The sequence below is a fragment of the Nostoc sp. FACHB-152 genome (assembly GCF_014697475.1).
GTDB lineage: Bacteria > Cyanobacteriota > Cyanobacteriia > Cyanobacteriales > Nostocaceae > Nostoc_B.
On record NZ_JACJRV010000017.1, the window covers coordinates 57,672 to 109,500 of the forward strand.

At 39.1% G+C, this 51,829-nt stretch carries 42 protein-coding genes, 1 tRNA gene and 1 pseudogene (1 of these 44 running past the window's edge); 20 read left to right on the plus strand and 24 right to left on the minus strand.

All coding sequences use genetic code 11. From position 1 onward, the window contains the following. On the plus strand, positions 1 to 1,087 hold the 3' portion of the coding sequence (locus tag H6G76_RS15370) for a SpoIIE family protein phosphatase (RefSeq protein ID WP_190701970.1). 50 nt of this gene lie to the left of the window's left edge; 1,087 of the gene's 1,137 nt are visible here — the last part of the coding sequence; its start codon lies off the left edge, out of view; its stop codon occupies positions 1,085 to 1,087. On the opposite strand, the gene H6G76_RS15375 is transcribed toward H6G76_RS15370, so the two are convergent. From H6G76_RS15375 to H6G76_RS15390, 4 genes are all read right to left on the minus strand, one after another. Next, entirely contained in the window at positions 1,084 to 1,410 is a 327-nt protein-coding gene (locus H6G76_RS15375) for an STAS domain-containing protein (RefSeq protein WP_190701973.1), read from the minus strand. The two genes, H6G76_RS15370 and H6G76_RS15375, sit on opposite strands and share 4 nt — an antisense overlap. A gap of 960 nt (positions 1,411 to 2,370) precedes the next feature. After that, on the minus strand, positions 2,371 to 3,027 hold the full coding sequence (locus tag H6G76_RS15380) for a nucleotide exchange factor GrpE (protein WP_190701976.1): 657 nt from the start codon (positions 3,025 to 3,027) through the stop codon (positions 2,371 to 2,373). An 82-nt stretch (positions 3,028 to 3,109) separates the two neighbouring features. Next, entirely contained in the window at positions 3,110 to 3,601 is a 492-nt protein-coding gene (locus H6G76_RS15385; protein WP_190701979.1) for a Dps family protein, read from the minus strand. Between the two features lie 135 nt (positions 3,602 to 3,736). Further along, positions 3,737 to 4,000 (minus strand): ParB N-terminal domain-containing protein, encoded by a 264-nt coding sequence (locus tag H6G76_RS15390; protein WP_190701982.1) that lies wholly within the window; start codon positions 3,998 to 4,000, stop codon positions 3,737 to 3,739. Between the two features lie 115 nt (positions 4,001 to 4,115). Between H6G76_RS15390 and H6G76_RS15395 the strand changes: the two genes are divergently transcribed. After that, complete coding sequence (locus H6G76_RS15395) at positions 4,116 to 5,780, plus strand: SpoIID/LytB domain-containing protein (RefSeq protein ID WP_190701984.1); 1,665 nt, start codon at positions 4,116 to 4,118, stop codon at positions 5,778 to 5,780. Between the two features lie 186 nt (positions 5,781 to 5,966). Here the strand turns inward: H6G76_RS15395 and H6G76_RS15400 are convergent, their stop codons facing one another. Both H6G76_RS15400 and H6G76_RS15405 read right to left on the minus strand, forming a co-directional pair. Next, positions 5,967 to 6,266: a ferredoxin gene (locus tag H6G76_RS15400; RefSeq protein ID WP_190701986.1), complete on the minus strand. Its 300-nt coding sequence runs from the start codon at positions 6,264 to 6,266 to the stop codon at positions 5,967 to 5,969. Positions 6,267 to 6,514: 248 nt separating this feature from the next. Further along, positions 6,515 to 6,814 carry a ferredoxin gene (locus H6G76_RS15405; protein WP_190701989.1) on the minus strand — a complete coding sequence of 100 codons (300 nt, stop codon included), beginning with the start codon at positions 6,812 to 6,814 and terminating at the stop codon, positions 6,515 to 6,517. Between the two features lie 351 nt (positions 6,815 to 7,165). On the opposite strand from H6G76_RS15405, the gene H6G76_RS15410 reads away from it, so the two are divergent. From H6G76_RS15410 to H6G76_RS15420, 3 genes are all read left to right on the plus strand, one after another. Next, positions 7,166 to 8,176, plus strand: a complete 1,011-nt coding sequence (locus H6G76_RS15410; RefSeq protein ID WP_190701992.1) for a Gfo/Idh/MocA family protein — start codon at positions 7,166 to 7,168, stop codon at positions 8,174 to 8,176. Between the two features lie 5 nt (positions 8,177 to 8,181). Further along, the gene (gene map / locus H6G76_RS15415; RefSeq protein ID WP_190701994.1) at positions 8,182 to 8,964 is read left to right on the plus strand and encodes a type I methionyl aminopeptidase; all 783 of its coding nucleotides are present in this window, start codon (positions 8,182 to 8,184) and stop codon (positions 8,962 to 8,964) included. Positions 8,965 to 9,217: 253 nt separating this feature from the next. Further along, a complete protein-coding gene (locus H6G76_RS15420) occupies positions 9,218 to 9,409 on the plus strand; it encodes a hypothetical protein (protein ID WP_190701997.1) in 192 nt (63 codons plus the stop codon). 212 nt (positions 9,410 to 9,621) lie between these two features. On the opposite strand, the gene H6G76_RS15425 is transcribed toward H6G76_RS15420, so the two are convergent. Next, positions 9,622 to 10,410 carry a hypothetical protein gene (locus H6G76_RS15425; protein ID WP_190702000.1) on the minus strand — a complete coding sequence of 263 codons (789 nt, stop codon included), beginning with the start codon at positions 10,408 to 10,410 and terminating at the stop codon, positions 9,622 to 9,624. Between the two features lie 80 nt (positions 10,411 to 10,490). Here H6G76_RS15425 and H6G76_RS15430 point away from each other — a divergent pair, with 80 nt between their 5' ends. The 3 genes from H6G76_RS15430 to H6G76_RS15440 all read left to right on the plus strand — a co-directional run bounded on the left by H6G76_RS15430 (position 10,491) and on the right by H6G76_RS15440 (position 13,522). Beyond that, positions 10,491 to 11,666, plus strand: coding sequence for a sigma-70 family RNA polymerase sigma factor (locus H6G76_RS15430; protein ID WP_190702003.1), 1,176 nt, complete (start codon positions 10,491 to 10,493; stop codon positions 11,664 to 11,666). A 170-nt stretch (positions 11,667 to 11,836) separates the two neighbouring features. Continuing rightward, entirely contained in the window at positions 11,837 to 12,982 is a 1,146-nt protein-coding gene (locus tag H6G76_RS15435) for a DUF1822 family protein (protein WP_190702005.1), read from the plus strand. 72 nt (positions 12,983 to 13,054) lie between these two features. Further along, positions 13,055 to 13,522, plus strand: coding sequence for a DUF4870 domain-containing protein (locus tag H6G76_RS15440; RefSeq protein ID WP_190702008.1), 468 nt, complete (start codon positions 13,055 to 13,057; stop codon positions 13,520 to 13,522). A gap of 28 nt (positions 13,523 to 13,550) precedes the next feature. On the opposite strand, the gene H6G76_RS15445 is transcribed toward H6G76_RS15440, so the two are convergent. Then, complete coding sequence (locus H6G76_RS15445; protein ID WP_397333601.1) at positions 13,551 to 15,161, minus strand: sensor histidine kinase; 1,611 nt, start codon at positions 15,159 to 15,161, stop codon at positions 13,551 to 13,553. Between the two features lie 359 nt (positions 15,162 to 15,520). Between H6G76_RS15445 and H6G76_RS15450 the strand changes: the two genes are divergently transcribed. Next, positions 15,521 to 16,636 carry a Gfo/Idh/MocA family protein gene (locus tag H6G76_RS15450; RefSeq protein ID WP_190702011.1) on the plus strand — a complete coding sequence of 372 codons (1,116 nt, stop codon included), beginning with the start codon at positions 15,521 to 15,523 and terminating at the stop codon, positions 16,634 to 16,636. A gap of 429 nt (positions 16,637 to 17,065) precedes the next feature. Here the strand turns inward: H6G76_RS15450 and H6G76_RS15455 are convergent, their stop codons facing one another. Then, positions 17,066 to 17,536 carry a hypothetical protein gene (locus tag H6G76_RS15455; protein ID WP_190702013.1) on the minus strand — a complete coding sequence of 157 codons (471 nt, stop codon included), beginning with the start codon at positions 17,534 to 17,536 and terminating at the stop codon, positions 17,066 to 17,068. Between the two features lie 288 nt (positions 17,537 to 17,824). Between H6G76_RS15455 and H6G76_RS15460 the strand changes: the two genes are divergently transcribed. From H6G76_RS15460 to H6G76_RS15470, 3 genes are all read left to right on the plus strand, one after another. After that, positions 17,825 to 19,765 (plus strand): CHASE3 domain-containing protein, encoded by a 1,941-nt coding sequence (locus H6G76_RS15460; protein WP_190702016.1) that lies wholly within the window; start codon positions 17,825 to 17,827, stop codon positions 19,763 to 19,765. A 252-nt stretch (positions 19,766 to 20,017) separates the two neighbouring features. After that, entirely contained in the window at positions 20,018 to 20,476 is a 459-nt protein-coding gene (locus H6G76_RS15465; protein ID WP_190702019.1) for a response regulator, read from the plus strand. A gap of 32 nt (positions 20,477 to 20,508) precedes the next feature. Then, the gene (locus H6G76_RS15470) at positions 20,509 to 22,800 is read left to right on the plus strand and encodes a response regulator (protein WP_190702022.1); all 2,292 of its coding nucleotides are present in this window, start codon (positions 20,509 to 20,511) and stop codon (positions 22,798 to 22,800) included. Between the two features lie 254 nt (positions 22,801 to 23,054). Here H6G76_RS15470 and H6G76_RS15475 read toward each other — a convergent pair whose 3' ends face one another. The 8 genes from H6G76_RS15475 to H6G76_RS15510 all read right to left on the minus strand — a co-directional run bounded on the left by H6G76_RS15475 (position 23,055) and on the right by H6G76_RS15510 (position 32,601). Beyond that, positions 23,055 to 23,624: a TIGR02281 family clan AA aspartic protease gene (locus tag H6G76_RS15475; protein WP_190702023.1), complete on the minus strand. Its 570-nt coding sequence runs from the start codon at positions 23,622 to 23,624 to the stop codon at positions 23,055 to 23,057. A 347-nt stretch (positions 23,625 to 23,971) separates the two neighbouring features. Beyond that, a complete protein-coding gene (locus H6G76_RS15480; RefSeq protein WP_190702025.1) occupies positions 23,972 to 24,763 on the minus strand; it encodes a nucleoside phosphorylase in 792 nt (263 codons plus the stop codon). Between the two features lie 163 nt (positions 24,764 to 24,926). Further along, positions 24,927 to 25,610: a hypothetical protein gene (locus tag H6G76_RS15485; RefSeq protein WP_190702027.1), complete on the minus strand. Its 684-nt coding sequence runs from the start codon at positions 25,608 to 25,610 to the stop codon at positions 24,927 to 24,929. A 223-nt stretch (positions 25,611 to 25,833) separates the two neighbouring features. Beyond that, positions 25,834 to 26,763, minus strand: a complete 930-nt coding sequence (locus H6G76_RS15490) for a type I restriction endonuclease (protein ID WP_190702030.1) — start codon at positions 26,761 to 26,763, stop codon at positions 25,834 to 25,836. Positions 26,764 to 26,952: 189 nt separating this feature from the next. Beyond that, the gene (nifN, locus tag H6G76_RS15495) at positions 26,953 to 28,239 is read right to left on the minus strand and encodes a nitrogenase iron-molybdenum cofactor biosynthesis protein NifN (RefSeq protein ID WP_190702032.1); all 1,287 of its coding nucleotides are present in this window, start codon (positions 28,237 to 28,239) and stop codon (positions 26,953 to 26,955) included. A gap of 174 nt (positions 28,240 to 28,413) precedes the next feature. Next, on the minus strand, positions 28,414 to 29,766 hold the full coding sequence (locus tag H6G76_RS15500; RefSeq protein WP_190702035.1) for a nitrogenase component 1: 1,353 nt from the start codon (positions 29,764 to 29,766) through the stop codon (positions 28,414 to 28,416). A 453-nt stretch (positions 29,767 to 30,219) separates the two neighbouring features. Continuing rightward, a complete protein-coding gene (nifH, locus tag H6G76_RS15505; protein WP_190702036.1) occupies positions 30,220 to 31,197 on the minus strand; it encodes a nitrogenase iron protein in 978 nt (325 codons plus the stop codon). Between the two features lie 270 nt (positions 31,198 to 31,467). Next, positions 31,468 to 32,601: a substrate-binding domain-containing protein gene (locus H6G76_RS15510; protein ID WP_190702039.1), complete on the minus strand. Its 1,134-nt coding sequence runs from the start codon at positions 32,599 to 32,601 to the stop codon at positions 31,468 to 31,470. Positions 32,602 to 33,086: 485 nt separating this feature from the next. On the opposite strand from H6G76_RS15510, the gene H6G76_RS15515 reads away from it, so the two are divergent. From H6G76_RS15515 to H6G76_RS15530, 4 genes are all read left to right on the plus strand, one after another. After that, on the plus strand, positions 33,087 to 33,446 hold the full coding sequence (locus tag H6G76_RS15515; RefSeq protein WP_190702041.1) for a hypothetical protein: 360 nt from the start codon (positions 33,087 to 33,089) through the stop codon (positions 33,444 to 33,446). A gap of 502 nt (positions 33,447 to 33,948) precedes the next feature. Beyond that, positions 33,949 to 34,791, plus strand: coding sequence for a DUF2382 domain-containing protein (locus H6G76_RS15520; RefSeq protein WP_190702044.1), 843 nt, complete (start codon positions 33,949 to 33,951; stop codon positions 34,789 to 34,791). A 281-nt stretch (positions 34,792 to 35,072) separates the two neighbouring features. After that, positions 35,073 to 35,978: a DUF2382 domain-containing protein gene (locus H6G76_RS15525; protein ID WP_190702047.1), complete on the plus strand. Its 906-nt coding sequence runs from the start codon at positions 35,073 to 35,075 to the stop codon at positions 35,976 to 35,978. 113 nt (positions 35,979 to 36,091) lie between these two features. Then, positions 36,092 to 36,988: a YsnF/AvaK domain-containing protein gene (locus tag H6G76_RS15530; protein ID WP_190702051.1), complete on the plus strand. Its 897-nt coding sequence runs from the start codon at positions 36,092 to 36,094 to the stop codon at positions 36,986 to 36,988. A gap of 264 nt (positions 36,989 to 37,252) precedes the next feature. On the opposite strand, the pseudogene H6G76_RS15535 reads toward H6G76_RS15530, so the two are convergent. Beyond that, positions 37,253 to 37,378 (minus strand): annotated as a pseudogene (locus H6G76_RS15535) (zinc ribbon domain-containing protein); the annotation flags it as partial. A gap of 150 nt (positions 37,379 to 37,528) precedes the next feature. Further along, positions 37,529 to 37,601, minus strand: a tRNA-Val gene (locus H6G76_RS15540). 92 nt (positions 37,602 to 37,693) lie between these two features. Here H6G76_RS15540 and H6G76_RS15545 point away from each other — a divergent pair. Both H6G76_RS15545 and H6G76_RS15550 read left to right on the plus strand, forming a co-directional pair. Further along, entirely contained in the window at positions 37,694 to 38,302 is a 609-nt protein-coding gene (locus H6G76_RS15545) for a metal-binding protein (RefSeq protein WP_190702054.1), read from the plus strand. Between the two features lie 30 nt (positions 38,303 to 38,332). Then, complete coding sequence (locus H6G76_RS15550) at positions 38,333 to 39,595, plus strand: serine hydrolase (protein ID WP_190702057.1); 1,263 nt, start codon at positions 38,333 to 38,335, stop codon at positions 39,593 to 39,595. Between the two features lie 154 nt (positions 39,596 to 39,749). Here the strand turns inward: H6G76_RS15550 and H6G76_RS15555 are convergent, their stop codons facing one another. The 5 genes from H6G76_RS15555 to H6G76_RS15575 all read right to left on the minus strand — a co-directional run bounded on the left by H6G76_RS15555 (position 39,750) and on the right by H6G76_RS15575 (position 47,728). Further along, positions 39,750 to 40,520, minus strand: a complete 771-nt coding sequence (locus H6G76_RS15555; protein ID WP_190702060.1) for a hypothetical protein — start codon at positions 40,518 to 40,520, stop codon at positions 39,750 to 39,752. 676 nt (positions 40,521 to 41,196) lie between these two features. Continuing rightward, on the minus strand, positions 41,197 to 43,944 hold the full coding sequence (locus H6G76_RS15560) for a GAF domain-containing protein (protein ID WP_190702063.1): 2,748 nt from the start codon (positions 43,942 to 43,944) through the stop codon (positions 41,197 to 41,199). A 317-nt stretch (positions 43,945 to 44,261) separates the two neighbouring features. After that, complete coding sequence (locus H6G76_RS15565) at positions 44,262 to 44,747, minus strand: NADAR family protein (RefSeq protein WP_190702066.1); 486 nt, start codon at positions 44,745 to 44,747, stop codon at positions 44,262 to 44,264. A 254-nt stretch (positions 44,748 to 45,001) separates the two neighbouring features. Continuing rightward, entirely contained in the window at positions 45,002 to 46,033 is a 1,032-nt protein-coding gene (locus tag H6G76_RS15570; RefSeq protein ID WP_190702069.1) for a Gfo/Idh/MocA family protein, read from the minus strand. 828 nt (positions 46,034 to 46,861) lie between these two features. Continuing rightward, positions 46,862 to 47,728, minus strand: a complete 867-nt coding sequence (locus tag H6G76_RS15575) for a thermonuclease family protein (protein WP_190702072.1) — start codon at positions 47,726 to 47,728, stop codon at positions 46,862 to 46,864. A 388-nt stretch (positions 47,729 to 48,116) separates the two neighbouring features. Between H6G76_RS15575 and H6G76_RS15580 the strand changes: the two genes are divergently transcribed. Then, positions 48,117 to 51,143 (plus strand): ATP-binding protein, encoded by a 3,027-nt coding sequence (locus H6G76_RS15580; protein WP_190702075.1) that lies wholly within the window; start codon positions 48,117 to 48,119, stop codon positions 51,141 to 51,143. Positions 51,144 to 51,154: 11 nt separating this feature from the next. Then, positions 51,155 to 51,778: a response regulator gene (locus H6G76_RS15585; protein ID WP_190702078.1), complete on the plus strand. Its 624-nt coding sequence runs from the start codon at positions 51,155 to 51,157 to the stop codon at positions 51,776 to 51,778. Positions 51,779 to 51,829: the final 51 nt, after the last annotated feature.

Genomic DNA, 51,829 nt, shown 5'->3' on the forward strand with positions numbered 1-51,829 from the left:
CAAAAGGTTGTTAGAAAAACAAGGTTATCAAGTAATTACTGCCAGCAATGGTAAAGAAGGAATTGCCAAAGCAACTACTTGCCACCCAGCACTAATTATTTGTGATTGGATTATGCCAGTACTCAATGGGCTGGAAGTATGTAAGTATATTAAATCTGACCCCGATTTATCAACCAGTTTTTTTATTTTATTAACATCTTTAGACTCAGTTGCCGATCGCGTCAAGGGATTAGATGCGGGTGCAGATGATTTTATCTCTAAACCTATAGAACAAAATGAATTAAAAGCCAGAGTCAGGGCAGGATTACGGCTGCATCAATTAAGTCGAGATTTACAAACCCAAAAACAGCTTTTAGAAACAGAATTAGCCGAAGCAGCAGACTATGTGCGATCGCTTTTACCTCTACCCATAACTGAACCATTACACATCAATTCTTATTTCATTCCTTCACGCCAACTCGGTGGTGATTGTTTTGATTATTACTGGCTAGACTCTAATTATTTAGCAGTTTATTTATTAGATACTGCTGGACATGGGCTGAAAGCGACACTCCCATCTATTTCTGTACTAAATTTGTTGCGTTCCCGCGCCCTTAAAGGTCTAAATTACTATCAACCTAGTGAAGTAATTACAGCTTTAAATGAAACCTTTCAGATGAATTACCAAAATGATAAATATTTTACTATTTGGTACGGTGTTTATAACGTGGCTAAACGGCAATTAACTTATGCCAGTGCTGGGCATCCCCCAGCAATATTAATCTCAGGCCAATCTCCAAATAAATTAGAAGTTCAACTATTAAGAACTCCTGGTATGCCTGTTGGGATGTTTCCTGAAGCAAAATACGTTGATGCTTACTGTGAAATTGAAAATTTTAGTAATCTTTATATTTTTAGCGATGGTGCTTACGAAATTACGAAGACAGATGGCACACTTTGGAGTCTGGATGGTTTAATTCAAATTCTGACGAGCATACAAAATACTATTGATTGCCCCCTCGAACAGGTATTGAATTATCTCATCGCTTTAAACTCCAAAGAGGCTTTTGAAGATGATTTATCAATCTTACAGATTAAATTCGATTAACTCTTGGAGAGTACAACTTGATGAAACTCATCTTGACTAGGGAAAATTTCAATCACTTTATCCATACCAGTCAATTCAAATAAGATTCTTACTTGTTCATTAATAGAGCAGAGAACTAATTTAGTGCCTGCTGCCCTTAATGTTTTGAAGGCTAATACTAAAGAACCCAGTGCAGAACTGTCCATAAAAGTTACATCCTGACAGTCAACTAGAACAATTTCTGCACCACTATCTTGCAGGAGAGTAATATTTTCTCTTAATTCGTGTGAATTTGCGTTATTAATAATGCCGTTCAGCTTAATAACTTTCACTTGCTGATTCATATTATTTTATCTCCGATTGTTGTAAAAAAAAACTGAGGTAATTTTGCTAGTATTATATACTAATAACCAATTTGATAAAAACTAGCAAAAAAATCTACCTATTATTAGCTAATTGCTAAAAAAACTATTGCTGATAGGTGGGTATTTAAAATACATATTTTAATTTTAGGAATAACCCAAAAAATATTAAAGGTTAATAGCAAATTAAGAAGTATCCATAGTTTTATTTACTTAATTACGTAAGAATACCATAAAGACATTACTCAACAAACTTTAAATTCACTTAGTAATTTAAAGTTTGCATTTAATTTCTGCAAAGTTTGATGGAACTATAACTTATCAATAAGCTCAGCAAGTTAGATATATAAACATAACTGAGCATGGGAAATAGTTTTTGTATCAGTTGCACCAGAACAGGGTTAAAAAAACTAATATTACGTGAAATCAACTAAAATTCTAAATTATTAGAAGGTTAACTACCGCCTGATAACACAACTCATCTATACTAAAAAGCCAAATTTTTCTATGTGGCAACTTTAGGGGATAATAGTTATTGCGTATTTTCAAGGATCACGATCAGTCTGTAATTAAAATTGAGTAATCTATAATGCACCTGTGTTGTATCCAATAATTTAATTTTTTAGTTGCTTTCTCTAGCCTAATTAATATTCATCAGCATTTCAGCCCTTAATTCCTGAAAGGTTAATCTATTAAAGTTGCTCAGTTTTTTTGAGAAAAGCACCTTCATTTTTTATTATTCCCAATATTTGTAATTTTATTAACAAAGATTTTTGCTGCTAAGGGACTTCCAACTAAAAAAATATCCACTCATTAGGGGTAGCAGAGGGAGAAAAAGATTCTTTTTCAATATCTTTGATGGTTAATGATTGAATAATTTAATTTCTGGAAGTCCCTAAAAATAAAGAGTTGAGATGCAATTTTCAACTTCGTAAATCTTTGTTATGTGGGTTGCACTTTAGCTCGGTAAAGTAGCTTATCTCCTTGCACATAGCCAGTGTAACGGACTTTGACTAATTCACCTGGCTGTGCTGTTCCTTCTAATAATTGGTGCTTTTGGGGATCGTAAGGTATTTCTGCACCTACAGGTGCGATCGCTTCTACACCCCAATTCTGTAAAAGTTTTTTCAGTGGATTCTCGACTAACGGTAGTATCTTCACCGCCTCTAGCTGCGGATTTTCTCGTGCTTTTTGGGCAGCTGCGGGGAACTGCAATAACAAAGATTCCAGCAGTTGTAAACTCGACTGCTGGAATTGTTGGAGTAGTAGCTCTCGCTGTTGTTCTATTTGTAATTGCGATCGCTGATATTCTTTTTTTAAATCTGCAATCTCTTGTAACAACTGCTGAGTAGATACTCCATTACCTTGGCTCAAATTGGCTGTTGAAAAAGTCGTTACTAATTCACTTAAAGATAACTGGAGAACTGATGACAACTTCAACAGCACATCTACTCGCATTTGCGCCACTTCTCCCCGTCGCAACCGCAAGATTTGCCGCTCTGAGACACCAGCCGCTTTACTCAAAGCTTTAAAACTCGTAATCTCAACCTTTTGGTTTAAATCTTGCAGTTTTTGGGTGTAATCAGTAGTATTTGCCATTTTTTACTAGAGAATAGGTACTTAAGGATGGGGATTGGTAATTTTCCCTATTCTCTACTCCCCACTCCCCATTCCCTAATTCTTATTCTTCCAGTAAACTTCTCAACATCCAAGCGGTCTTTTCATGAACTTGCATCCGTTGAGTTAATAAATCAGCAGTGGGTTCGTCGTTAACTTCATCTACTACAGGGAAAATAGACCGAGCGGTTCGCACTACGGCTTCTTGTCCTTCAACTAGCAATTGAATCATTTCCTTAGCTTTAGGAACTCCAGGCGTTTCAGGAATCGAACTCAGCTTGGCATACTCACTGTAAGTTCCTGGCGCGGGATAACCCAAAGCTCTAATTCGTTCAGCAATCAAATCTACTGCTAAGGCCAATTCTGTATACTGGGTTTCAAACATGAGGTGCAATGTTTGGAACATTGGGCCTGTAACATTCCAGTGGAAGTTATGGGTTTTTAGATAAAGTGTATATGTATCAGCCAGCAGGCGAGACAAACCTTCAGCAATTTTTGTCCGGCTTTCTTGATCAATGCCGATATTTACATTTTTTACGGTTGGTTGAGATGACATAATTTTCTCCTAAACTTATTATTTGAGAATTAGGACTAGCAAAGATGAAGTTGAAAGGCTGAGTTATGAAATTACCCTTCGGGATACCACCCAAAGGGTGTCTACATACTTCATAATTTACACTTCATACTTTCCCTAAGCTAAGTGCATCTTGAGAACGCTGCGAGGAGCTTTACGGACTCTGGCTAATATGGTGTCTTGGCCAAGACGCTGGCAAGCTTCATAACGGTGGCAACCAGAAAAGCCATAATACTGTCCGTCTACTTCTAGAACATCAATAGGTTCTTGCTGCCCAATTTCTGCAATTGATTCCATTAAGTCTTGGACTTTGTTGGGATCGTTGGCACGGGGCAAGGGACGTTTGATTTGATTTAGTGGGATCTCTTGGACTTTAACCATAAGGAGTTGATTTAACTAATTTTGTTTTGTGCCTCTAAATAAATCATAGTCATTATGACTTCGATTTGCAAGTGATTTGGGTAGCTAAATTGGTAATGGGACTATTGGAGCGTTCATGCGACAGAACCACTACGCTACGAAGCAAATAGAAATGCCCCGACTCAGAACGAAAGGGCAGAATCTAGTCAAGATAAAGTTTTCGTTTTGGCGTTTATCTTACAGTGTAGTAACGGCATTTTGCTTGTTGGGACTGACAGCAGCATCAGGCCCAACCAGCAATGGCAATGATGTGGAATTGAGAGTAGGGATAATACAGAGATTTGGAGAAAAATCAAAGACGAAATTACAACTAGAACCGACAAAAGGCGATCGCTTGCGGTTAAGATTTCAAGCAGGTAACAAGCTGCAAACCATAGTTACCGAAAAACCCGTCAAGCTAGAAACAGTCATGCAAGCCTTGCCAAAACCCCTGGTGGAAGAGGTAGTGGTTTTAGGCACATACCGTACCTTTGAAACAGCAGAAGATAGTGCCAAAAAATGGCGTTCTCAAGGGGTAGAAGTAGAAATATCTCAGCCAGAACGCTGGCAAGTCTGGGCGAAACGCGATGTTTACAGCACTGCTTTACTGCGACGCTTGCTATTTCAGAATGTGCAGGCTTCGGGAGCAAAAATGGCATATGTCGATACTAAAATCCAGGATAAAGTGCCACGGGTCAGTTGGGTAGTCAATGACATCCGTTACAGCCCAAAGGATTTAGCTATTAGTGCTGACAAAAACTTAATTCGGGTTAGTCAAGGTGAAAAACCTGGCACTGGTCGATTATATGCCGGAAGAATGACATTACAGCCCAATGCCTACGGCACATATACTTTAGTTAATGAAGTACAATTAGAAACTTATTTACGTGGTGTTGTACCCAACGAAATTGGAACAAACGTACCACAAGCAGCTTTAGAATCCCAAGCAATTCTAGCTCGGACTTATGCTTTGCGGAATTTGCGCCGATTTGCTGTGGATAACTACCAATTGTGTGCTGATACGCACTGCCAAGTTTATTACGGACTGAGTGGGGCAACAGCCAAAACAGACAAAGCGATCGCTGCTACCAAAGGCATGGTGCTAACTTACAACAACCAGCTAGTTGATGCCTTATATTCTTCAACAACTGGTGGTGTGACCGCCTTTTTTAGTGATGTTTGGAATGGAGAAGACCGTCCCTATTTGCGCCCAGTAGTCGATGCGCCGATTAATTTTTGGAATTTATCGCAACAAAGTTTAGCCGATGAAAAAAACTTCCAGAGATTTATCAGTATGAAGCAAGGCTTCAATGAAAGTAACTGGGATATATTTCGATGGAGAAAAGAAACTCCCATTGAAGATATCGCCAAAGATTTGCAAAAATTTTTGCGTGTGAAAAACAGTCCCTATGCCAATTTTAAAACCATTGAAGCGATCGCAGTGACAAAACGCAGCCCCAGTGGACGCATTCTCGACCTAGCTGTGAAAACCGATATCGGCATATTTACTTTACACAAAGACGAAGTACGTAGTGCCTTTGCCGCACCCGTCAGTACATTGTTTTACTTACAACCTTTAAATAAAGGTAAACCAGAATTATGGGGATATGCTTTTATTGGAGGTGGACTAGGACATGGAGTTGGTTTGAGTCAGACAGGCGCACAAAATTTAGCCAAGCTTGGTTGGTCAACTCCCAAAATTCTTCAGTTCTATTATCCTGGTACGAAAGTTCAAATTTTCAACGATAAAATTAAGCTATGAACTCAGATTAATTAAGCAGTAACACATAAATTTTGTGTTACTGCTTGAGCGTGAATATACTAGAATTTTTGCCAAACAATTTGAAAAAGCACATTTAGGAAGAACCCAATTCTCCCTAGATGTGCAGCTACCATTTTTTCAAATTCAAGAACGTTAGCAACCGATTTTTGTGGAGATACCTAACTTTTAGTAAAGGTCTTCTTCTTGGTGGGTGAGGATTGTACAGTCAGAGGTTGGATAAGCAACACAGGTCAACACATATCCAGCTTCGATTTGATCGTCATCCAAGAAAGATTGGTCAGACTGGTCAACAGTACCACTTTGAATTTTACCTGCACAGGTAGAGCAAGCACCAGCGCGGCAGGAGGAAGGCAAATCTATGCCTTGGTCTTCAGCAGCGTCTAGAATATATTCATCATCTGGCACCTCTATTGTTTTATTTAAGCCTTCAGCTTCGTTAATCAGTGTAACTTTGTAAGTTGCCATTTCAGTATTCCTCTGCTTGATAAACGGCAGTATAAGTTATGCTAAAGCCTGTAAAATCAGGACAATAAAGCAGAAGCAAAAAATTTACTTGTGTTTCTACTCAGGGTGGAAATACTCAAGTAGATTTTTCGTCATACCAAGTTGAAAAAGCACATATACAAAGGAGGGAATTTTGATGAATATGTGCTGCTAACATTTTTCAACTTTTAGAACTCTTGCAAGAGATTTTTTGTGGAGATACCTAACTCTTAGTAAAGTGCTTCTTCTTGGTGGGTCAAGATTGTACAGTCAGAGGTTGGATAAGCAACACAGGTCAACACATATCCAGCTTCGATTTGATCGTCGTCCAAGAAAGATTGGTCAGACTGGTCAATGGTACCACTTTGAATTTTACCTGCACAGGTGGAGCAAGCACCAGCGCGGCAGGAGAAGGGCAAGTCTATGCCTTGTTCTTCAGCAGCGTCTAGAATATATTCATCATCTGGCACTTCTATTGTGGTGTCTAAACCTTCAGCTTCGTTAATCAGTCTAACTTTGTAAGATGGCATTTCCGTATTCCTCTCTTTTGTAAACGGCAGTATAAGTTATGCTAAAGCAGTACCTACGGCTTAACTTATAGGATGAGCCGCTCATGAATATTTACTTCAATTCTGATACTACGGGAAAAATTAAACCATGTAACTCGAAATCGACCACGATTAGTAATGAAATTTAGTTACTAGGGAATAATAAGTTTAGTTTATACGTTAAGTCGTTGAGTAGGAACTTCAAGAACAAGGGTGTATGAGTATATGGGTATATGGGTGTAGGGGTATATGTATTGAAAACCTTTACACACAAACTCAACAACTAATATAAGTGCGTAAGTCCTGCCCTAATGTCTATGTGATTGAGGGATCATGTATAATTCAGAGGCAGTTTTGGGGCAAGCACAAGTGCGTGTCGGCATGGTAGGTACTGGGTATGCAGCAAAATTAAGAGCAGAAGCACTGCTGCAAGATGAGCGAACGCATCTTACCGCAGTTGTCGGCCATACCCCAGAAACAACAGAAATTTTCGCTAAAGAATATCAAATCTCAGCTATCAATTCTTGGCAAGAGCTAGTAGCACGAGAAGATATAGATCTAGTAGTAATATCCACAGTTAATCGAGATCATGGAGCGATCGCCAAGGCTGCCCTGTTGCACGGAAAGCACGTAGTTGTAGAATATCCTCTATCAGTGGATTTAGCCCAGGCAGAAGAACTCATCGCCTTAGCCAAAGCCCAAAATAAATTACTCCATGTCGAACATATAGAACTTTTGGGTGGCTTGCACCAAGCTTTAAAACAAAATATAGACAAAGTTGGCAAGGTGTTTTATGTCCGCTACAGCACCATCAACTCCCAAAATCCTGCACCGCGTAAGTGGACTTATAACCATGAACTATTTGGGTTTCCTTTAATTGGGGCAATTTCTCGATTGCATCGTCTGGTTGATTTATTTGGAAAAGTCTCTACAGTCAACTGTCATCAGCGATATTGGGCAGTAGAATCGGAGTACTATCAAACCTGTCTTTGTATGAGTCAATTGTGCTTCAGCAGTGGGCTGTTAGCACAGGTAATTTACGGCAAAGGCGAAACAATTTGGCAACCAGAGCGGAAATTTGAAGTTCACGGCGAAAAAGGCGGTTTAATTTTTGATGGCAATACGGGATACTTGATCCAGGCGGGAGAAACTATACCAATTGATGTTGGCACGCGCCGGGGTTTGTTTGCCAAAGACACAAGTATGGTGTTAGATCATCTGTTTGATGGCACTCCTTTGTATGTCACCCCAGAACAAAGTTTGTATACCCTGAAGGTGGCTGATGCCGCCCAAAGAGCAGCACAAACAGGGTTAACTATATTTTTGAATGATGCTTTAGATTAAAGTCCATGAAAACCGAAACAATCGTTATTTTATCTTCACGAGAAATTGAAAAAATGCGCCGGGCAGGACGCTTGGCGGCTAAACTTCTAGAGCATCTAGAACCACTAGTGAAACCAGGGGTGAGTACGCTAGAACTCAATGATGAAGCTGAACGCTGGACACAAGCTCATGGGGCTAAAAGCGCGCCTCTTGGTTATAAAGGTTTTCCTCGGTCAATTTGCACCAGCGTCAATGAAGTAATCTGTCATGGCATTCCCAACGCTAAACAAATCCTCAAAGAAGGTGACATTATTAATATTGATGTTACGCCGATTGTTGATGGATACCACGGTGATACATCTAAAACATTTATTGTGGGTAACACCTCTCCAAAGACGCAACAGTTGGTAGAAGTCACCCAAGAGTGCCTTTATCGTGGTATTGCTGAAGTCAAACCAGGGGCAAAAATTGGTGATATTGGGGCAGCAATTCAGGAGTATGCTGAATCTCAGGGTTTTTCTGTGGTACGGGATTTTGTCGGACATGGCATCAGTAATATATTCCACACTGCACCAGACATTCCCCACTACGGCACACGTGGTAAAGGTAAGCGAATCAGACCAGGAATGGTATTTACCATCGAGCCAATGATTAACGAAGGTACTTGGGAAGTAGAAATGTTGGGCGATGGGTGGACGGCTGTGACACGCGATCGCAAATTGTCGGCGCAATTCGAGCATACAATAGCAGTCACAGAAGATGGTGTAGAAATATTAACTCTACCTGAAGATATAGCAGGGGATAGGTGACAGGTTACAGGGGACAGGTGACAGGATACAGGGGACAGAGATAAAAGCCTTTTGGTGTCTAAGTTTTATTATCTGTTGATGTCCTAAGCTATGCTTTAATTATGATAAATAATTTTAGGCACGCAAGCTTTTGCGTCCCTAGCTAAATAATCAGCAGAAACTCTATAATCAAGGGATGAAAATCCTACTTCCTACTCCCTACTCCCCACTCCCTATTTGAGTGATAATTGAGATAGAACTCAATTTACTACTTATGTCCACAGTGTCTTGTACTGGTTGTGTTGTAATTCTCAATCAACAAAACGAACAAAATCTTGCTCACCAACAGCAGTGCCAAGATACACCAATCAATCACAGCAAAAGTAAGGGTAAAAATTGTACTGTGGTTGAGAACGGTCGAGTGGTGGTAATTCCTTCTCAACCTGATGAGACTGCCAAAGAGTAAGTTACTCTCTAAGAGCGCATTTTAGGTTGGGAGAGGGAAGTAAAAAATATGTTTGAACGCAACATGGTTTTATAAAACCTAGACACAGAAAGCAATCCAAAATCTAATACCAATTCGTAATTCGTAATTCGTAATTAAGATGCGTCAGATATGACATGGTTTTCGGGGTTTGAATGTGTTACCTCATTTTAGTGAATTGGTAGAAAATCCGATTACCGCCATTTTTCACTCCAAGCACCTGTGACATTAAACGCACCAGGAACAGGAGTAAACTTCAAGGAACCCCAACCGAAAGTATTACAAATTGGGCCAAAACCTGTACCGCAAACATCACTGGCACCATAGCCATTAAAAGAACGAGTTCCAATGTGAGAATAGGTGGAACCTCCCCAATTACCGTTACCAAACCAAGTGGTGTTATTTGGCCCGACACGGAGAACACAACGCAAGCCAGAACCGCGACGGCTACCTGCGAGGTCAGACACTCTATATTCATCAAAGTAACCACCACAAGTATTTGGTCTGGACAAAGGCTGGTAATTAGTGGATCTAACTAAGTGCCATTCTTCATTCCATGCGCCGGTGACACGAATTGTGGAACCAATAACTTCTACCTTCAAATTTCCTGGAAAGTTATTATGAATATCTTCCCCATTGCCATGAATGTCGGAAGCAAAACCAACAAGATTGGAACTTCTATAAATTGCTTGTCCTACGTGGCGATAGGTTGCACCACCCCAATTACCTTCACCATACCAAGCTAGTTTGGGAATTGTGGTTCCTGGTCTGCCTTCACTAAATTTAACGCAGCGAATACCAAACCCTTGGCGGTTATCTAGGGGTTTGACAATATATGTACTAAGATGAGGGCCGCAGCTAAAGTTTGCTGTTTTTACTAAGTCCAAATTTCTGATTAAAGGTACTTGGGCAAAAACACTGCTGGCGGTAGATATGGCAACTAAACTACCAATAGTAAAAGATTTTATTGCGAGCCGAAACATAATTCAATTCCTTGTAGTAAAGTTTGTGCAGGCTTCGTTGAATGCCTGTACTTTTCCTTTAGGTCGGCTTCTAGTTTTTTATGCAGCCTCGACAAAGCATTATTGAAATTTTTTCAACTTTCGTGCAGTTTGAAGCCGATCGCTTCAGTTGTTGGGCGACGGAATCACGCTTGCGTCGCAGCATTCAAAGTTGTCTTCAACAAATACCAAAAGAAAATTTAGAAGATTTTTGGGTATTGTATTGGTATAAGTTATGGCAAGATTTAACAGCCTCATCCTTAGCAAAACAGCATCTCACGGCTTATTTACAAGAACCTTGTTATTGGATATCCCAAAAAACTTGCGCTGGTTTCGCCAGTAGCCAATTCAAATTATCTGATTGTTTTCAAATTGCGATCGCCCAAGTTGAACGTGTCCTCAAAGGTTTTAATCCTCATCAAAGCAGTACTTTTAAAAACTATGCCAGTCTGATTTTTGGCAGTGCTATCCGCGAAACTCTGCGTCAGCGTCAAGAAGTCGATATCTGTAGCGATTGGGGTTTGTTACGCAAAACCAGTCAAAAGCGTTTGGCAGAATCTTTGCAAAATGCTGGTTTATCTCTTGATACAATTCGCGCCTACACTTTGGCTTGGAATGCTTTCAAAACTCTCTATGTTCCCACAAAAGCCAGTAACTCTCGGCAATTATCTCGACCTGATGATAGCACTTGGGAAGCGATCGCTCAATCTTACAATTCCCAAAGCACGCAATCTACAAACCCTCAAACTCTGGAAAAGTGGCTATTAAGTGCGGCGAAAGCTGTCCGCAAATATCTTTATCCTTCTCCGGACTCTCTCAATGTCTCCAAAGGTGGTGATGATGGGTTTGAGTTACTGGATAATTTACCAGGGGTGCAAGAATCTTTAATTAATGAAATTGTTGCCCTAGAAGAAGAACAAGCTAGGAATTCCCAACGAGGTGAAATTAACCAAGTATTAACGACTGCGATCGCTCAATTAGAAGTGCAAATCCAACAAATATTGCAACTATACTATGCACAGCAACTTAATCAAGATGCGATCGCTAAACAACTAGACATCAAACAGTACACTGTTTCGCGGCGACTGACAAAAGCGAAAGAGGTTTTGCTGCGGTCTTTAGCTAACTGGTGCAAAGATAGCTTGCATATTTCTGTGACATCAGACTTACTCAAAAGTATGAGTGCTGTAATGGAAGAGTGGCTGCAAAATTACTATATGGCAGGAGGCAGGAGGTAAAAGTTTTACTATTCTTGGTATTCAAGCTTTCAAAATATTTTAACTTATGCGACTACTGCGATACATCTTCTCGCTAACCAGGTTCAGACCAATTTTGCAGACTGTTCGGGGAAGAGAATGTTTCCCTGGTAGTGCCAAAACAAGCCAAACCTTTCCCCGGAGTAACCACCATGACTTTTACTTTTGCTAATTCTCCAGATCTAATTTTAGAGATTCCCGAAACTACGCAACACCATCAAGGTTTTTCGCATCCCAGTTCTGATTATCAAGCTTATTTAAACCAACTTTGTCTGAATGCTGTCTTACCTTGGTTACAGGAGGAATTTACACCACAGGCAAAGGTGTGGCCGAATACCACTGCTTTAGCTAGTTTTTGGGAACTGGTGAATGGAACCGCTATTACAGTAGATGCAACGAGATTTATCTTGGTTCCCAGCGAAAGTATTGATTGCAGTGAGTTGCGCGTACCGCAAGAATGGGTGGATTTACTGAGTTGGCTAGGTGACTATTATTTAGCTGTGCAAGTCGAACCAGATGCGGGCTATGTGAGAGTTTGGGGTTATGGTACTCATGCCCAACTTAAGAATAAAGGAAGTTATGATGCAGGCGATCGCACTTATTCTCTAGATATTGCTGAGTTAATTACCGATATCAGCATCTTAGCGGTAGCGCGAGAATTTTGTACAGCCGAACCGACACGAATTGCTGTTGCAGCAATTCCGACCCTACCACAAGCCCAAGCGCAAAATTTAATTGACCGCCTGGGAAAGCCAGAAGTCATCACACCTCGGTTAGCGGTTCCTTTTCAACTGTGGGGTGGGTTAATTGAACATGGCGGTTGGCGGCAAAATTTATATGAAAAACGCATCGGACTACCCCAACAGCGTGCAGTTTTGCAATGGTTGCAAAGCGGTGTATCTCAACTTGCACAAAATATCGGTTGGGAACGCTGGAATTTAGAATTGAGTGCAGCTGCGGCGCGGAGTGTAGAAGATAGACAAACTGAGGTGAATATATCACGACGGCTGGCGATCGCTGGACAATTATATGAACTGACAATTACACCCCAAGGTGAACCAAATACACCTTACTGGCGATTCCAGTTGCGTAACGCCACTGTTGGTGCGGACATTCCTGGCGGTTTTAAACTTAGGCTTCTTACAGAAGATTTACAGCCTTTTCCTAATAACGAAGATATTGCTACAACTGCTGTTGAACAACTTTATGTAGAAGTTGCTTTAGAACCAGGCGAAGGCATAGTTTGGGAAATAGAACCTCTACCGGAAAATTATGAGCGAGAAATACTCAAATTTTAAACTTTTGTCTGATTGATTTCCGGGTAATGTAGTAAATAGGAATTTCATTTATCCTTATGCCACTAACAAGCCATGAAAACCAAAGGCAAACAACAAATGCGGATCTGGGCAATGTTGTGTCATTTTTCAGCTTTATTCTCGTGGCTAATTTTATTTGCTTTAGTATTTCTTGGTATTCCTTTATATTTGCCCCTAAATATTTTATTACCTTTAAGTATTTGGCAACTTAAAAAGAATCAATATCCCTGGATTGATTTTCAAGGTAGAGAATCTTTAAACTTTCAAATTTCCTTGACTTTGTATACCTTAGTGTTCATTATTATTTCTTTATTACTAGTATTCGGTAGCTGTAGCATTGCTATTACCAATCATGGTGCAGTCAATGAATTTACGACTGTTTTAGACGCATTACTTTTAATGTGGATGTTTTTAATTATCGGATTACTGTTATTACAATCATTCTTGGTCAGCTTTGCAGCAATGAAAGCTTATCATGGCGAACATTACCGCTATCCTTTCACTATGCGAATTCTCAGATAATATTTAGCGTCTAAAATCTAAAATTGTATTATCTTGTCTGCTTGATAGGAATTTCTATTACAAATTCTGTGGATTTTCCAAGTACAGAATTACATTCAATTTTTCCCTTATGCTTATTTACTATAGTCTGATAACTTATAGATAATCCTAAACCAGTACCTTTACCTATAGGTTTAGTCGTAAAAAACGGATCAAACAATCTAGGTTTAACTTCTTCAATTATTCCTATGCCATTGTCTTTAATACTGATGATGACATTCTCTTGATTTTTAACTTTAGTAGAAATAATAATAGAATTATAAGGGTGTTTGGTATTTGCTTTTAAAGCCTCAAATTCTTTTTGACGTATAGCATCAATAGCATTGCTAAGAATATTCATAAATACCTGATTTAATGCTCCTGCATAACATTCAACAAGCGGCAAATCGCCATAATCTTTAATAATAACAATTTCTGTTTGCTCATGTTTACCTTGGAAACGATGCTGTAAAATTAACAAAGTACTATCAATTCCTTCATGAATATCAACAGGTTTCATTTCTGCTTCATCAAGACGGGAGAAATTTCGCAAAGTTAGCACAATCTCACGAATACGATTAGTACCAATTGTCATAGAACCTAAAACTTTAGCTAAATCATTAATAATAAAATTTAAATCTATCTCATCAATTAAACTAGTTATTGCTGAATTAGGATGAGAATATTCTTGCTGATATAAATTAATTAAAGTTAGTAATTTATGAGTATATTCTCTAACATAACTTAAATTGCCATAAACAAAATTAACAGGGTTATTAATTTCATGGGCGACACCAGCAACTAACTGACCTAAAGAAGACATCTTTTCAGTTTGAATTAATTGAACTTGAGTGTGTTGCAATTCTTGCAATGTTTGTTGTAATTGAAGATTTTTCTGGTTTAATTTTTCTGTTCTGGACGCAACTTGCATTTCTAATATAGAATTAGCCTCTTCTAAAGCAGTTTGAGCATTTTTTTTAGCTTTTAAGTAACCATGTAACAAATTCAGTACCAGTAACCATGCCGGAATCAATAATATTAAACTTATGATAGAAGCCAAAATTGCCCAAAATATTTTTTGGCGATATTCTGCAACTTGTTGCTGCAACTGAATTGATATATTATGTTTTCTTTTAGTTACACCATCAGCATAAATCTGTTTTTGAGTTTCATATTCAGGGCTAGACAATAGTATTTGTGCTGCAATTTTTTCATTTTTTCTTACTAAATTAAAAGATTGATATTCCATTTTAATTAATTGCTGATTAGCAATATCAGTTTTTTTTGCATCTTCACTTTTATATGCTTGAGGCGCAAGTTTAATAGATTCTTGAATTGCAATATCAAGTTTATGTTCAAATTGCCGATAGCGTTGTTCCCACATTAGGTTGCCTGTAGCCGCATTCATACGTGCTGACATGGTTAACACTTCATCAAAATAGATAATTTCATCACTCAATTTTTGTAATCTAAATTCATTCTTAGTCAGATTATTAAAATTATAGTAGCCTTGGCAATTAAGCCAGATTTGAGGAATAAATAAAAGTAATGTAAGTAATACTGTTACAGTTATTAGTTGCGAGGGAGGAATTTTTGTTTTGTTAGTTATATACATTTTCATATTATTTTTTATTTAGATAATTGCTGAAATTATTGAAAATATAATATTGCTTACAGCTTTTAAGTTGGCTGGATAACTTTCTCAGGTAAATAATTTTCATCAGTGAAATTTGACTAATAATAAACTAATATATGTATTTTTGTCTATGGTGATTCAAAAGTCCATATGTTTTTACATATAAAATCAAAATATATTTTTTATAAAGGTTCAGTATTTTTACTAAAAAAATTTATATGTGTTAAAAATATTAAGAAAAAATTTACCAAATACTTGTGTATTATATTGTGGCAATTATTTAAAATTATCAAGGTAAATAATATCGCTATTCTCTCATTTAATTTAGGGGTGCGTAGTTAACCATGAATCAAAATGTAATTAGTGTTGCTGTAGTCGGCACTGGATTTGGTCAAAAAGTCCATATACCTGGATTTAAAGCCCATCCCCATACTGATGTGATTGCGGTTTATCATCGGGATATTAATAAAGCCAAAGCAATTGCGGATGCTAATAATATCCCCCACGCTTGTAATAGTGTGGCAGACATTGTCAAACTACCAGAATTAGACGCAGTTAGTATTTCTACACCACCATTTCTGCACTATGAAATGGCAAAAACTGTGCTAGAAGCAGGCAAACATTTATTATTAGAAAAACCTACAACTTTAAATGTATCTGAAGCAAAAGAGCTATATCAGTTAGCAATAGCAAATGGTGTAACTGCTGTGGTTGATTTTGAATTTCGCTTTGTTCCAGGATGGCAATTATTTGCTGAACTTTTATCTTCAGGTTATGTAGGAAACAAACGCTTAATTAAAATTGATTGGTTGGGTTCTTCTCGCGCTGATACTTCCCGCCCTTGGAACTGGTATTCTTCTCAAGAAAAAGGGGGTGGTGCATTGGGATCGTTGGGTTCTCACGCCTTTGATTACATTTATTGGTTATTTGGCCCAGTATCTAGACTTAGTGCTTATTTAAATACAGCTATTCCTAACCGCATTGACCCTAGCAATGATGTATTAAAACCAGTAGAGACAGATGATAATTGTTTGCTGTCTTTGGAATTAGCGGATGGAACACCATGCCAACTTAATATCAGTGCTGTGGTTAATGCACCGAGAACTCATTGGGTAGAAGTGTATGGCGATCGCGGTACATTAGTTTTAGGCAGCGAAAATCAAAAAGATTACATCCACGGTTTTCGAGTTTGGGGTTCTCAAGCCGGACAACCTTTAGCAGAAATTGAAATACCACAGCAGTTAATGTTTACCCAAAACTTCACTGATGGCCGTATTTCTGCATTCATCCGTGTAGTTGACCAATGGCTGCAAGGAATTAACCAAAAACAGTCAATAGTTCCATCTTTGCGCGAAGGAGTGTATTCTCAATTGTTGATGGATTTATCTCATAAATCCCACGAAAGAAGGAGTTGGGTAGATGTTCCCAGCTTGGATGCTTATCTGGAAAACGTTCAGTAATAAAACTAACTCCACAGACGAAAAATCAAGGGTTTAGGCCAGGGTGTAGGGTTTGAGTAAGCCTCACCCTACACCTTTAAAGGATGTTTGAAAAGTGATTAAGTAAGTCGGTGGGAAAAGACAAAACTATGTTAAGAAAGGTTAATTAAGCTCAAACTCTCTTCCCTCCTGACTTCTGCCTCCTGCCTTATCCCAACTACAAATATTTGCACCGCTCCACTTAGCTGTGATTTTAAGCACTTCTAATCCCCCCAACCCCCCTTAAAAAGGGGCTGAAAGACTCTTAAAGTCCCCTTTTTAAGAGGGATTTAGGGGGATCTAAAATGTTTTGCTACCAACAAAAGGACTTTTTAAACATCCTGTTACACCCACTCTCAACAATCAATCCCAGTGCGTAAGTTTTACTATTGTTTTACGCTGAATAAAGTCTTAAAAAGTTAAAGCTTTTGCTGTACCTAATAAAGGTGTAATTGTGGTGTATATCTGTCTCTGTCCTTCATTCAATAAAGGTATTGTTGACAAACGGTTTATAGTTTTAATACCCTGAGTCACAATTTTAGCTTCGCTGCTGTTCTTCAAGTTAACATCAGGTAAGAGCAAGCTAAATGTCTCATAGCCAGTATCTACAGTTTTTTTGACAGTCACTGTCACCAATTTACCAATTGCTGTGTCTTCAGTTTGTATTTCTGTTCCAGAAAAAAGCAATTTTTGTTCTGAGTCTTCATACTTAAAAACAGCCTCACCAGTAATGCTACTTGTTGAATAAGTGACCTTGACCTGCTGATTTTGCAATTCATAAAAGGTTTGTATTTTTGCTTCTTGGGCATAAGATGGCATTACAGGTATGCTCGTTAGTGCTATACCTAGCGTTAACAATGAAGCTAGATGTATGGGTTGCATATTTTCAGATAGGAATTGTAGTCTGGAAAACAATGTAATTTTTGGAACTCAGTTGTCCACGAGGATTATAACTTGATAGTATTTGGTTAAAGTAGAAATTTTTTGATTGTGTAGAGTCTAGCGATCGCACCCAATAAGCGATTAAACACCTAAGAGAGCAGTTGAGACCGTAGGGGAGCAAGGGAGAGGGTTTAAATCTTTTATTCACAATTTCAATAGTGCAAGTTGTAGGCGCAATAGCTAAGAAATTCATGAGAATTTTTCAGGCAGAGCCAGTAGCATAGAAATATGTTGCTGCAAATTGCTCAATCTATTTTTCGACGAAGGTTAACTAGTACGATCGCACTTCCTAGCGTTCTCTTATTGCTGTTTTCGGGAGTTTCGCTTTGGCAAGTTAATCGCCTACTGGCAGCCTTAGAATGGGTAGATCATACAGACCAAGTAATTGCTCAGGCTTACCAAACTCATAAACTACTGCTAGATATCCAAACAGGCTCACGCGGCTACATCATTACAGGTAAGCCAGAATTTCTCGAACCTTACCAAGAAGCAACACCCACCACAAATACTGCTTTTAGAAAATTAAAAGATTTAGTTTCCGATAACCCGATACAAGTTCAACGCGTGCAGCAACTCCAATTGCAATATCAAGAGTGGAGTCGTTTGATTTCTCAAGGTGTGGAACTCCGGCAAGAAGGCAAGGTTGAACCGTTGTCGGCTTTTGAAGTACGTAAGCAAAAGATGGATGCAATACGCCAACAAATGGCAGATTTTGTTGCTACGGAAGTAAAACTACGTGACCAACGCAGCCAAACAGCCCGTGACACAGCACAGCAAGTAAGTGTAACTAGTATAATTTTGGCACTAGTCATCGGGATAACTCTTACTTACTACATCCGGCGACAAATATTTAAGGTGTCGCAAACTTATGAAAATGCTCTAAAAACTGCAACTGAGAAAACTGAAAATGCTCAACTTGCTGCCCAACGCCTAACTGATTTGCACAAAATTGACCGAGCAATTTTAGCGGCTGAACCGGATGTGACAATCATTAGGAATGGTTTGGGAAGGTTGCGCCAACTAATCAATTGTCAACAAGCATTTTCGGTGTTGTTCAATTTTGAAACTAACACGGCTGAAGTACTCGCTGCTCATGCTGATGGTGAATTACAACTAGCAGAAGGTACAACACTACCAATTACCGATTTTGTTCTTGGAGAAGTTCGACAAACACCGCAAATTTTTGCAGCTACCAATGACAATCCGCCGATTATAAAAAGATTGTTGGCTGGAGGTTTAAATAGTTGCATAACAATTCCTATGCAGGTGGAAGATGCTGTAATTGGTGAAATAATTCTGGTAAAATCTCCAGCTAAAAATTTTAGTACAGAAGTTTTAGAAATAGCGCAGGAAGTATCAGCACAATTAGCGATCGCAATTAAACAATCTCAACTCCGCCAGGAACTAAAAGATTATGCCTCAAAATTAGAACATCGAGTATCAGAACGCACAGCCCAACTCCAAGCAATCAACCAGGATTTAGAAGCCTTTAACTATTCTGTTTCTCACGACTTGCGCGCTCCTCTCCGCACCATGCAAGGCTTTGCCCAAGCCTTATTAGAAGACTATAATGACCAGCTAGACTCTTTTGGGCAAGACTGCCTCAACTATATTGCTGAGGGGGCGATGCAAATGGATACTTTAATTACTGACTTGCTAAGTTACAGTCGCCTGAGTCGCAGCCAAATTTTAATTCAACCTGTTGACTTGAATGTTGTTATTAAAGAAGCACTCAAGCAATTAGACGCACAAATTAAACAACAGCAAGCTCAAATTCAAATTAACTATTCTCTACCACAAGTATTGGCACATCGTCCTACTCTAGTACAAGTAGTCACAAATTTATTAAATAACGCCATCAAATTTGTTCAGCCAGATAGACAACCTATTGTGCAAATATATTCCCAGGAGTACAACCAACAATCCACAACTTGGGTTAAGTTGTGGATTGTTGATAATGGTATTGGCATCGCTCCAGAACATCAAGAGCGGATTTTTCGAGTTTTTGAACGACTGCACGGTATAGAAGCTTATCCTGGTACAGGTATTGGGCTAGCGATCGTCCGCAAAAGCTTAGAAAAGATGGGCGGTTTCTGTGGCGTAGAATCACAGTTAGGTACAGGTAGCCGCTTTTGGATTGCTTTACCAAAAGTTGTATTTGACCGCTAAGACTCTACAGACAGTTAACTATAACCTAAGTATAGGTTTTTATAATGTAATTTCGGTAACTCCTACGGTAGAAGACAGAAACCAGGAATTTGCTCAGGATAGTAAGAAGAGGTTTTTACGTGTTCTGTAATCTAATCAAACAGTTTACAGGATTAAGGAGTGGGTGAGGATGAATAACCAACTAAATGTAAAGTTGCAATTGCTACAAAAAGATGGCTTTTTGATGGAGTTCTTAAAAGCTATAGAAAGCCAATGAATAATGTATCCATAGGGGAGACAATTCTATTAGTAGAAGACGATGCTCGTGATATTCTCCTAATTAAAAGAGCTTTTCGTAGGGCTGGGATTACGAACCCACTACAAGTAGTTCGTGATGGCGATACTGCCGTGCTTTACTTGGCGGGAGAAGCACCTTATAGCGATCGCAGTATTTATCCATTGCCAGCTTTAATTTTACTCGATTTAAAACTGCCTCGTCGTTCTGGTGCGGAGGTTTTGAAGTGGTTAAGACAACAACCAGGAATTAAGCGTTTACCAGTCGTAATTTTAACTGCTTCTCAAGAACATACTGATGTTAATTATCTGTATGACCTGGGAGCAAATGCCTATATGGTCAAACCTGTAGCTTTTGATAATTTAGTGGAAATTGTCGCCATTGTTAACAAACATTGGCTAATTTTTAACCAAAAGCCAGAACTTGGTACACCTTAAAAAAATTATTAAATAGATTATTTATACTGACAATGCTACGCATTCTCCTGATTGATGACAATCCCCATGATCGCTTGCTGGCGACTCATGCCTTAGAACGAGAATTTGTCGATCTGCAAATTCAACAAGTTGCTCTTCCAAAAGAGTTTGAGCAGGCATTTTCATCTGGAGAATTTGACTTAGTTGTCACTGACTACGAACTGCGTTGGAGCGATGGCTTAACAGTTCTCCGAAAAATGAAAAGCCGCTACCCAGAAATACCCGTTGTGATGTTCACTAATAGCGGTTCACAAGAAATTGCTGTAGAAGCAATGAAATCAGGTTTGGATGACTACGTAATTAAGTCACCGAGTAACTATATGCGTTTACCTGTGGCAGTACGTTTGGCACTAAAACAAGCACACACTCAACGTCAGGTAACAGGTTTAGAAATGCGCTTTCAAACTTTGCTCAATCAACTTAAAGTCGGAGTTTACCGCATTACATCTGATGGTTTGGTACTAGAAACTAACGCGGCATTTCGGCAACTGCTGGGTTTAGATTCATTGGAAGAAATTCCTGTAAATCAAACCTTGGAGCCTTATTTTCAATCAGAAGATTATGCCCAACTCTTACAAGAACTAAGAACAACTAGCGATGTTAGAGAGCGTGAAGCACTTTTGCATCGCACCGATGGTAATAAAATTTGGGTGCGGATTAGTCAGACTTTGACTACCGACAATGGCACAACTGTCATTAATGGCATTATTGAAGACATTACTGAGCGCAAACAAGCCCAAAAAGGCTTGCAAGAAAGTGAAGCTCGATTTAGATGGCTATATGAATCAAATGTCATCGGCATCGCTTTTTGGAATATGAATGGCAATATTACAGCAGCCAATGATGCCTACCTACAGCTATTGGGCTATACAAAGGCAGATATGGAAGCAGGCAGTTTAAGTTGGCACAACCTTGCTGCGCCGGAATGCCAAGACGTAGTTATTAAAATAATTCAGGAACTCAAGCAATGTGGTATTTCTACTCCTGTAGAACAAGATTACATCCACAAAGCAGGTCATCGAATTCCCATTCTGATGGGTTGTGCTTTTCGGGAAGGTTCTCAAACTGATGGTTTTGCTTTTGTGGTTGACCTTTCAGAACGCAAACAAGCAGAAAAAGAACGAGAAAAATTACTCAAACGGGAACAAGCAGCCAGGGCGCAAGCGGAAGCTGCTAACCGAATTAAAGATGAATTTTTGGCTATTTTATCCCATGAGTTGCGATCGCCACTTAATCCAATTTTAGGCTGGTCTAAATTACTCAGTAGCCACAAATTGCCCCAGGCAAAAGCATCCGAAGCGTTGGCAACTATTGAGCGCAACGCCAAGTTACAAGCTCAACTTATAGAAGATTTGTTAGATCTCTCGCAAATCCTCCGGGGTAAACTCAGCCTCAATATTGCTGCTGTCGATTTAGAACCAATTATTGTAGCCGCCTTAGATACTGTGCGTTTAGCAGCCAAAGCAAAATCAATTCAACTGCAAACTACCATATCCCCCAACGTGGGTAAAATTTTGGGCGATCCTGTCCGCTTGCAGCAAGTAGTGTGGAATTTGCTTTCTAATGCAGTTAAATTTACCAACTCTGGTGGTCGTGTAGAAGTTCGTTTAGAACAAGTTGGCAGACAAGCGCAAATTCAAGTCATCGATACAGGCCAGGGAATTAGCCCCGATTTTCTCCCCTACGTCTTTGAATATTTCCGGCAAGCCGATAGTCAAACTACGAGAAAATTTGGTGGGTTAGGACTGGGACTAGCAATTGTCAAACATTTGATAGAATTGCACGGTGGTACAGTCTGGGCAGCTAGTCCGGGAGAAGGACAGGGAGCAATTTTTACTGTCAGAGTGCCATTAATCTCAAGTCAGAGCCAACTATCTCAAAGTACTGTAGAGTCTGATAATTATCAAGATTTAGATGGTATTCGTATCTTAGTAGTAGATGATGAAGATGATTCGCGGGAAGTAGTGGCTTTCATGCTCGAAGAATGTGGTGCAGAGGTAATTGCTGTAGCTTCTGCGGCTGAAGCACTCCCAGCTTTTAACCAATTACAACCTGATGTTCTAGTGTGTGATATTGGAATGCCAGAGGTAGATGGTTATATGCTATTACGTCAAATCAGAAGTTTGCCACCTGAAAAAGGCGGACAAGTACCAGCGATCGCACTCACCGCTTATGCTGGAGAATCAGATAGACGACAAGCACTTGTAGCTGGTTTTCAAAACCATACCTCTAAGCCAGTAGAGCCAACCGAATTAGTGAAGTTGATTGCTAGTTTGGTAGATTAGGGGGTAGGCAATACGGTTGGGATAAGCATTTTAAACTAATAATTGGTTTGGGAAAAAGGTTAAAGGGTAAGGGTTAAAGGTTTTTTCTTCCCCTTTCCCCTTCGCCTTTCCTCTTTAACCGAACCGTATTTAAAGGCTAGGAGCTAGTAATTTTACTCATACTAAGTTGCGCTCAGAAATAGTATTCCTACTCCCTACTCCCAGCCCAATTTACTATCTTTGATTGCAACTTGGTATCAGTAGTTTGTTATAAATTAACGCTGATGAAATTCTACTGCTGTTGCCGAAATTTTGATGTCATAATCGCCAAAAAAATCATGACCAAGTAGGCCAATGCCTGCTTTAGGTGCGATCGCTATTTCCAAATTATTTGCGATTAATCCCCCCGCAGCTATAGAATTGACCTTGACTGTGGGGAATTTTATCTGAGTGCCATCTGCAACTTGAGCTTGCATGATACCTGTCGCTTTGATTTGCAGAGTATTTGCCATTCCTTGAGTAATTAAAGTACTGTTAGCACCTGTATCCAGAATCATCTCAAAGGTTTTTTGGTTATTGAAGGTGACATCAATCACCGGAGTTCTACCAAAGCGACGTTTAATAGGAACTCGAAAAACTTTCTGGCTAGAAGTTGCTTGTGTTTGGGTTGTATGATGACAAAGTTTTGTCAACTCAACAGTTCTACCAGAGGGAGTAACCATAAAACAGAATCCTGCATCTTCAGCTATTGCTTTATGGGTCAATAGTGAGGATGTTAATGTTGGCATTACTGCAATCAAAGCTATGTTAATGTTAGTAATCCAACATTTAACAGAAAGATTCATCTTATTTTCCTCTTCAGTTTTTTAGTACCCTGAAAGACGAAATTTTATGAAAAAATTTAGAGTTAATTTGAACTAAAACTTTAATTTATGTACTATAAACATCAAGTTTTTATGATTAAAGAAATACGCAAAAAAATGCGATTTTTATTTAAAAAAATTAAATCAGAATAAATTTATATTACCGAGATTTACTAAGAGATATTTTAAAGATTAAGTAAAGAATCGATGAAAGTACGTAAGTAGTAGTGAGGTTGGGGACAATATTACAGCAGATTGCAGGTAAATGAACTACAGATGTTAAGAACAAAGCCATATACTAGAAGACTTCTGACCCTATTGCCTGTTGCCTAGTACCTGCTGTAAGTTAATTCTAAGTTAGTAACTGCATTGATAGCAGTTGCGATCGCACAATCAACAGCCATAGCTTTTTGCTCTAAAATTACCTGTTCATCCACGGTACGCTGTGCGACTACGCCACACACAGCCGCAGCTGCAAACTTATATACTCCTGCCATTTTAAATAACGTGCCGCATTCCATTTCGTAGTTCAAAATATTTAACTGGCGGTATTCTTCTGTAATACCACGTAGCGATCGCATTAAGTGAGGATTAGCCGAATCAGTTCGTTCCTGACCTTCATAAAAAGTATCCACAGAAGCTGTAATCCCTAAATAATGCTCAAACCCCAATGCTTGCGCTGCCTTTACCAAAGCCACCGTCAAAAATGGGTCAGCCGCAGCCGGATACTCCACAGGCGCAATATCATTAGCTGCTCCTTGACGACACAACGCTGCACTAGAAATCACAATGCTACCAACTGGTACATCAGGTTGGATTGAACCACAAGTCCCAATGCGAATAATTTGCCGAATTCCCACCTGTACCAACTCATTCACCACAATACTTAAAGAAGGCGCACCCATCCCACTAGTAGCTGATAAGATAGGGCGACCATTAGGTAAATATCCAAGGTAACTATCCAGCCCTCGATTTTGTGACAATAAACGCACATCTAGCAAATGAGTTTGAGCAATCAGATGCGCTCTTTCAGGATCGCCAGATAATAAAGCAATACTGGGAGGCGTTGCACCAAAATCATCATGCCCAAAGCCAATGTGATAGAAGCGTTTGTTTAGCATAAATTAGGTTTAAAAAGAGATTAGGGGCTAGAGGTTAGAGGCTACAGCAATCAATCCTATTTAATTTCTAAAGTACTGGTTGAGGTAGGGAGTGGGGAGTAGAAATACTATTTCTGAACGCAACTTAGTACGAGTAAAAATACTAGCCCCTAGCCTCCTTATTTTAATATCCTCCAAACCTCACCCGCCCTTCTAAAGGAGAAGGTGGCGCAGAAAGCACGACAATATTTCTAATATTGCTAACGTAACGTCCGCCTGCTTTATCACCAGGCACTACAAGACGCGCAAATCCTTCATCTGTGAGCAATTCAACTTTGCCGTCGCTACCTTTTTTGGCAAATGCAACTAACACTGTTTTATTTTCAAAGTTTGGGTGAATTTCGCCAACAGCTACAACTGCTCCATAACAATCAGTCGCTTCAACCAGAATGTACTGTCGCAGAAAAGCATTTTTTGGATTTTGCCCAGGATTAGCGGGTTTAAGTCCGCCACCAGCTTTCTCATTATTAATCAGATCCCACAGAGGAACGCCATAGTATGTTTCCGTTCTCTTACCTGAGCTTGTTTGAAAGCTAACAGTGAGTTCTGTAACTACTGAAGGGTTTTGGGCTTTTAAAGAATCTCGTAACTGTGTCAATTTTTGTAGAGTGAAAGTGGTTTGCTTCTCCAGTTCACCACTTAAACGAAATTTTTCTACAAACCCACCAGGACATCTGTTTTTTTCCCAAGGAGCAGGTATTTCTTGTTTCTTCCAAGGTGTATCTAGTGGTTGAGCTAAGGATGGTTGCCAGAATCCTAATATAGACAGCACTAAAGAGGCACTAGCTATATGGCGAGTGACATTCATAAAATATTCCTTGATTAACAGTTTGTATTTCTTGTCAGAAAACTATGGCTGCGATCGCCAAATTGACTTAGTTTTTTATTAACCTTTCTTTAAAAACTAAGTATATATTCGGACGAGGTAGTCATACCAACTTAGTTGGTTTTAATCAAGATGGTTGGTAAGTAAGTAGCAATAAAATCAATTTTTCTTAAAATTAATATGTTAATTGCTGGACATTTAAAGCCTATTGCACAGTACAAAAATGATAACGAAGCAACTTTTTACTGCGACTAACGCCATTTTCCTCAAACACTATCGAATGTTTGATTAGCTCTAAAAAGCGTCGTTTATCAAAGATGCCTTGAATTAGCACATCTATTTCTGTTTCTTGTGAATGGGGAAAGTCTTCACCATCTATTGTGTGCCAAGGTAAAAAATCTTTTGAGTTAGAGGTTAATGTACCAATGCCTGCTCGCTTGCCATAAGTAATTAATAAAAAGGCATTATAAAAAAACAATTTTGGAATATTTTGAATATATTGTTGCCAACTCGCTTGAGCCTTTTTAAAAGTAGTTGTTTTAGCCTCAAGCTGATTATACAATAATGCTAAAGGTAAGCCATTAATGAAGATAACTGCATCCAAATGGTGAGTATGATTATCCGTATTAATAGTAAATGGATGAATTACTAACCAATCGTTATTCAGCAAATTAGACGAATCTATCAGCCATACTTTCTCGATAATTATTTGATTATCAATTATGTATGTAATATCAATCCCTTGAGTTAATAATCTGTGAAAATAAAGGTTATTTTCAATCAGGCTACTATTTGGTAAAACAGTTAACTGACGGATAGCTTCTTGGAGTGCCTCTGATGATATCGTAGGATTAATACGTTGCAAAGCATGACGTAGCCTACTGCTTAAAATAACTTCAGTTTGATTGTTGCGTTCTGTCTGATGTCTACCAGAGGCGATATCTGTTTCCAATTCTACAGTGTAGCCAATAACTTCAAACCACGTAAGTACAGAGTCTACTGTATTTGATGGTTTCCAATTCCAGTTGGGACGAAGTTTTTTAGCGAAGTTACCGACTTTCTTCCTTGTCCTTGTTGACTTGATAGGATTACTCCGAGTCAAAGACTTGATTTTGAGTTTATGCCCAGCTTTCACATTGCTTACTAGTATTGGTTGGTATAGTCCGAACAGTTTTAAATAAATGCCTAGTAAGCATCAAAGCCCAAAGTAACCACCAAAATTGTATCAATTGTATCTGTTTACCAAATAAGTTGGTAAAAGTTTGTTACGCAGGCTTGAAAGTCTTTTGATATCCTCAACTATGCTTCAACGGCTATGTATGATTTAGCGGCTGAAAAATAAGTTGCCAATATCCAGTAACATCTGCATAGTACCTTGATAGCCAACTTTAGTAGACAGAGCATTACCTAAACGGTCAAAAATTGGGATTCCTTGACGATAAAGGGGAATATTGAGTCGTTGAGCGATCGCACCTGCATAAGAATTGGCAATCAGCAAGTCAGAACCAACCGCCATCTGTTCAAAATCTTCTAAGTCACCGATAGTCACACAAGGAATTGCTAACTTTTCCAGTACAGGAGAACGTGTAGTGGTCACGGCTGCATGAATTTGCACTCCCATTGACTGTAAAAAAGCAACTATTGACCAGAGTAAGTCAGGTTCGAGTGCCACAGAAACGCGCTTACCACCAAAGTAACTATGAGTATGCAGCATCAAATCTTGTAATTGACGGCGTTGACGGCGATATTTTTCTGGTACAGTATTACCGCTAATATCTGCTAATGCTTGTAAAAATCTATCTGTGGCATCTAACCCGGTTAATTCACTAAACACTTCGTAAGGTATGCCAAAGCGTTGTTCTAGAATTTTGGCTGCACCGCGCATACTTTCACCCAAAGCCAAGGTGAAAACAGAATGACCAATTTGCTGTAATTGTACCAAAGTTGTACCACTGGCTGTGACTGGGCTGTAGTCATGATTCCACTGACTATCTAATAAACCAGAAAGGTCAGGGAGTGCGATCGCCTGCAAGTCAAAAGCAGAGATAATTTCTTTTAGCTGTTCTATATCTCCTGGTGTAAACGCAGAACTCGCCAACAAGACAACTTGCCCAAGACAACAACCGCGACCCTTTTGGGGAATTTCCTTCACTACGCTTTCTACTACTGCGGCAAAGCCATCTTGCAAAGTACCTTTAAAATCTGGCGTAGAAACTAATACAATCGGCAAATTATCCAATTCTGGGTAACGTTGGCGAATATCTTTAGTCAAACGCCGCAAATCATCGCCTTTAGTTTCCGTCAATCCAGTAGTACATAAACCGATAATTTCTGGTTGATATCTCTGCACCATCTGTAAAATTGCCTCTTCAACCTTATCCTCACCACCCAAAACAGTCGAGACTTCTGTCATTGCTGTACTAGAAAGCGGAATCGCCGTACACAAATGCTGTACTAGAGGAGATTTAGTAAAAGCACTACAACCAGGAGAACCATGTAATAAAGGCAACATTCCTTTCAAGCCTAAGAATGCTAAAGTTGCGCCAATTGCTTGACTTTGTTTCAGAGGATTAACTGTAACTGATGTACTCGTAACGCTAACAATTGCCATAAGTAGAACAGCTTAAATATTTGTAGTTGGGGTAAGGCAAGAGGCAGAGGGCAGGAGGGAAGAGGGTTTTAATCTATTTAATCTTTCTTAAGATAGTTTTGTTTTTTCCCACCGACTTACTTAATTCAACTTTGGTGCAAATTTATTGATGAGGATTCACGCCAACAGGTAATATCATTCAACCTCTTCCCACGGTGCAGATTTGCGTACTTGTGACCAAACGGGGCTGTAGATAGTTGCGTATAATTCTTGTGCGGCGGCTAACACCCCTGCATAACCAGCGTAAACATGATGCCGTTCGGGATTAATGTTGAGGAAAGGAATGTGGAATTGGCAGGCGAGAGAATTTAGGCTATTGCTTGCTATGAATAAATCAGCTTGATTTTCATTAATTATCAACGTAATCTCTGGATTTTTGTCATTTACTAAAACTATGTCATCTCTATCAAGCAATTGTTTCAGTCTATTTCTATCTTCTTGATTCAATCTTCCACTACTAATCGGAATCACATTCATCCCTAAAGACTTAGCAGATGAAATCATTTCCCACGCTGGGGAATCAGTAATATCAATAATTACAGTTTTACCTTCTAGTTGGGATTTATAGAATGTGAGTTTTGCCGATAAATTATCAACCTCTTCGCTAATTAAATTTTCTGTAAGTTCTCTAAGTTCATTATTGCCCAGTTTGGCAGCAACACTTCTCAAAAGCTGATTAATATCTTCCACATCATACAATGATGCTTCTATGTATGGTATGTCAAATTTATCCTGCATTTTTCTGGCAAACTTTAACATCACTTTTGCAGAAATTAGCACATTAAGTTTAGCACGATGGGCATAACAAATTTCTTTGTAATGAGTATTACATATAATTTTTGCTAAAACTCTGATACCTAATTTTTCTAGCAACGGCAAAATATTATTAACTGCACTTGCAATATCATATTCACTAATAATGTTGATATCGTAAGGTGTAATAAATTCTGGTTCGGCTGTGCCAATTACCTGTTCTATTAAAGTTTCCCCAGCCAGACGAATACCTAAATTTTTGCGACCAGCAAAACCAGGAGAATCTACAGGGATAATTGGTATTCCTGTTTGTTCATGAGCATCGTTACAAGCTCCATGAATATCGTCACCAATCAGAGCAGAAACACAAGTAGAATAGACAAATACAGCACTAGGTTGGTAACGTCTCACTAACTGCAAAATAGCTTTTTGTAATTTATTAGCACCACCAAAAATAATGTCGCTTTCTTCCATATCAGTTGTAAAGCGAACCTTGTTGAGTTTAGAATCAGATGAAAGATTGCTGTGATTTCCCCAATAATTACTCATGCACCCACTTGGCCCATGAATTAAATGTGCAGCATCAACAATAGGTACAAGAGTTAACATTGCCCCATCAAAAGCACAATCTTCATGAACATCTAAAGCTGAAGGTACTTCCATCCCAAATCTATCTTCATTGTCTGGCATTGAATTATGAGGATGTCTGTTGGTGTTTCCTTGATTAGTTTTCATAGCTCGTGATTAGCAGGTAATATTTTGGAATTGAATCTCAAAAACTCATTTCATCTATAGAAATCTGGTTTGATTACTGAACTACTTGTGTAGTCAGGCAATAGGGAATACGCAATAGGCAATAAATAGCAAAGAAGGCAGGTAACGATGTACTGATTTTTTTCAAAAATCAAATATGAGTCCTATATGTGCCTGGAAGCAAGATAAAAAAGAATGGGAAAAATAACCTTCCCATTCCCTCAGAAATAAACAACCAACCATGTAGAGAAAGAGAAAAACTAAAATACTAATTTCGCATTAAAAATCTGAAAATGTTGCGGTAAGAATGGTAAAGCGAAAACATCCAAAACAATAGATCAGCTATGAGAATACCTCCAAATGTTGATAGACTCTTGAGGATAGAGTGGGCGAAAATAGCCCACCTAATGCTGATGAAGAGGTAACTAACAAACTTTAGTTTTTGTCGCTACCAGAAACAACTTCAACATTGCCTTTTTTCAGTGCTTCTAGTGCCTCGCCTTCAGCATCTTTCTGCTTTTTGGCAGATTCTTCTTGAGCATTGCTGACACCAGCTAATTTTGCCGCGTTTTCTTCACTTTCGAGAATACCGTATTCAATCAATAAATCTTCTAGCTCATCCATTTCGATGGGTGTAGGAATGGCTAGATTTTTATTGTTGATAATCTTGTCAGCTAATTTTCGGTATTCATGAGCTTGATTGCTGTCAGGTGCGTACTCATTCACAGTCATCCGGCGCAATTCTGCGTGTTGCACGATGTTGTCACGGGGAACGAAGTGAATCATCTGAGTGCTTAACCTAGCAGCTAATGTGCTAATCAGTTCATCTTCTCTGTCTGTTTTGCGGCTGTTACAAATTAGACCACCCAAGCGCACACCGCCAGTGTGTGCATATTTCAAAACACCACGAGCGATGTTGTTAGCTGCAAACATCGCCATCATTTCACCAGAGGTAACAATGTAGATTTCTTGTGCTTTCCCCTCCCGAATTGGCATGGCGAAACCACCACATACAACGTCACCGAGTACGTCATAAGATACGAAATCTACATTACTGTAAGCGCCGTTTTCTTCTAGAAAGTTAATAGCGGTGATAATACCGCGTCCAGCACAACCAACGCCAGGTTCAGGGCCACCAGATTCTACGCATCTAATCCCGCGAAAGCCTTCAATTACGACTTCTTCAAGTTCTAGGTCTTCGACTGCACCACGTTCAGCGGCCAAGTGCAGAACGGTTGTTTGAGCTTTAGTATGGAGAATCAAGCGAGTAGAGTCAGCTTTGGGGTCACATCCGACAATTAAGATGCGTTGACCAACTTCTGCCATTGCAGCGAGGGTGTTTTGGGAGGTAGTAGATTTACCAATACCACCTTTACCGTAAAAGGCTATCTGTCTAATTCTTTCGTCGGACATGATGATGTAGTCTCCTAGTAATTGGTGAATTTTTGTGGGTCTGCGATGTGAAGTGTTCGCATGGTTAGTAGAACGTCGTTGGAGGCGATCGCTCTACGCCCACAACTGTTAAAATCCAATACATATTGAATGAAATCTGAAGACTAAAATTTTACTCTTTAATATCGTGTCAATCAGTTAGATAGGTGTGCATCTTCGTGCGGAAACCGTACAATTCTCTCCTCTGCTCCTCCGTACCCCTGCACCCCTACCTACTCCCCATTCCATAATCTAAACAGTTGCTACGACTTCCCCAATTTTGCTAATGTCGTAGCCACCGAGAACTTCTAATTGTGAGTGAACTATGCGATGTCCCAAGGTACTCAACAACTGTTGTATTGGTGCTTCTTCTAGATATTCCTTGAGAATCACTAAGTCGTATCGTGATTGATGCAGTGGGATAAATCCTAACCCAAAGGTTGTAGCAACCGATGCTGTACTAATACCTGCGTCAACTGAACCTAATGCGACTGCTTGGGCAACATCTTGATGACTGGTAACGATATGCTCAAATCCTTTAACTGCATCAAACGGTATTTGCGCTTCTTGCAGTTTGCGTTCTAATAGCATCCTACTCCCAGCACCAGTTTCACGATTAATAATCGTTGCTTTGGCTGCGACTAAATCAGACAGTGTTTTCAAACCTTTGGGATTACCAGATGGTATTAATAATCCTTCTTCCCATAAACCAAGGGTAATCACAACTGCTGATTTTCCCGCTAAAGCTTCTCGCACAAAAGGAACATTATGTTCGCCTGTTTTGGGATCATATAGGTGCATCCCTGCAATGTGCGCTTCACCTGAGCATAAACTATGCAATGCAGCCATGCTGTTAGCAAAGGTAAAATGTACTCGCAACTGCGGATGCCAGCGTTCAGTAGCCCTTGCCCAGAGCGAGATTACAGGGGAACAACCAGCAATTACAACTGTATTGTGCAGTGCTTCCAGGTTATCGTCTAATAGCTTGACTTTGACTTTATCTGCACCTATTTGCCTTTCTGCCTCTCCGTCGGCAGGTATCATATCTTGGCGGAATGCTTCTTTTCCTACTAAAGGATAAGCTATCCATTGGCCGCCAACTCTCGCTAGACTAACCCGCAGAGGTTGATTAATTGTGACAGGTTTGGCAAGAACGGCTTCAATTTCAGGTAAATCCTGCTCTAACCAGAATAGATCCTCAACTTGACAGCCAAGTGCCTTCGCTAATTTTAGGGTGATTGCTACAGAAGGAGCATATTGCCCTGACTCGACACCACTAATAGTTTGACGAGTTACACCAGCGATGTTTGCTAAATCTTGCTGGCTCATTCCTAAGCGGGTTCTGATTGACTTCAAATTATTGCGGAGGTCGCTATCCTGCTTCATTGGCTTCCTTTTTTCTCAAATTTACAAAGCCGGAGCGGATTTACCTGTATCTGTGCTTGCAAAAGGCTGACTTTGGTTTTTGCCTTGCCCTTTTATTTTCCTCTACAGAAAGAATAACATACATCTTGCTGGTTTTCTTGCGAAAAGGGAAAAAATTTTGGCCTTGGGTTAGTTTTACCTGCTTTAGCTGGAAAGCAGAAGACCATAAACGCATATATGGCAAGCTTTTGAGCTTTTTTTGATAGGATAAGAATTTCCAAAAATTTTCAGTTTGTCTCCCAAAATATTACCAACTAAATTGGTAAAAAGCGGCGATCGCTACAGTTTTTATTTCTAGTTTCGGTTTTGATGCTTTTTAGGCAGGTAATCTCGCTAGTGAAGAATATACCAACCGATATTGTCAGGAGATAAAAGCGATCGCGCGCGCCTTTGGCTAATAAATATCCCTGGCAATTAGGGCTTTTCCTGCAAGATTTAGAGGCAATATGATTACCGAAGAAGATTTGGCACAGCAATTTACGACAATTCTCGAACACACTCATCCTAGTGCATGGGAAGTAATTCGCCACTGTTATGTGAAAGTTGTTAACCCGCAGTTCACATATCTGTATCCTACTCAATTCCATAAACGATATGTCAGCATTTACTGCCCTGATAAACTTATGGCTGCTGTACTCATACAAAAAAATCTCCTTAGAGAAGTAGCCCAGTACTTAGGGCTAATTGAAGTTGTCTGCTTAAATGCCAGCAATTTGGTGCGCGATCCCATGTCTAAACTCAAGCGGACTCATCCTCAATTATGGTTAGACCTATTGTGGATTCTGTCAACAAAACATGACAGCTAACTCTGTAATAGAAATCCGGTTTGATTTTTGAATTTAGTTGTGTAGACAGGGAGTAGGGAATAGGTAGGGGCGTGTTGAGTGAATGAATCTGTAGTTAAACGAAATTCTTCATTAACCCGCCCGTACAGGAGTAGAAAAGAAGCCTTGTCTGAGCGTACTGATTTTTTCCCAAATCAAATATTAGTCCTAAATGTGTCCTGAAAAATTTCGGAAATTCACTCAACAGAATTTTTTTCAGCAGGCGATCGCAAATTTGAGATTCAGGATATTAGCGTAGTAGAGGTGTACAGATGTACGCCTCTACTTTTGGAAGATTCTTGAGATATTTTGATATAACTTAAGACCTATACATATAGGTTATGAATACAGGGAAATTCCTTCATATTTTAATAAATATAAACTATAAATATCTCAATTGAATTCAGTCGCCAGCCAGAGGACTTTTTACACAAGAATTTTTATGCTGAAAATATAAATAGAAGTCCTCAAAAATTTAAAATCTATGCCTCTGTATAAACTCGAAGAATTCGATCCGCAATACCGAGAAACATTTAGCGGTGATGATGTTAAAAGTTTGGATCTATATACTGAGGGAGGAGTAAAAGTAGGTTCAGTTGCAGATGCTCTAGTTGACCAAGATGGGCGTTTTCGCTATCTGGTGATTGAAACAGACTTTGAGACTTTTGGTAAAAAAATATTACTACCAATCGGTCTGGCACGGATCAATTATGCAGTACAACGTGTATATGTTGATGGATTAAGTAAACAGCAAGTAGAAATGTTACCTGAGTACAACGAAAACCTCATAGTTAATGCAGACTATGAAGAAAGTGTACGCGGTGTATTTCGTCCGGCTAACAGCGATTTAATTTATGATCGCAACACATATACTTACCAACAAGAACCTAATTTATACGATTTGAATGAGCAAAATCATCAAACTCTGAAATTGTATGAAGAACGGCTGATTGCGAATAAACGCCGTGTAAAAACCGGAGAAGTTGCTGTTGGTAAGCATATTGAAACTGAAACTGCAACAGTTACAGTCCCAGTAACAAAAGAACGTGTTGTTATTGAGCGAGTTCCAGCGACAGAAACAAGCACAGTTGTAGATGCTAACGAACTTCAGTTCCAAGAAGGTGAAGTAGCACGCATCGAAGTATACGAAGAAACACCAGAAATTCGCAAGGAAACATTTGTCCGCGAAGAAGTCCGAGTTACAAAATTAGTAGAGCGGGATACAGTAGAAGCTGAAGAGACAATTCGCCGAGAAGAGTTAGACATTAACACCACAGGTGAATTGCATATAGATAATGCTGATACTACTAGAAATGAGTCTATTTAAGTAAAGAATAGTAATCAACTCTATTCAATACTCAGATCATAAATAAAACTTGGAAAAACGTGTAGGTAGCTCCTAAATATCTACTTACACGTAATTTTTGCGTTATTAATAGAGGGTTATTAAACCCATAGCTAATATCTAAATTTGCGTCAACAGAAAAATCTATCACTTTTGACAATATTTAATTAAGCTAATTATTTCGAGAGAAAGATGTATATTAATGAATAAATTTTTACATTAAATAACAAGAGGGATTATAAAAGTTTCAGAGGTAAAATATAATGGCTCTTTACAAATTGCATGATTTTGATCCAAGCTACCAAGATTCTTTTGAAGGTAATGATATTAAAGGTCTTGGTGTGTATACCGAAGGAAGCGATGAAAAAATCGGTACTGTTAATGATGTTTTAGTAGATGATGAAGGTCACTTCCGCTATTTAGTTGTTGATTTAGGCTTCTGGATTTTTGGTAAAAAGGTTTTATTGCCTGTAGGACGTACCCGCATTGATTACGGACGCGATCGCGTTTATGCAGTTGGTATGACCAGAGAACAAGCAGAAGACTTACCAGAATTTGATGAACGTCGCCTTGAGTACGATTATGAAGAAAGCGTACGTAATGTTTATCGCAATCCTAAATACAGCACCACACCTCTAGACACAGCCACACCTTTAGAAGCATCTGCACCACTCGGTACAGCAGGTTATACAGCTGCATCATCTACACCAGCTACACCAAGCTTCAGCCGCGACACCTATAACTATGACCAAGAGCCTTCTTTGTATGGGTTAAATGACCGCGATCATCAAACCTTGAAACTTTATGAAGAACGCTTAGTTGCTAACAAGAGACGACAAAAAACTGGTGAAGTAGCAGTTGGTAAGCATATTGAAACCGAAACTGCACGGGTAGCAGTACCAGTAGAAAGAGAACACGTCGTTATAGAACGTATTACCCCAGAAGATGCTGGTAGAGCGGTTGCTCCTGGTGAAGCTAACTTCCGTGAAGGTGAAGTTGCACGTGTAGAAATCCATGAAGAGACTGCTGACATCCGTAAAGAAGCTTTTGTCCGCGAAGAAGTTAGAGTCAAAAAAGTAGTAGAACAAGATACTGTTGAAGCTCAAGAAACCATCCGCAGAGAAGAGCTAGATGTAAATGCTCCTGGTTTACCAATTGAAGAACGCTAATTAAATTAATTAGCTATTAGCTGATTAGGTAAAGTACAGGTGAGGCTTTTTTATCAGCTTTACCTGTACTTATAATAAACACCTTTGCTTACAAAGCCATTTGGTTAATCATTATGATTACGAATAGCCAACCGACAGCCAATAACCTGAAACAAGTCAATACAAAATCTCGCATTCACAACTTATTAACAACCTTAAAAAGCAAGGTAGAAAATTTTGATGTTCTAGATAATCAAGGTCAACTGGTTGGCAAAGTTAGAGATTTAATTTCAGATAATCACCAGAGGCTAAATTTAGTAATATCTCAACCAAAAAAATCAATACAAGCAGGTGAAAAAACCGTAGGTAAACCTGACTATGCCCTTGTATGGAGTAAAAAAATTCAAAGAGTAGATAATATAAAAAAATCAATATTTTTAAATGTAAACATATCACAAATTAAATATATGTCTGAAGAGTCTAAATCACCAATCGCAGGGTATGGTATGTTACCAAATAACTCACCGGAACATGAGCAATTGAATCATTCCGAGGTCGTAAAAGGCATTTCAGAAGAGACTTCTGAAGAAAAAATTGTTCGTCTTTTAGAAGAAAAGTTAGTAGTTAACAGCAGTATTCACAAAATTGGTGAGGTTATTGTTCGCAAAGAAATTGAAACGCGGATGGTACAAGTTCCTGTCCGGCGTGAAAAATTAATTGTGGAACAAGTTAGCCCGTCTCACAAACAACTTGCCGAAATTAATTTATCCTCAGAAGAACTTTCTAATATTACATTAACGGAAGTCGATGGTATAACAGTTAGCAATTTTGCTGGTGATTTAACCGTGACGGGAGACTTTGATTCCCCTAAAATAGCCAGCTTACTTTTGAATGCGATCGCTCTTGAAAACAATCATGGATGTCAACGAGTGCGAGTTTCTATTATGTGCGATGATGACTCATACAAACAAAAATATCAGGAGTGGTTTGACCGTTGCTCTAAAGGTCAAACACCTGATTTTATACAATAAGTTTCTAGCAGACGATTGAATAGTAGGGTGATTAATTTTACCCTACTTTTTTGTATCCTCATAACTGTTAAGGTTCCAACTCTTAACGAAGTAGTTTGTCAATTAAAGAGGATTACTAAGTTGCTGTGCAATATAGCGTTTTTTAGTCTAGTGAGGTACAGTAAAGCAATTTTGAATGTCATTTAAGGAGACTTTAGTAAAAGCAGTTTCAATCGATGAAAGCTAAGTCGGGGTAACTTTTAGCACTGATAGAGCGTAGTAGATTTTTAATTTTTGACCACAGTTAGAGCATTCTTGGCTTGTACCCTTTGGGTTGACAGTTATCACTTTTAAACCAGCATTTTCGGCTTTGTGTGAAAGTATTGTTACAAACTGTCCCCATCCAGCGTGTTTTAGATATAAATAAGTCCGCGCTGCTTTTAATGATGCACGACGTAAGTTTGGTTTGTAAGCTTCAAAAGCTGGAAGCATAAGCTTGCCATCGGGGCAAAATTATGAGTAAAGTTAAAAAACCCGCCACGTGGACGGGTTTTATAAAAATGGGCAGTACCAGACTCGAACTGATGACATCCTGCTTGTAAGGCAGGCGCTCTACCAACTGAGCTAACCGCCCGTCAATTTCACTAACAATCAATATAGCAAAATATTTTGAATCGCGCTAGTATTTTTGAGAAAAAATTTTTAAGTATTTTTGAGAACCTCTAAATGCCCTCTGGTCGGACGCACGATCGCATTACTATTTGGGCTTTGCCGTTGGTGGCGGGTGTGACTTTCTGGCAGTCACGCAGTAGCAGTGTGACTTTGCTGGTCGCAGGCGGGTTTATGTTTGGCGGTCTGATGTTTGGCCCTGACCTGGATATTTACTCTCGCCAATACCAACGCTGGGGCTTCTTGCGTTGGATTTGGCTACCTTATCAAAAAAGCCTACGTCATCGTTCTTTTTTATCTCACGGGCCGATTATTGGCACAACGCTGCGGGTGCTGTATCTTTCATGCTTGCTGGCTGTTACCGCCTTTGTCGCCTTGGTAGTGGTCGAAAAGCTAGGAAATATCGCATTTAATTGGCAAGTTTTGGGCAAAAATGTTGAGCGATCGCTTGTTAGTTATGGTACAGAATTTCTCGCCTTGTTTCTGGGGTTAGAACTTGGGGCCATGAGCCATTCTCTCAGTGATTGGAGCGGTTCAGCATACAAGCGAATGCAAAAGCAGGGGGTTCGGGGTTTATTTCCCACTAGCAAAGCCAAAAAACGTAAGGTATCAAGCCGCAGCCGTCGAACTAAACCCAAACCCAGCAGCCGAAAACCAAAGTTGTAATAATGTCCTATCAATTAATGTAAATTACCTATGCCTCTATATTGCATTTGTCTTTTATGGACTACCTTGCTAACAACAAATTTGCTCTTTCCTCAATTAGCGTTAGCAGAAATTAAACATGATATATTACCTTTAGCTCAAGTCCAGTCCGTATCTAAATCTATATCACCTAAACAGGCTATAGCGAGATTATTTACAAGCGAACAAATACAGACAGAGTGGTTTGCTTCCGAGTTTTTAACGCAAATTCCTATAGAACGAATACGGCAAGTAGTTAATAGTTTAAAAAGCCAATTAGGAAATTATGTAGAAGTAGAAAATAATGGACAAGATTACTTGGTTGTTTTTAGTCAAGCTTCAGTACCAACTAAAATCGTGCTGAATAACAAAGGACAGATTGCAGGTTTGCTATTTCAGCCACCACAAGCTAAAGTCATTGATTTAAAAGCTGCGATCGCCGGATTTCAAGCTTTACCTGGAAATGTCAGTTTTTTAGTTCAAGAAGGCACAGCAGTAAAAGCAGCATTAAATACTCAAACACCCTTAGCAGTTGGTTCAGCATTTAAACTAGCCGTTCTGAAAGCACTACAATCAGAAATTAACTCTGGTAAGCGAATGTGGCAGGATGTAGTACAACTAGAACCTAGCCAGAAAAGTTTACCATCAGGAATGCTGCAAACCTGGCCAGATGGAGCATATTTGACAGTACAAACTCTTGCAGCTTTAATGATTTCTCTCAGCGATAATACAGCAACAGATATATTAATTAACTTGCTTGGCAGAGAGCCAATTGAAGTTATTTCACCTCGTAATCGTCCCTTCTTAACTACTCGTGAATTATTTATTTTGAAAGGTTCGCGTAATCGAAAATTGCTGAAGCGTTATCAGACAAGTAATGAAGCTCAACGTCGCACCATCCTGAAAGAATTGATAAAAAAACCGCTTCCTGATGTACGTGAATTTGAGGGGACTAATCCAGTTGCTCTTGATGTGGAATGGTTTTTTACAGCCGAGGAACTTTGTGGATTAATGAAAGAAGTTGCTGACTTACCATTAATGAGTATCAATCCGGGAGTTGCTAATCCTAATGATTGGCGGCGGGTGGCTTTTAAAGGTGGTTCTGAACCTGGGGTTCTTAATCTCACAACTTGGTTAGAAGCCAAGAATGGTAAAAATTATTGTGTAGCTGCAACTTGGAATAACAGCAATGCCCCTGTAGAAGAATCAAAATTTATGGCATTGTATAGTGGCGTAATTACTAATCTTGCATCGAAGGTAGAGGCTAGAGACTAGAGACTAGAGACTAGGAGCTAGATTAAGAGAGCTTTTGATGTTTGGTTTTTGGTTTTTGCTATGAGTGACTGTCTTGAGAAAGTTCTGAGTTCTGATAAATCACGAGTAAATAAGACTACTCTCTAGCCCTTATTCCTCAGCCCCTAGCCTCTTTTCAATAAAACAATTTAAACCTAGCTAACTGAGCTTCTATTGCTTTCGTCAGAATTTTATTCAGTTCGGTACTATTTTTAAATTGCAGAATTTGTTGTGTAGGTAAATCAAAAGAAACTTGCCCCTCTAAATCTGGGCGTTGCATATGTGCTAGCAAAATTTGTTCGGAGCGTTTACTTTGAATTGCATAACCAATTTCTACGCAGACATTAGGGCTAGGAATTAATTTTTGAGTTTCTTTACCATCGATGCTAGCAATAGGTGTAGTATCTGCAATAAATAATAGACTCTTACGGATTTTTCGCATCATGGTGCGATTTAATCTCAGAGGCCCTTCACTAGGCCGATAAGATTCTACTAATGTTAAAGGAAGGCGCGATCGCGTATTCAATTTTTCTAAACTGTTTTGCAACCCTTCTCGCAAAGCATCACTAGCTGTGGGATATTCAGTTTGATAGCAGAAAAAAATTGTTGGGTCTAATTGTGCTAAAAGTGATTGTTTAGTGAAATAAATTTCATGACTAATTAAATCGATATTGGCTACACAATAACCGCCGCTACCTTCAACATAAAACTCAATATTTTCGCCTTCTAGATAACGCCCAAACCAAACTGATCTTTTTACTTCGTCACTGTCTTCTAAAAAGTCAGCCCGCAGTGCCGATCTCAGCAAGCTTTTTTTACTGAGACGAATATCTGGTGGACGTTTTTCCAATTCTGCAATTGGCTCATAATCTTGAAGATACCATGCTCTGAGCGCAATAATTGACATAAGGCGCTATTTTATCTGTCTGTATTATTTAACTGTCTATTTAACTTTATATAAGCTTACACCGATTACCCTGAACACAACAACACCCAAGCATCTACTAGCTTTATTTATTTCCTCCTCTTGTTTCTTCTAGGTAGGGATGTAATCTATTTCACCACTCAAAACAAGCAATGAAAACCAGTTACAGCGCCCCCTGATTTTCAATAATTTGAGGAAATATCAGCGTTCGCGTTGGGTGTTGTTGGTTTTGAACGAGACAGATGTGAATTCAACAGCGTTTTACCTCTTTTTTAACTTGTACATCTAGCTGTTTTATCTGCCAGGGAAGCTCAGTGGCTTCATTTATTAAATTAGCATCACTATATTCCTAGAATTTCTTTTGCAATCAAACTTTACTTTTAATATTAGAATTACAGAAATTAAGAGCGAAACAATTGGGCTGGGCCTCATAACGAAACGCCAAGTTGGGAAATTTTAGCTTGGCAATTTCTCAGCTATATTTACTTTTTTAAACATTATTGAATAACTGTAAAAATATAAGGCATCTACCGCTATAGCCGTCCTTGTAGGAGATTCAAAAAAATCTATTGCCTATTGCCTCTTCCCTATTGCCTGCCTCCATAAGCAGTTTGTAAATCAAATAGGATAGCTATATTACTAACGTCTCTGCGCCTGCCTACTTTTCTAGAGTATTTCCTTTAGCTAACAGTTTAATAGGAATTTCGATCCAAAATTCTGTACCTTTGCCTGGCTCTGAGATACATTCCATTATGCCACCATGTTTTTCCACAATAATTTGGTAACTAATCGCTAATCCTAACCCTGTACCCTTGCCAACAGGCTTAGTAGTAAAAAACGGTTCAAAGATGTGCTTTCTGACTTCTTCTGTCATTCCTGGGCCGTTGTCAGCTATGCGAATCAACATACGTGATGAATCTGTTGCAAGTTGAGTAGAAATAAAAATTTGGGGTGCAGACAACTCCTGACGTTTTTTCTCTAACTTTCCTTGCTCTTCCAAGGCATCAATCGCATTATTAATAATATTCATAAACACTTGATTGATTTGCCCGGCATAACATTCTATCAATGGTAAATCACCATAATCTTTAATGATCTCAATGCCTGCAAATTGAGAACTTGCCTTAAGACGGTGTTGCAAAATTAGGAGAGTATTCTCTAGCCCTTCATGTAAGTCAACAGGTTTATTTTCTGCCTCATCTAAACGCGAAAAGTTCCGTAAAGACAGGACGATGGAGCGGATGCGATCGGCTCCGATTTCCATTGAGGAGATAATTTTGGGTAAATCTTCGGCTAAAAATTCTAAGTCAACCGCTTTGGCGAGAGAGTAAATTTCATCATGAGGTTGCGGATAGTGCAATTGATAAAGACGGATAATCTTTAACATATCTTGAGTATATTTATCCGCATAGTGCAGGTTGCCATAAATAAAGTTCACAGGATTATTGATTTCGTGGGCGACACCTGCAACTAACTGTCCTAAACTGGACATTTTTTCTGTTTGAATTAATTGTGTCTGTGCTTGTTTAAGTTCTAACAAAGCTTGCTCTAACTCTGTAGCTTTGGCTCTTGCTTCAGTTTCAGCAAGACAGCTTTGTTCATACAGTTGAGCTTGTTGAATGGCGATCGCAGCTTGATCTGCTAGCTGTTGTAATAAATTAATTTCTCCCTCTTGCCAGTCTCTAGGAAATTCACATTGATGAGCAATCAGTAACCCCCATAGTTCCATACCAATATTGATGGGAACAGTTAAGTTGGCTTGTACTTGCAGATTCTGCAAAAATTCTTGGTGACAAGGGCTTAAACAATCTGTCAATACATTGTTGATGACTCTAACTTGACGTTGCCAAAAAAAACGAGCAGATTCATCAGGTAAACATCCTGGTGGTGTCGTAATTCCTAGTGTTGATATCCAGTTACCATTGATTTCTTCAACTATTACTTGCCCATGAAATTCATTAGTTATTTTGTAAATCACTACTCTATCGGAATTGAGCAGCAAGCGGACTTCATGGACAATTGTTTGTAAAGTAGTTTGTAAATCTAATGAACGGCGGATTTGCTCTGTTACTTGCTTGATGACATTAGTAAATAATAATGATTTCTCTATTTCTGCTGTTTGCTCTTTGACTCGCTGTTCTAAGTTGGCGTTGAGCATTTGTACTTCTTGGTACATTTGTTGCTGTTCAATAGCTATAGAAAAGCTATAAGATAAAGCTTGAGCTAAGGAAATTTCTTCTTGTGTCCACTGAATAGCTTGCCCTTTTTTTTCCTCTCGCCAGACTTCAAAGGAAATTTGGGGTAACTGTTGTTGCGGATTTTGCTCACGTCGCCCAGCCCACAAAATTTCGGTATTGAATTCTGGGCGAAAAATACTTAACACACCAATAAATTGTTGACGGTAGTGTAGGGGCATAATTAAAAGTCCCCGAATTGGTGTTACCTGAAATGCAAATGCCAAAACTCGCAAATGGGGTTCTTGATATAAATTTGTGGTAGTCCAAATTTGCCCTTGTTTGCATTCATCCATCCATTTTTTCCAGACAGGATGCTGTTCGATGATGCCAGTTTCTAACTCATAAGGAATTTTCGGTTGGTCGCCAGAGTAAAAAATTTCTCCTGTCTGCTCAATGTAAAGTCTGCCACCTATGCCATGCAACGCGGTGATAGTTTCTTCTAAAGCTGTCTGTAATTCTAGTTTTGGTAATTTATGTAATAAGGTAGTGATGCGATTAATTGTCTCTTCTCGTCTTTGTCTGGCAAGACTTTGAGTATACAGATTACTTTGAGCGATGGCGATCGCTACTTGATCAACAACTTGCTGAACTAATGTTAGTTCTTCTAGCAAAATCTCTCGTGATTGACTGTGGTGAGATACTAACAAGCCCCAAAGTACAGGTTGCAGAGATTCTCCTTGTACTTCGCTATTTAAAATTGGTACTACTAGCGAAGACTGCACTCCCATTGCTTTCAAGTATTGAATATGGCATGGATCTACTTCTCGATAGTAGATATTTTCGGTTTCTAAAAGTTGTTGAGTATCTTGCGACTCTAGAGGCGATAAACCTATCTGCCCACTATTAACATCCACAATGGCACGTTGCCGCGCTAACAAAAGCATTCTTTTTGTTTCTGGTGGAATATCTGTGGCCGGAAAGTGCAATCCTTGTAAGGATGGTAGATTCTGCTCATGAATAGATTCTGCAATCACTTCACCGCTACCATCAGCATCAAATCGATACACCATTACTCTGTCTGTAGCCAAAAACAAACGGATTTCGGCAACAGTAGCAGTTAAAATCTCTTGCAGTTCGAGCGATCGCCTAATTCGATTTGTTATGCGATGCAATAATCCTTCTTTGTCAAAGACTGGCTGCGAACCGCTTGGTTTATCACTATATTCCATTACTTAGTCAACTACAAAAATAATTTCAACTTTTTGAAAATCCCCTTAAATACGAGCCGCCAATTTTAACCCAAAATTTTAATTAGAGAAATAAGATTTTATTAAACTAATCTTAATATGCCTAGCTTTTGATGTATTCGGTAAAATTATGCAGTTACTCAATATTCAAGGTTTTTGCTGTAATTGTTGAATAATTTATAAATTTTTAGATATTAGTTAAATAGTTTGTGTAAATACTACTAAATGATTGGTTAAAGTTGATAAATTTAGGGAATGTGACCATTCCCTGCTCAGTATTAATATTTCTTAATAAGTAACTATTCTGTTACACAATCAGTGGTAATTACTGAGTAAAGATATAATCGACCAATCTCTTCTCGCACACTCATCAGAATCTTGCCGAGATGATTTTGTCCAGTTTTATCTGTGCCGCAACCCCAAAAATAATCAGTAGGAGAGTTCTCGACAATCATTTCATCACCTGTAGCTAGGAGAATTTCTCTAATATCAGCATGAGTGAGAAATTTTTTGAGTACAGCTTCACGCATAACATGAGTTTTTACCAAATCCCAGTCTGAACGGAGTCTACGTGTGCTACAGCGTCCTAAAGCGGCTGCTTCTTCTGGAGTAGCGGCGGCATGAATGACAGGTATAATTGCGGAATCTACACTATTCACAAACTTTTGTGCTTGGTAATAATGCTCAACCGTTTGCCAATAAGTACCGTAGATTTGGATTGGATGAGGAGAAAAGTTAGAAAAACAACCGTAAGGCTGCCAAACTTTGTAAAAGTAAATAGCCATTTCAAAATTTCTCTTTTATATATAATTCACTCTAGCCGAGTATCTACAGTCTTCACCATTTCCCTGAGGAGTAATACTATTAACTGTTGATAAAGCCTGGTTGGGGCGGGGTGTGAGGGAAGAGACAGCCCTAACAACCCCGACAGGATAAGCCCCGTATTTCAAGATGTAGCACTATGTAGGGAAGCCCCACCAATGCCGTCCTCTCTACACCCTTTTTCTTGACTATTGCCAACGCTGTTAAGTGTTTCGTGCTACGGATAAACAGGTTTGCCGCCTTGATTCAGAGATGCTGTTAAAGCCGTTAAAATTTGGACTAATTCGGTTCCTACCCAGCCTGATGAAACTACTGGGGGTTTATTGTGAAGTATACAGTTAATAAAGCGATCGCACACTCGCTGTAATGGTTCGCCTGGTTGCAATTCCAGCACTTCTCGGCTTTGATTAATAGGTAAAAAATGGTTTCCCTGACGTTCAAACTCACCATGTAGTAAGGTCAAGGGTGATGCAGCTAACATTTCATCAAAAATTAAGCTACCGAGACTACCCACAACTGCTAATCGTCGTTGTTTATCAGTATTAAGCCAGCACAGATGGATATATGCTTGAAAGTTATTTGGGTATGTCAGCGTTACCCAGACTAAATCTGCTAAACCCGATGGTGAATGGGGCTGTTGTTGACTTTCTTCACCTTGCAACCAAACTGTTCCTGTTGCTTGAACTTTTACAGGTACTTGACCCAACCAGTTATTAAAAATAGCAATATCATGAATCGCTAGATCCCAAAGCGCATCAACATCTTGCCGAACTGGCCCTAAATGAGTGCGAGAGGCATAACCATAGCGTAACTCACCTAATTTGCCCGCTTGAACTGCTGCTTGCCCGGCTTCAACTGCTGGGTGAAATAAATAGGTGTGGTCAACCATTAAAATTAAATGCTGTAACTGAGCTAATTGGCAAAGTTCGTGGCATTCTTTTGGGTCGAGAGTTAAAGGCTTTTCTGCTAAAACATGATATCCCTGGTTAAGGGCATCTTTGATTAAAGTATAGTGGGTTATAGCTGGTGTGGCGATCGCTACTGCTGTTAAATCTGGTATTTGCTGTAGCTCTGACCACTGCGTTGTTAATATTACATTTTCATCTAAGTTAAATTGCTGCTTAACTGCTGTCAATCTTTCCCAGTGAGGGTCTACTACTGCTACTACACTCACTTGGGGATGTACTAAAAAATTCCGCAGTAAATGTACGCCCCAACGCCCAACTCCAATAACGGCGATTTTCATCATTAGTAAATAGTTAATAATTAATAGTTGATCGTCAGCCCTAAATGAGCGATCGTCAATAGGTTATCGTAATTTTTGTTACATTTAGCTACAGCATAAAACTATAGGAATCCGGTTTGATTACTGAATATACTTGTGTAGTCAGGCAAGAGGCAACCCAAAAGAAGGTAAGTAACAATGTACTGATTTTTTGCAAAAATCAAATACTAATCCTATATAACAATTTAGGAGTAGAAGTGTGCGATCGCTATTTGGCTAGCGATATTAACAATACTCGTAAAAGCTCTAATTTCGGAAAATTCAGTACTGTATTTCTGACTTGGTTTGTTTTAGCCAAGCCATATCAATGGTTGTGAGATTCATTATCACGTATCTCTATTTCACGGTCGGGCTTAAGGCTTTTTTAAATACATATATATATAGTAATCCGTGTAAGAGATTTAAACAAATTTATTACCTATTGCCTACCTCCACAAGTAGTTTGTAAATTAAAGTTGGAGGTGCGCTAGGGTCTTTAGCAGAAGACTTTATTAATCGTTTATCCCGCCGGGGGAGAGTTGTATTCACCAATAATACGGCCTATTATGACGATTATTAATAAGCAGAAAATATTATTAAGAGAATACTAACAAGTGGCAGAGAAAACCTTTCAGACTATGGACGCTGAAAAAATTAAAAGCAAACAACAAGGTTTTTGATTCATCAGTCCTGGAAACCCATTTTTTGGACTAAAGTAAGGCATAGCTTTAGATTTATGCTTTGCTTCAGTGTGATTTAGTGTTAATGAAATGATACAAGCGATCGCCTGTATTATTTCATTAAAGACTTGCATTACTTTTCTAAGAACACTAAATCTTCCGGCTGAGTAGTTAACAGAATATTTTGACCATCAACTTTAACTACATAATCGAATCCAGTAACATGGCCTTCTGGCAAAATAATTAAACGGTCTTTAGTTGATTTTAAGTAAGCCAAAAATCCATCAAGTGAGACACTACCATCGTTAATTGCTAAATAGCTTAGAAGCCGACGGTACAGCTTGGGTAAAATAACAACGTTATCAGTTATAGTTTCTAATTCTTCTAAAATAAAACCCTCATTTGTTTTATCTAATGGCCATAAACCCTTATTTTCTTTACGCGCTTTGTCTGCAACAGTAGCTAACTCTTGACGAATATCAGGGTATAACTTGGAATAAAAGGTAGGATAAGCTAACCCCTTTGCCAACATATGATAGTTAGCACTCTTTTTAAGTAACGGTTTATCGAAATAAACATCACTACCATCTTCTACATCAGCATTACCTTTAAACGCAAAAGCTACACTTCTACCGTACACATCAGCAAATCGAGTCAGGATAAAACCAGGTACTTCTTCTGGCTGTGAAGCAGTCACGACTTCATTATCGTTGCGTGTAATCTTCTTAAATCCTAAAAACTTGAGCAACTCGCTAGCAGCACCATGAGCAAATTCTAATGGCTGGTGCTGTGTACTGATGCTGTCTCCTTTGGGGTTATAGTGGGTTTCTAATGTATCAACGCTGTCTAAGCGTAGTTGTACGCCTCCAGCGCGGTTCGTGCTAACTCGCGTTGGTAACTTTTCCCATAGGTTAGGGTTATTAGGATAGAAACGGATAGAATCTCCATCAGGAGCAGCTTTGATGACTTTGAATTTACCTTCAATCAAGGTCATTGCCATTTGTGTAGTTCCTTTGCTTGAATCAAAATGATTAGATTATGCCAAGAAGATAGAATTGCGATTGGCTTTTAGTAAAGATCAACACAACATCTTGGTGCTTTTACCAAAATTTTTGATTCTTTTTATAGCGTTACTCTATCTAATGAAGTACACTTCATCAAATAAAGGTATGTATCTTAGTGAAAGGTAAAAATGAAAGCATATTCCCTCGATTTACGCCAAAAAATTCTTGATACATATTTACAAAGGCGAAGATCACAACGTCAATTAGCCAAAAGATTTTGTGTAACTTTAAGCTTTATTGAGAAATAGTTAAAATCGTAACATATCTGTTGATATACCTTGTTTTAAAAGAAATTTTCTGACTTAATAAAAGTTAAGTTTTGAGATGCAACCATCAGACAAACTCAATATTACAGAATTTGTTACATCAGAACCGATTGATTTAACTAACTGCGATCGCGAACCGATTCACATTCCTGGACTAATTCAGCCACATGGAATATTGCTGACATTAAGTGAGCCACAACTGGAAATTTTACAAGTTAGTGAGAATATCGCACAATTATTAGGAATTACTGCGGAAAGCTTGCTTGGGCAACCACTCACTCGGCTATTGTCTCCAGCCAAAGTTAAAGAAATAGCTCAATCTCTGAAACACAGTAATTTGGAAGTATTTAGTCCTTTGGAGTTAAGAATTCATTCTGTCTCGACTTCAACAACGCAGCAAAAAATGCACTCGCAAAATTTTAAAGGCATTTTGCACCGCAGTGACGGAGTGTTAGTTCTAGAGTTAGAACCCAGTACAGTAACTAAAAGTAAGCAGCTTCTCAAGTTTTATCATCTTTTGAAACAGGCGATCGCTCAAATTCGCCAAACCGAAACATTCAATGATTTAGTCGAAACTTTAGTCAAGCAAGTAAGACAAATTACCGGATTTGATCGCGTCATGGTTTATCAGTTTGCCACTGACAATAGCGGAATTGTAGTTGCAGAAGATAAAGCTGAACATCTAGAAACTTATCTTGACTTACATTATCCAGCATCGGATATTCCCCAACAAGCTCGGCAGCTTTATTACGAAAATTGGCTACGCCTGATTCCTAATGCCAACTATCAGCCAGCAAAGCTAATTCCCACTGATAATCCCGTTAGCGGCACACCACTCAATCTAGGTAATGCTCATTTACGCAGCGTTTCACCTCTGCATATAGAATATCTGCAACATATGGGGGTGACTGCTTCCATGTCGATTTCCTTAATTAACGAGAAACGACTTTGGGGGCTGATAGCTTGCCACCATTACACTCCCAAGTATGTTGATTATGAAACGCGCAAAGCCTGTGAATTTCTTGGACAGTTTGCCTCAGTCGAATTAGTTTATCAGCAAGAACAAGATTTGAACCGCTATCGCTCCCAAGTTAAAGCGATTCAGGAGCAATTGCGACAGGCTTTTGGCCAAGAAGTTAGCTTTATTGAACCAGTACTACGGCGGAATGAAGTTGAACTATTAAATTTAGTTCACGCCCAAGGAGCCGCAATTATCTTAGATAACGAAGTTTCATTACTCGGTCAAACACCATCTAGCGATGAAGTTCAAGCATTGATGAGTTGGCTGTCCCAGCAAGAGCGTCAAGATTGGTTTGTGACTGATTCTCTTTCGCAACTCTACCCGCAGGCAAAAAAATTTGCAGCGATCGCCAGTGGGATTTTAGCGATTTCGATTATTCCACGGCAAAAATCTTATCATATTGTCTGGTTTAGACCAGAACAAATTCAAACGGTTAACTGGGCTGGCGATCCGCATAAACCTGTGTCTGTCTCGAACAATGGAGAAATGCGCCTGACACCGCGTAAATCTTTTCAACTTTGGAAACAAACAGTCCAAGCCACATCATTACCTTGGCAACCAGTAGAGATAGAAGCAGCTTTAGAAATGCGAAACACGTTTATGTTAGCAGTATTAGAATTTTCGCAGGTTGCCCTAGAACAAGCCGCAGAAAGAGCCGCGATTGCTAATCGTGCTAAAAGTCAGTTCCTCGCTAAAATGAGCCATGAACTGCGTACCCCGTTAAACGCCATTCTGGGATTTACTCAGTTAATGGCACGTACTGATGATACACCGAGCGAATTTCGTGAACATTTAAGCATTATTAGCCGTAGTGGAGAACATTTACTAACACTAATTAATGATGTGTTAGAAATGTCCAGGATAGAGGCAGGGCAATTAATTCTCACCGAAAGCTATTTTAATTTACATCGCTTACTAAGCTCTATCAAAGATATGTTTGCCCTCAGAGCTTCGGAGAAAGGATTAAATCTCACAACCCAATGGGATACTAATCTGCCCTGCTATGTCTACGGTGATGAAGCAAAACTTCGCCAAATCTTGATCAATTTGTTAGGCAACGCGATTAAGTTTACGACGAAAGGGACTATCACCTTACGAGTCCGAACTGTTTTATTAAGCGATTCTGCCACATCTCAAATACCAATCATCCTACATTTAGAAGTCGAAGACACAGGCTGCGGCATTGCCCCTACTGACATAGAATCCGTTTTTGAAGCTTTTATGCAAACACAACGGGGTCGCCATGCCCAAGGTACAGGTTTAGGTTTATCTATCAGTCGTCAGTTCGCGCGGTTGATGGGTGGTGATATTACAGTGCAAAGCACTTTGAACCAAGGCTCTACCTTTAAGAGTCAGGTATTACTGCATTTAGCCGACTTGGGAGATTTGCTAGAGCCAGAAGTAATCCACCATGTCATTGGTTTGGAACCCGGTCAACCCACTTACCGCATTCTTGTAGCAGAAGATGTTCTAGAAAATCGTCAATTGCTCATCAAGTTACTGCAATCAGTAGGGTTTGAGGTTTGTGCGGTAGAAAATGGGAAAGAAGCGATCGCTAAATGGTTAGAATGGCAACCGCACCTGATTTGGATGGATATTCAAATGCCTGTCATGGATGGTTACACAGCCACTCAACAAATCCGTGCTAACCAGGCAGGCAAAGATGTCGTAATTATTGCTCTGACGGCTTCTGCATTTAAAGAAGACCGGATTGCTAGTTTGCAAGCAGGTTGCAACGACCACTTGGCTAAACCTTTTACCGAAACGGCACTATTTGAGAAAATGGCACGTTACTTAGGAGTGCGCTATCTCTACGCGGAAGAAACCATATCAGAATTAAACAGCATAACTTCACAGCCAAAAGCTTTGACTTTCCAAGATTTACAGGTAATGCCATCAGAGTGGATTTGCCAGATGCATGAAGCAGCCCTGGATTTGAATGATATTAAACTTTACGAACTAATTGCCCAAATTTCTCCCCAGTCACAGCCCCTTGCAGATACGCTGAAATCTTTAGTCGATAACTTCCAGCTAGAAGCGATCGCTACGCTTACCCAATGTTAACTAAAACTTTTATGACTAGCTTACTTAAACCTGCATCTCAAACCAATATTTTGCTGGTAGATGACACTCCTGATAATCTACGTTTGTTAGCCAAAATTTTAGAATTACAAGGTTATGTTGTTCGCAAATCGCTCAATGGCAAAATGGCATTACAAGCTGCAAGTCGAGAACCACCAGATTTAATTTTACTCGACATTAATATGCCAGATATGAGTGGCTATGAAGTTTGCCAGCAGTTGAAAATTTTAGAAAAAACAAGTAATATTCCTATTATTTTTATTAGTGCGCTTGATTCAGTCAGCGATAAAATTCGAGCTTTTGAGATGGGAGGGCAAGATTACATTACTAAACCATTTCAAGAGTTAGAAGTACTAGCACGAATTAGACATCAATTGCTAATTCAACAACAACATCAAAGATTAGAACAGGAAATTCAAGAACGCCTACGTGCCGAAGCTCAAGTTAAGCTACTAAATCAAAATTTAGAGCTAACAGTAGAACTTCGCACTCAACAACTACAACAATCATTAAATTTTGAAGCCACACTTAAACGGATTTCTGATAAAGTTCGAGATACTCTTAACCCTTGCGGGGGGACAAAATGGTCTAGAATGCTTATCTTACAAAGAGTGTAGCAATTTGTGGTAAAAGAAAAAGAGCATTTATTCGCAATAAGCTCTATTTAA

Excerpts from the sequence above, each read along its gene's own strand:
- H6G76_RS15375 (WP_190701973.1), bottom strand. The coding sequence starts at position 1,410 with ATGAATCAGCAAGTGAAAGTTATTAAGCTGAACGGCATTATTAATAAC.
- H6G76_RS15380 (WP_190701976.1), bottom strand. The coding sequence starts at position 3,027 with ATGGCAAATACTACTGATTACACCCAAAAACTGCAAGATTTAAACCAA.
- H6G76_RS15385 (WP_190701979.1), bottom strand. The coding sequence starts at position 3,601 with ATGTCATCTCAACCAACCGTAAAAAATGTAAATATCGGCATTGATCAA.
- H6G76_RS15390 (WP_190701982.1), bottom strand. The coding sequence starts at position 4,000 with ATGGTTAAAGTCCAAGAGATCCCACTAAATCAAATCAAACGTCCCTTG.
- H6G76_RS15395 (WP_190701984.1), top strand. The coding sequence starts at position 4,116 with ATGCGACAGAACCACTACGCTACGAAGCAAATAGAAATGCCCCGACTC.
- H6G76_RS15400 (WP_190701986.1), bottom strand. The coding sequence starts at position 6,266 with ATGGCAACTTACAAAGTTACACTGATTAACGAAGCTGAAGGCTTAAAT.
- H6G76_RS15405 (WP_190701989.1), bottom strand. The coding sequence starts at position 6,814 with ATGCCATCTTACAAAGTTAGACTGATTAACGAAGCTGAAGGTTTAGAC.
- H6G76_RS15410 (WP_190701992.1), top strand. The coding sequence starts at position 7,166 with ATGTATAATTCAGAGGCAGTTTTGGGGCAAGCACAAGTGCGTGTCGGC.
- map (WP_190701994.1), top strand. The coding sequence starts at position 8,182 with ATGAAAACCGAAACAATCGTTATTTTATCTTCACGAGAAATTGAAAAA.
- H6G76_RS15420 (WP_190701997.1), top strand. The coding sequence starts at position 9,218 with ATGTCCACAGTGTCTTGTACTGGTTGTGTTGTAATTCTCAATCAACAA.
- H6G76_RS15425 (WP_190702000.1), bottom strand. The coding sequence starts at position 10,410 with ATGTTTCGGCTCGCAATAAAATCTTTTACTATTGGTAGTTTAGTTGCC.
- H6G76_RS15430 (WP_190702003.1), top strand. The coding sequence starts at position 10,491 with ATGCAGCCTCGACAAAGCATTATTGAAATTTTTTCAACTTTCGTGCAG.
- H6G76_RS15435 (WP_190702005.1), top strand. The coding sequence starts at position 11,837 with ATGACTTTTACTTTTGCTAATTCTCCAGATCTAATTTTAGAGATTCCC.
- H6G76_RS15440 (WP_190702008.1), top strand. The coding sequence starts at position 13,055 with ATGAAAACCAAAGGCAAACAACAAATGCGGATCTGGGCAATGTTGTGT.
- H6G76_RS15445 (WP_397333601.1), bottom strand. The coding sequence starts at position 15,161 with ATGAAAATGTATATAACTAACAAAACAAAAATTCCTCCCTCGCAACTA.
- H6G76_RS15450 (WP_190702011.1), top strand. The coding sequence starts at position 15,521 with ATGAATCAAAATGTAATTAGTGTTGCTGTAGTCGGCACTGGATTTGGT.
- H6G76_RS15455 (WP_190702013.1), bottom strand. The coding sequence starts at position 17,536 with ATGCAACCCATACATCTAGCTTCATTGTTAACGCTAGGTATAGCACTA.
- H6G76_RS15460 (WP_190702016.1), top strand. The coding sequence starts at position 17,825 with ATGTTGCTGCAAATTGCTCAATCTATTTTTCGACGAAGGTTAACTAGT.
- H6G76_RS15465 (WP_190702019.1), top strand. The coding sequence starts at position 20,018 with ATGAATAATGTATCCATAGGGGAGACAATTCTATTAGTAGAAGACGAT.
- H6G76_RS15470 (WP_190702022.1), top strand. The coding sequence starts at position 20,509 with ATGCTACGCATTCTCCTGATTGATGACAATCCCCATGATCGCTTGCTG.
- H6G76_RS15475 (WP_190702023.1), bottom strand. The coding sequence starts at position 23,624 with ATGAATCTTTCTGTTAAATGTTGGATTACTAACATTAACATAGCTTTG.
- H6G76_RS15480 (WP_190702025.1), bottom strand. The coding sequence starts at position 24,763 with ATGCTAAACAAACGCTTCTATCACATTGGCTTTGGGCATGATGATTTT.
- H6G76_RS15485 (WP_190702027.1), bottom strand. The coding sequence starts at position 25,610 with ATGAATGTCACTCGCCATATAGCTAGTGCCTCTTTAGTGCTGTCTATA.
- nifN (WP_190702032.1), bottom strand. The coding sequence starts at position 28,239 with ATGGCAATTGTTAGCGTTACGAGTACATCAGTTACAGTTAATCCTCTG.
- H6G76_RS15500 (WP_190702035.1), bottom strand. The coding sequence starts at position 29,766 with ATGAAAACTAATCAAGGAAACACCAACAGACATCCTCATAATTCAATG.
- nifH (WP_190702036.1), bottom strand. The coding sequence starts at position 31,197 with ATGTCCGACGAAAGAATTAGACAGATAGCCTTTTACGGTAAAGGTGGT.
- H6G76_RS15510 (WP_190702039.1), bottom strand. The coding sequence starts at position 32,601 with ATGAAGCAGGATAGCGACCTCCGCAATAATTTGAAGTCAATCAGAACC.
- H6G76_RS15515 (WP_190702041.1), top strand. The coding sequence starts at position 33,087 with ATGATTACCGAAGAAGATTTGGCACAGCAATTTACGACAATTCTCGAA.
- H6G76_RS15520 (WP_190702044.1), top strand. The coding sequence starts at position 33,949 with ATGCCTCTGTATAAACTCGAAGAATTCGATCCGCAATACCGAGAAACA.
- H6G76_RS15525 (WP_190702047.1), top strand. The coding sequence starts at position 35,073 with ATGGCTCTTTACAAATTGCATGATTTTGATCCAAGCTACCAAGATTCT.
- H6G76_RS15530 (WP_190702051.1), top strand. The coding sequence starts at position 36,092 with ATGATTACGAATAGCCAACCGACAGCCAATAACCTGAAACAAGTCAAT.
- H6G76_RS15545 (WP_190702054.1), top strand. The coding sequence starts at position 37,694 with ATGCCCTCTGGTCGGACGCACGATCGCATTACTATTTGGGCTTTGCCG.
- H6G76_RS15550 (WP_190702057.1), top strand. The coding sequence starts at position 38,333 with ATGCCTCTATATTGCATTTGTCTTTTATGGACTACCTTGCTAACAACA.
- H6G76_RS15555 (WP_190702060.1), bottom strand. The coding sequence starts at position 40,520 with ATGTCAATTATTGCGCTCAGAGCATGGTATCTTCAAGATTATGAGCCA.
- H6G76_RS15560 (WP_190702063.1), bottom strand. The coding sequence starts at position 43,944 with ATGGAATATAGTGATAAACCAAGCGGTTCGCAGCCAGTCTTTGACAAA.
- H6G76_RS15565 (WP_190702066.1), bottom strand. The coding sequence starts at position 44,747 with ATGGCTATTTACTTTTACAAAGTTTGGCAGCCTTACGGTTGTTTTTCT.
- H6G76_RS15570 (WP_190702069.1), bottom strand. The coding sequence starts at position 46,033 with ATGATGAAAATCGCCGTTATTGGAGTTGGGCGTTGGGGCGTACATTTA.
- H6G76_RS15575 (WP_190702072.1), bottom strand. The coding sequence starts at position 47,728 with ATGGCAATGACCTTGATTGAAGGTAAATTCAAAGTCATCAAAGCTGCT.
- H6G76_RS15580 (WP_190702075.1), top strand. The coding sequence starts at position 48,117 with ATGCAACCATCAGACAAACTCAATATTACAGAATTTGTTACATCAGAA.
- H6G76_RS15585 (WP_190702078.1), top strand. The coding sequence starts at position 51,155 with ATGACTAGCTTACTTAAACCTGCATCTCAAACCAATATTTTGCTGGTA.